The sequence below is a fragment of the Amycolatopsis roodepoortensis genome (assembly GCF_024628825.1).
Lineage (GTDB): Bacteria > Actinomycetota > Actinomycetes > Mycobacteriales > Pseudonocardiaceae > Amycolatopsis > Amycolatopsis roodepoortensis.
Genome location: NZ_CP102415.1, coordinates 3857849 through 3912393, shown reverse-complemented (window position 1 = coordinate 3912393; position 54545 = coordinate 3857849). Strand labels below are relative to the sequence as shown.

Sequence of the window (54545 nt, the reverse complement as noted above, 5' to 3'; positions counted from 1 at the left end):
ACAGTGGTGCCTTCGGTTCCGGACATTTCTTTCGTTTTCACGCCGTTTTCGACGCGGATGATCGCGTGGCCGGTCAGGAGTTCTCCGGTTTTGCCCGCCATCGCCGCCCAGCGTTCGCGCGCGGCCTCCGGCGTGATCGGTTTCCCGACCATTTCGCCGTTGATCGACAGCATCGAATCGCAGCCCACGATGACCATGTCGCCGTGGCCGCCGAGCGCCTCGAAAACCGCTTCGGCCTTCGCGGCGGCGAGCGCGCGGACCAGCTCCTCGGGAGCCGGATCGGTCAGGGACGCGGCGACCGCGTCCTCGTCGACGCCGGACACGACGACGCTCGGGTCGAAGCCGGCGGAACGCAGGACGCCGAGGCGGGCGGGGGACTGGGACGCGAGAACGAAACGCACCTGACGAAAGGTACTCGACGGCCCGCTGTTGCCTAATTGTGACCTGGGACACCCGGACGTGGAGCTAGTTTGTTGTGGCGCGCAACATATGGATTGTTCGAGCTACGGAGGAACCAATGTCGTCCCGCCTCCGCGTCAGAAGATCACTTCGCACGACGCAAACCACAGTGCTCGCAGGACTGCTCCTCGCCGGTTCGGCCCTGGCCCCGGTGGCATCGGCCGCCCCTGGACCGGTCTACAAGAATCCCCACGCTTCGACGTCCGCGCGGGTGAACGACCTGCTCAAGCGGATGAGTCTCGACGACAAGATCGGCCAGATGACCCAGGCCGAACGCGGCGCGGTCACTCCCGAACAGGCCGCCGCGCTCAAGCTGGGGTCCTTGCTTTCCGGCGGTGGCTCGGTGCCCGCCAGCAACACACCGAACGGGTGGGCCGACATGGTCGACTCGTACCAGAAGGCCGCGATCTCGACACCGCTCGGGATTCCCACGCTCTACGGCGTCGACGCGGTGCACGGCCACAACAACGTCTACGGCGCGACGATCTTCCCGCACAACATCGGCCTCGGTGCGGCCGGCAATCCGCGCCTCGTCGAGAAGATCGGCCGCGCGACGGCGCTGGAAGTCGCGGGAACCGGTCCGCAGTGGGACTTTTCGCCGTGCCTGTGCGTCGCCCGTGACGATCGCTGGGGCCGGACCTACGAATCCTTCGGCGAATCCCCGCGCGACGCCATCGCCAACGCGTCGGCCATCACCGGCCTCCAAGGGCGCAGGCTCGGCGAGAAACCGGGATCGGTGCTCGCGACGGCGAAGCACTACATCGGCGACGGCGGCACGACGAACGGCATCGACCAGGGCAATACCGAGGTCAGCGAACGCGAACTGCGCCAGATCCACCTGCCGCCGTTCCGCGAGGCGATCGACCGCGGCGTCGGCTCGGTGATGATCTCGTTCTCCAGCTTCCAAGGTGTGCGCATGCACGCCCACAAGTACCTCATCACCGACGTCCTCAAGCGAGAACTGCGGTTCTCCGGCCTGGTGATTTCGGACTACAACGCGATCAACCAGATCGACGGCAAGGAAGGCTTCACTCCCGAAGAGGTGCGGCTCTCGGTCAACGCGGGTATCGACATGTTCATGGTCCCGTGGGACGCGCCGCAGTTCATCTCCTATCTCAAGGCGGAAGTCGAAGCGGGCCGTGTTCCGCGCGACCGGATCGACGACGCGAACCGCCGCATCCTGGCGGAGAAGTTCAAGCTCGGCCTGTTCGAGCACCCGTACACCGACCGTTCGCTCCAGAAGACGTTCGGCAGCAAGGAACATCGTGAACTGGCCCGGCAGGCCGTCCGCGAATCCCAGGTGCTGCTGAAGAACGACGGTGTGCTGCCACTGGCGAAGAAGAACAACAAGATCTTCGTCGCGGGCAAGAACGCGCACGACATCGGCAACCAGGCGGGTGGCTGGACGCTCACCTGGCAAGGGCAGAGCGGCCCGGTGATCCCGGGCACGACCATCCTCGACGGCATCAAGTCGGGGGCGGGGAAGGGAACCACGGTGACCTATGACCGTGCGGGTAACGGAATCGACGGCAGCTACCAGGTCGCCCTCGCCGTGGTGGGCGAAACGCCGTACGCGGAAGGACAGGGAGACCGGCCGAACGGCTTCGGACTCGACGCGGAAGACCTCGCCACGATCGCCAAGCTGAAGGCTTCCGGGGTCCCGGTCGTCGTGGTGACCGTTTCGGGGCGGCCGCTCGACATCGCCGCGCAGCTGCCGCAGTTCGACGGGCTCCTCGCCGCCTGGCTCCCGGGCAGCGAAGGCGCCGGTGTCGCGGATGTCCTTTACGGCGACTACAACCCGACCGGGAAGCTGACGTTCAGCTGGCCGGCCAGTGCGGCGCAGGAACCGGTGAACGTCGGTGACGGCAAGAAGGCGCTGTACCCGTACGGCTACGGCCTGCGGTACCGCCGGTAGGCCTCGTGAGTGGTAAGGACGGTTCTAACCGTCCTTACCACTCACGAGGTCAGGGGTCTCGGCCCGATTTCGCGTTCGACGAAGCGGTGGTACTCGATGGCCGCGATCGACTTCTCGAGCTGTTCGAACGTCGGCGCGGGGAGCGCGCCGTTGAAGACGATCGTCAGGCTCTTCCTCGGGATGTTGATGACGTACGGATCGACGTCGAGTTCCTCGCAGTGGCTCCGCAGGACGGCCGTCCAGTGGTCGAGGTCCTCGTCCTCGCCGAGGTGCTCCCACCGCGCGACGATCCAGTTGCCGTTGATCAGCTGGCCCGCCATCTCCCGCGGATCGTGGACCATGTACGGCTCGGCGACGTCGTTCATCGTCCGAGGTGCTCGAGGAGCGCGGCGAAGGACTCGGCCGGGAGCACCAGGATCGGCCGGATCTCGTCCGGCATCGCCCACTGCTTGGTGTCGCGGATCCCGACCAGGCCGGGTGCGGCGCCGACCTCGACGCAGGCGTTCTCTTCCCAGTGCGTGTAGGTCGACTTGTGCCAGCCGGTCATGTTCTCGTGCCAGGTGGTCATCGGAGGCCCTTTCCCCAGTGACTGTTTCGGCAAGTAGACGGGTTGCGCGGCAGCAAGGTTGGCGAGATCGGGTGATCTGCGCCCGCTGGTCGGTGAACGGCTTCGGTGATCGCGTTCGGCGCACGAAAAGGCGCCTTCACCGACAACTGCTTTACTCACGATGCACTCTCGGAGTGCATAACGCAAAGGGTCTTAGGTCACCGAAGTGAATCGGCCGCGAGCTGTCGGTAGTCGGCGGCGATCCGCGTCAGATGAGAGCAGGCGACATCGCCGTAGGTCGCGTAGTGCTCGACTTCGGTGAAGTTCTCCTCGTAGTCGGCCACTTCGCGTTCGTCCGTGACGAGCGCCGTGGCCGTCTGGGTGCCGAGGAGCACCGCGCGCGAGTCGTAGATGTCGAAACCGTGGAGGACCGGGACCGAAACCGGGGTGGTCCACGGGATCACGCCCAGGCGCACCCGGCCGCGCCGGGACACCTCGACGAGGTGATCGAGCTGGGCCAGCATCGTCGCCGCGCCGCCCATGTTCCACCGCAGGGCGCCTTCGGTGAGCACGAAGTGGAACTCGCGGTTCGAGTCGAGGATCCGCTGGCGCTCCAGCCTGGCCTCCACTGTCTGGTCGCGTTCGCCGTCAGGCAGCGAATCACCGAACAGGGCGGTGATGTAGTCGCGGGTCTGGAGCAGGCCGAACACGATGGTCGGCTGGAAACTCCGGATACGGGCGGACGCCGTCTCGATCTTGCCGATGCGCTGCTGCATCCGCCAGGCACCGCGCTGGAGGACGACGCGGGCGGACGACGCCTCCTCACGGAGGTCCCGCGTGATCGCGACGAGCGCCCGCCGGACCTTCGCGGGCGCGCCGTAGACGCGGCACAGCGCGACGACCTGGTCCTCCGTCGGCATGAACGCGCCGGTTTCGACCCGCGAGACCTTCGACTGACTGAGGCCGGTGAGCCTGGCCGCTTCGGTACCGGTCAACCCGGCGGCTTTGCGCAGACGGCGCAATTCGGTGGAGAGCTGGTCCTGGTTCGTCACGCACGGCTTTCCAGTGGGCGATCGCGGTCGGCGGATCCGTCACGATAGCCCGCGGAGCCGCTTTCAGCGAGGCAGCGCCGAAGCCCGCCAAGCCCCTTCGCCGGGCGCGAGCGGCGCCCGTACGAGCGAAGCCTTGTCCGCCCACCAGGAATCCCGTTTCGGGGCCGGTTCCGGCGCCCGCGCACCGGCCGCCGCCGCGACGACGGCGGTCAGCGCGGCGAGCTCGGCGTCGTCCGGGTTGCCCCGGACGACGCGCAGCAGCGGGGTTTCGGGCGCGGTCACAGCGGGATGTTCCCGTGCTTCTTGGGCGGCAGCGTCTCCCGTTTGCCTTGGAGCAGCGAGAGCGCCTTCGCGATGTGGCCGCGGGTGTGCGCGGGCACGATCACCGAGTCGACGTAGCCGCGTTCGGCCGCCGCGTACGGGTTCAGGAGCGTGTCCTCGTACTCCTGGATCAGCTCGGCGCGCAGCGCGTCGACGTCCTTGCCGTCGGCGGCGGCCGCGGCGAGGGTCTTGCGGTGCACGATGTTCGCCGCGCCCTGCGCGCCCATGACCGCGACCTGCGCCGTCGGCCAGGCCAGGTTGATGTCCGCGCCGAGATGCTTCGAACCCATGACGTCGTACGCGCCGCCGTACGCCTTGCGGGTGATGACGGTGACGAGCGGGACGGTCGCTTCGGCGTAGGCGTAGATCAGCTTCGCGCCGCGCCGGATGATGCCGTTCCACTCCTGGTCGGTGCCGGGCAGGAAGCCGGGGACGTCGACGAAGGTCAGCACCGGGATGTTGAACGCGTCGCAGGTGCGCACGAACCGCGCGGCCTTCTCGGACGCGTCGATGTCGAGGCAGCCGGCGAACTGGGTCGGCTGGTTCGCCACGATGCCGACGCTGCGCCCGTCCACCCGGCCGAAGCCGACCAGGATGTTGGGCGCGAACAGCTCGTGGACCTCGAGGAAGTCGCCGTCGTCGACGATGCGGGTGATGACCTCGTGCATGTCGTACGGCTGGTTCGGCGAGTCCGGGATCAGCGTGTCGAGTTCGCGGTCGGACTCGGTGACGTCGTCGAAGAATCCACCGGGCGCGGAGCCGGTCTCGAAGAGCGGCGCCTCGGACAGGTTGTTCGCCGGGAGGAACGAGAGCAGTTCCTTGACGTAGGCGATCGCGTCCTCGTCGTCGGAACCGAGGTAGTGCGCGTTGCCCGAACGGGTGTTGTGCGTGCGCCCGCCGCCGAGCTCCTCGAAGGAGACCTCTTCACCCGTCACGGTCTTCACGACGTCGGGACCGGTGATGAACATGTGCGAGGTCTTGTCGACCATCACCACGAAGTCGGTCAGCGCGGGGGAGTAGACGTGCCCGCCCGCGTTGGCGCCCATGATCAGCGAGATCTGCGGGATGACGCCGGACGCCTTGACGTTGCGGTTGAAGATCTCGCCGTACAGCCCGAGCGAGACGACGCCTTCCTGGATCCGCGCGCCACCGCCCTCGTTGATGCCGATGATCGGGCGGCCGGTCTTGATCGCCAGGTCCATCACCTTGACGATCTTCTCGCCGTACACCTCACCGAGTGAACCGCCGAAGACCGTGACGTCCTGGCTGAACACGCACACCGGACGCCCGTCGACGGTGCCGTAGCCGGTGACGACGCCGTCGCCGTAGGGCCGGTTCTTCTCCTGGCCGAAGTTCACCGAGCGGTGCTTCGCGAGCTCGTCGAGTTCGACGAAGGAGCCCTCGTCCAGCAGCAGGTCGATCCGCTCGCGGGCGGTCTTCTTGCCCTTGGCGTGCTGTTTCTCCACCGCCCTCGCGGAACCCGCGTGGACCGCCTCGTCATACCGGCGGTACAGGTCGGCCAGCTTGCCGGCCGTGGTGTGGATGTCCGGTTCGTCCTCGGGCGGCGTCCCGAGCGGCTCCGTCGCACTGCTCATGAAAGCGCAGCCTAGCTACTCGACGGTCACTTCGCGTGTGGCGTAGGCAACGTCCGTGGCTGGACGGAGGCGCGTGCGGGGGCCGATGGGTCAAGTTGGTCGTGAGTGGCGTTTCGGGTTCTAACCCGAAACGCCACTCACGACCAACTTGACCCACGCGGTACCGGCGACGCACCTGGTCACTGGACGGAGGCGCGTACCAGCCCCGATTCGTACGCCGCGATCACCAGCTGCGCACGGTCGCGCGCCGCGAGTTTGTGCAGGAGGTGACCGATGTGCGTCTTCACCGTCGCCAGTCCGAGGTGCAGGGTCCCGGCGATCTCGTCGTTCGACAGGCCGCGCGCGATCAGGCTCAGGACCTCGCGTTCGCGCGTGGTGATGTTGTCCAGCGAAGCCGCCACGCGCTGACCGGGGTCGGGCAGCCGCGCGAACTCGGCGATGAGCCTTCGCGTGATCGAAGGGGCGAGCAGACCTTCGCCCGCCGCGACGACGCGGATCGCGCTCAGCAGTTCGGCGGGCGGGGTGTCCTTCAGCAGGAATCCGCTCGCGCCCGCGCGCAACGCCGAATAGACGTAGGCGTCGAGGTCGAACGTGGTCAGCATCAGCACGTGGACGCCTTCGGTGGTGGCCGACGCGCAGATCCGCCGGGTCGCTTCGATCCCGTCCAGCTCGGGCATGCGGACGTCCATCAGCACGACGTCGGGGCGTTCCTTCTCGGCGAGTTCCGCGGCCTCCGCGCCGTCGCTCGCCTCCCCGACGACTTCGAGGTCCGGCGCGCTGTCGACGAGCACGCGGAAGCTGCCCCGCAGCAACGCCTGGTCGTCGGCGATCAGTACGCGGATCATCGTGTCCCCACTTCCTTGGCGGCGTACGGCAACCGCGCGAACACCCGGAATCCCCCGGCGGGCAACGGGCCCGCTTCGAAGTCACCACCGTAGACGGCGACGCGTTCGCGCATGCCGATCAAGCCGTGCCCGCCCGCGGCGGGCGGCGAGACCTCGCCGCGCCCGTCGTCGACGATCTCGACGCTGACCTCGCCGGGGCCTTCGGTGATCGTGACCCGGCAGGCCGACGGTCCCGCGTGCTTCACGACGTTGGTCACCGCCTCCTGCGTGATGCGGTAGACCGAAAGCGCGACACCTTCGGGCAGGTCGTCCACCGCCTCGCCGGACAGCTCGACGCGCACCCCGGCCTGTCCGGCGCGTTCGGCCAGGGTCCGCAGGTCGGCGAGTTTCGGCGCGGGGCCGAGCGCGGCCTCGGGGGTCCCGTCACCGGAACGAAGGACGCCGAGCATCCGCCGGAGTTCGACGAGCGTCTCGCGGCTGGTGAGTTCGATGACCCGCAACGCTTCGCGGGCTTCTTCCGGCTGTTCCTTCGCGACGTGGTTGCCGACGGCCGCCTTGACCGCGATCAGGCTCATGCTGTGCGCGACGACGTCGTGCATCTCGCGCGCGATCCGCAGCCGTTCGTCGGAAACCGCCTGATCGGCTTGGGTTTCCGCGAGCTGGGCCAGGTTCGCGCGCCGTTGCCGCGTCATCCAGCCCAGCGCCCACGAGCCCGCCACCCCGCCGCCCGCGAAGGCCGTCGACGCGATCGTGTTCGGCCCGAGCCGCAGGAACTCGAAGATCATGACGACGACCAGGCCGAGACCCATCGCGATCAGCGAGCGGGCGCGCGGGTGTTCCAGCGCCACCGTGTACAGGGTGCAGGCGGTGGCCAGGAGCGCGGCCGGGCCCAGCCCGTTTCCGGCGAGCAGGGCGGGGACCAGGCTGCCGAGGCCGAGGCCGTAGGCGACCAGGGGCCGATGGCGCCGCAGCGCGATCGCGATCCCGCTGGCGGCCACCGTCGCCCAGGCGAGCCACATCGGGATGGGGACGAGGAACGTCCAGGTCCGCGCCCCCAGGTTCCCGCCGACCGCCACGACGAGCACCAGCGCGAGGAGCGCGTCGATCGCGTACGCCACCCGTTGGGGGAGCGCCGACGGCTGTTTCATACGGCGAACTTAACCGGACGGGCGGTGCGTGCGCGTCCGTCCGGCGGAGGTCAACCCCAGGGTGGAGATCAGCGGGACAGATGGACGCCGATCCCGCCGCGCCCCGGCGCGAGCTCCGGGCGCAGGACCAGATCGTCGTCGTAATCGCCCCCGTTCTGGTGGCGGAACGGAATCGGTTCCTGAGTGGACAGTGTCCGCAGTCGTTCGCGCAGCGACGCGGCGGCGGCTTCGTAGTGCTCGGGCGAGACGCGGTCGGCGCCGCAGATCGTCAGCGGGGGAAGGACGGACATGCCCGCGTACCAGAGTGTCCCGTGCTGCAACGGGAACAGCAGATCGCCGATTTCGCCGTTCACCCCGCGCGGGCCGATCGTGGCCTCCGGCGCGCCCGCGGTCAGCACGACCATGGCGCGTTTCCCGGCCAGCGCTCCCTCGCCGTAGCGCGCCGTCCGGCCGTCGGGACGCTGGACGCCGTAAGCGAAACCCTTGACGAAGACGCGGTCGAACCACCCCTTGAGGATGGCGGGCATTCCGTACCACCACAGCGGGAACTGGACGATCACGGTGTCCGCCCACGCCAGTTTTTCGTGCTCGGCGCGGATGTCCTCGCCGAGTTCGCCGGTCTCGAAGGCGTTCTTCGACGTCGAGCCGACGATGAGCCGGTCCGGGGAAGCTGCCCGGCCGAAGTCGTCGGCGTCGACCACGGCCTTCCACTTCATCGCGTACAGATCGGATTCCCGGACGTCGGCGCCCTGCGCCCGGAGGGCGCGCAACCCCTCGTCGCGCAACGAGCCGCTGAGGGAGCGGGGTTCCGGATGGGCGTAGATCCACAGCACGTTCATGACCCCACCGTCGCGCGTTCTCCCGGCCGGGACGAGTGGCCCGATGGACGACATGTGCAAGAATCGAGCCATGGGCTTTTTCACGCATCCCGGCCGCCATCGGGTCGCCGTGCTGGTCCGCCACGGAATGCTGGTGATGGAGCTCGGCATCGTCACCCGCCTGTTCGGCACGGCCAAATCCGCCGACGGCGAGCCGCTCTACGAGGTCGTCACCTGCACGCCGGAGCCCGGCCAGGTCCGGACCGACGCCGACGTCACGATCTCGGTCGCGCACGGGCCGGAGGTGCTGGCCGAGGCCGACACCGTGGTCATCCCGGCGTCGTCCACCGAATACGAACCGTCGGGGCACGACCTCACCGAGCCGCTCGCGCGGGCGCTGGAACTGATCCGGCCGGAAGCCAGGATCGCGTCGATCTGCACGGGTGCCTTCGTGCTCGCCGCCGCCGGCCTGCTCGACGGCCGGAAGGCGACCACGCACTGGCGTTCGGCGCTGGACTTCCAGGCGAAGTTCCCGAAGGTCGACCTCGATCCCAACGTGCTCTACACCGACGACGGGAACGTCCTGACCGCGGCGGGCGTCGCGTCCGGCATCGACCTCTGCCTGCACATGATCCGCTGCGACCACGGTGCCGCGATCGCGAACGAGGTCGCGCGCGGAACGGTCGTCTCGCCGCACCGCGAGGGCGGGCAGGCGCAGTTCATCCGGCGGCCGGTGCCGGAGCCGCAGTCCTCCTCGACGGCGGCCGCGCGGGCCTGGGCGCTCGAGAACCTCGACCGGCCGTTGACGTTGCGCGAACTCGCGGCGAAAGAGGCGATGAGCACGAGGACGTTCACGCGGCGGTTCCGCGACGAGGTCGGGATCTCGGCGTTGCAGTGGCTGACCCAGCAGCGGATCGAACGCGCCCGCCAGCTGCTCGAAGAGACCGATCTGCCGGTGGACAAGGTCGCCACCGAAGCGGGTTTCGGCACCGCCGCGTCGCTGCGCCAGCATCTGCAGGCGGCGTTGGGGGTCTCGCCGAGCGCTTATCGGAACACCTTCCGCGAAGCCGTCTGAAATCAGCTGACTGCCTGGTAACTTACCCGGAGATAAGTTCCGGAGGTGGTTGTGAAGGCCCTCAAACTCGCCGAACGGGTGTTGTTCGCCGGTGCCGCGATCGGCACGGTGTACTCCGCGCGGACAGGCAATCGGAAGCTGCGACTCGCGACCAAACCGGCCGCGGTCCCGGTGCTCGCCGCCAGGGTCGCGCGTGCGCGTGGGCTCGCGCCGGGGGAGAAGGGCCTGCTCGTCACCGCGTTGATCGCGGCGGGCGCGGGCGACCACTTCATGGGCAGGTCCGACGAGGACGGCCAGCTGATCAAGGGTGCGACGTCGTTCGGTGTCATGCAGGTGCTGTATTCCGCGCTGTTGTGGCGCCGCGGTGCTCGCCCGCGCGCGGCGACGGCGCCGCCCAGGCTGGCGGCGTGGGCGGCGGCCGCGGTCGCGATGGCGTTGCCGAAGCCCTCTCCGGTCTCTTCGGTGCTCTCGGTCTACGGCGGCTTGCTGAGCACGACGTCGACCCTCGCGGCCGACCCGGTGCTGGCGCCGAAGGCCAAGGTCTCGGGCGGGATGGTGGTCCCGTCGGGTGACCGCCGCACCTGGATCGCGGCCGGCGCGCTGCTGTTCTCCGCGTCGGATCTGGCGATCCTGATCCGCCGGAACTTCGTCACCAGCGAGCGGGTGCGGGCCAACCTCGAAACCTTCGTGCTGACTTCTTACCTCGCGTCGCAGTGGCTGCTCGTCGAAGGCATGACGGCGGAAAGTTAAGTACTTGCTTGACTATCGCCCGACGTGGGCGGATAGTTAAGCATGTGCCTAACCAACGCATGGACCAGGTGTTCAAGGCGCTGTCCGACGGGACGCGCCGCGAAATGATCGAGCGCCTCACCCGGGGACCCGCCTCGGTGGGGGAGCTCGCACAGCCGTTGTCGATGTCGCTGCCCGCCGTGATGCAGCACCTCCAGGTGCTGGAATCCGCCGGGCTCGTCCGGTCGGAGAAGGCGGGGCGCGTCCGCACCTGCCACCTCGAACCGGAGGGGCTGCGGATGGCCGAGGACTGGCTCGGCGGGCAGCGCACCGGCTGGGAACACCGGCTCGATCGCCTTGGCGGCTTTCTGGACACCGACGAAGGGAAAAGGCCATGACCGTCAAACACGCCACTTTCACCCTCGAGCGCGTCTACCCCGTGCCGCCGGAACGCGTTTTCGCCGCCTGGTCGGATCCGGCCGCGAAGGCCGGTTGGATCACCGTGCCCGGCGGCGGGCACTCCCTGGATTTCCGGGTCGGCGGCCGCGAGGTCATCAGCGGCCCCGGCGACGGCAAGCGGCCGGTCTTCGAAGCCCGCTACGAGGACATCGCGGAAAACGAGCGGATCGTCTACGCGGGAAGGCTTTCCGCGGACGACGTCCTGGCGACGGTGTCGGTCACGACGGTCCTGCTCGAAGCCGAGGAGGGCGGCACCCGGTTGACGTTGACCGAGCAGGGCACCTTCCTCGACGGTCACGAAGAGCCGGCGTGGCGGGAACAGGGCACGGCCGACTGGCTCGATGCGCTGGGGAAGGCATTGTCGGCAGTATGAACGCATGCTGACCGCTGAGCTGATCGTCGACAGCCGTGTCCCGTCGAACCCGGCGCTTTCCCCGGACGGGCGGTGGATCGCCTACCAGGTCTCGACCATCGCGAAGGGCGTCCCCGAGATCTGGCTCGCCGCTGTGGACGGCGGCGAGAAGCCGCGAAAGGTGGCTGAAGGTTCCTCGCCTCGGTGGTCGCCGGATTCTCTCCATTTCCTCCGCGACGGGCTGATTCACACGGAGGACGGGCCGCTGTTCGCCTGGCGGAGTGAGATCACCGCGTTCCTGCCGATGCGCGAGCGGATCGTGTTCATCGCCGAAGACGAGACGCCCGCCGCGGAAATCCGGGTCTGGAGCGAGAGTCTCCGTCCGGCACGGCTGCGGAGCTTCGACCCGCGAACCGGTGAGATCACGACACTGGTCGAGGACCACGTGGTCGACGTGGCCCGACGCCAGGACGACGGGGCGCTCGCCGTGGTCACCTGGCCGACGCCCGAACTCGATTCCGGTGGTCTCGAACCTCGGCTTTCCTCGCTGGACCTGGAAACCGGTGAACGTCGTGAGCTAGGCCAGGCGGCGTTCGAAGCCACCTCCCCGGTTTGGTGGCGGGACGAGGGAGGCTGGCACGTCGCGTACCTCGGGAATCCGGAAGTGGTGGGCGGCAGGGCGGTCTTCGACGTTCCTGTGGAGACAGGGGAACATCGCAACCTGACACCGGAATCGGCTTGCCCGGACAAGCTCGCGCAGGTCGATTCCGGTGCTCCTCTGGTGCTCGTGGCCGACGGGCTCGACACGGCCCTCCATCGGCTCGGTGACGGCGAGGTGGCGTTCTGGCGCGGGCATGCCGATGCGCTGGCCTCGAACGGCGAAATCGTGGTCACCGTGCTGAGCACCGCGTATCGGCCCAAGGATGTCCACTGTGGACCCATCGGCGGCCCGCTGAAACGGGTGAGTGAAACGGCGCCGGAGTTCGCCGGGATTTCGTGGGGCTCCCAGGAACGGTTGTCCTACAAGGCGTCCGACGGCCTCGCGTTGGACGGCCTGCTCGTTCTGCCGCCGGGAAAGACTCGGGCCGACGGACCTTTCTCGCTGGTCACGCGGGTTCACGGTGGACCATATGACCGGCACGCGGACGGCTTCATGCTGGGCTGGTTCCCGTCGGCGCAGTGGCTGGCCCTGGCTGGGCACGCCGTCTTCCTGCCGAATCCCCGTGGGGGACAAGGCCACGGGCACGAATTCGCCGCTTCCGTCGCGGGACGGGTAGGCCTGGAGGAATGGAGCGATCTCGAGGCCGGGATCGATCTCCTCATCGCCGAAGGTGTGGCCGATCCGGAGCGGCTCGGGATCGCGGGCGGGAGCCACGGCGGATTCATGACGGCCTGGGCCGTCGGGCAGACCCGCCGGTTCAAGGCGGCGCTGATGGTCGCCGGGATCTGTGACTGGGGAATGCTCGCCGCGACCGGTGAACTCGGTCCGGTGGTGGAAGCCGGGCATGGCGGGAGTATCGGCTGGGAAGGAACGGGACCGCACCGGCACGATCGGCTCAGCCCGATCTCCTACGCGTCGAAGATCGAGACCCCCGTGCTGATCGTGCACGGTGCGGAAGACACGAACGTTCCCTTGTCCCAGGCGGAATTCTTCCACCGCGCACTACGCCACTTCGGCGTCGAACACGACCTCGTCGTTTATCCCGGCGAAGGGCATTCGCTCCGCGGACGTGATCACCAGCTGGATCTGCTTCGCCGCTCTCGCGAGTGGTTCGCGCGGCTGCTCTAGCTTTGCGGTTCGCCAGGGACGTATGTGCCGAAAGTCCATTCGTAGCCCTCGAGATCGTCGACGCGGCAGCGGTAGTTGCCCCATTCGGTGTCTTCCGGTTTCCAGACCGACGTCGCGCCGGCTTCGATGGCGGAGGCGAACACGGCGTCCACGGCTTCCTGCGTCGGAAGGCTCACGTAGAGGCCGTGGCCGACGGTTTCGCCCTTGCGTGCCGGGCGGTCGTAATCCTCCTCCGCGCTGAACACGATGATCCTGACTTCGCCGAGCCGCAGTTCGGAGTGCAGGATCAGGCCTTTGTCGTCGGCGTATTCCGTTGTGGTCTCGAAGCCGAAAGCGCGTTCGAGCCAGCGAAGGGCCTTGGGGGCGTCGCGGTAGGCGAGGTAGGTGTGGAGGTCCGCGGGGCGTTCCTTGGTTTCGGTCATGGGCACAGCCTCGCAACCGACGCGGACAACCACGGTCCTCGATTCGCGACCGTTTCTCACCAGAGCAGTCGCAGCCCGAGCACGGTGATGAGCGCGCTCGACGCCAGCGCGGTCACCAGCCGCCCGCGGCGTCCGGTCAACGCCTTGCCGAGCACGGCACCGCCACCGGCGAGGAACAATTGCCAGCTGGCCGAGGCGGCGAACGCCGCCGCCACGAAGACCACGTGTTCCGCTCCGCTCGCCGCGGCCATGTCCTCGCTGCCGAGTACGAGTGCCGCGAAGTAGACCACCGTCGTCGGGTTCAGCAAGGTGATCCCGAGCAGGCTCAGGTACGCCCTCAGTGGCCCGATCGCGACCGGCTGGGTCACCTCGGCTTTCGCGTGAGCGCGGAAGTTCCGGATCCCGCTGAGTCCGATGTGGACGGCCAGCGCGAGCAGCACCACCACCGACACCCAGCGCAGCGGTACGGCGATCGGCTCGATGAAAGGAACGAGCTTGCCGCCGCCGAGAACCGCGGCCAGCGCGTACAACCCGTCGGCCGTGGCGACGCCGAGCGCGGCGTACGCGCCGATCTTGAGGCCCGATCTCGCCGTCAGCACCACGAGATAGGTCGCGACCGCGCCCACCGGGATGGCGATGCCATACCCGGCGAGCAGGCCCGCGACGAGCGCGGCGCTCACGGCCGGACTGGAGTCGGCCTCCGCCAGGACCCGGCCTGCTGCTGCACCCGCACCCGTCGGACGACGGAGGACGGGGTCAGGAAGGTGCGGGTCGAAGTCATGGGAGAAGGATGCGAACGGACGGCGCCCGACGCAACACAATTACTTCAGCGGTGCGTCGGCTCCCGGTGCTCGTGTCGCGAAAGCCACTTTCAGGACATCAGACGTCGCGAAAGTGGCTTTCGCGACATGCCGCGGGGGCACCGGGAGGCGCCGAGGTTGCGAAAGCCACTTTCGCAACCTTCAACGTTGCGAAAGTGGCTTTCGCAACGCCGACACGGCTGCCTTAACCCTCACCACTCACGAGAGGGCGGGGTGCAGAGCGGCGTCCAAGTCGGCCAGCAGCTTGGCCTTGGGCCGGGCCCCGACGGTCGTCCACACTGGACTCCCGCCCCGGAAAAGGATCAGCGTCGGCAGCGACATGACCTGATAATTCCGGGCCGTGAGCGGGTTTTCGTCGGAGTTGAGCTTGCGGATGAGCAGTGAGCCAGCCCGCTCTTCGGCGATCTGTTCGAGCACCGGCGCGATCATGTGGCACGGCGGGCACCATTGCGCCCAGAAGTCCACCAGGACGGGCGTGTCCTGATCCAGGACGAGCTCTTGGAAGGTTTCGTCGGTGACGACGGAAAGGGACATTCAGGCCTCCTCGTTTCGCGGCGTGACGACGCACGGCCCCGGCGGCGTTTTCAGCGCGCCCGCCAGCTTCGTCAGCAGGCTTTCCCGCACGTCGTTGAGCCGGGCCAGACAGGCGTCCACCTCGGCGAGTTTGCGTTGGTAGACCTCGATCGAATCGGCGCACGAGTCACCGGTCTCGTGCCCGGCGCGCAGGCACTCGACGAACGGCCTGGTGTCTTCGAGGCTGAGCCCGACCGCTTGCAGGGTCAGGATCTCGTTCACCAGGCGGTAGTCGTCCTCGTCGTACTCCCGGTAGCCGTTCGACGCGCGCCGTGCGTCGAGAAGCCCTTGTGACTCATAGAAACGCAGCGCGCGGGTGGTGGTTCCGGTACGCGCGGCGAGTTCGCCGATCCGCATGGAACCGAGCGTAAACCTTGCCCTTGGCGTCAAGGCAAACGTTCAGTCGTCGAGATCGATCCGGATGGTGAGGAGGTTCGTGCCGATCGCCCGCACGGCGGCGCTGTTGACCGTGGGCAGGGTCTTCAGCCGGGCGCGGGCGTCGTCGTCGGGGAGCAGGCGCGCCGTGCCGGTGTGCCACCGCCCCTTGAGCCGGAGCCGGACCCGCGGATCGGCCTGGATGTTGCGGACGTACTGCGACTTCTCGCCGAACTCCGAGACGATCCAGAACGAGCGGCCCACCCGGCGGCCACCGATCGGCGTGCTCCGCGGCAGCCCGGATCTGCGGCCGGTGGTCTCCAGGATCGGCTGGGACGGCAGGCGGCCGAGGATCGGGTTGCCGACGTGGCGCTGAAAGGTCGTAGCCAGGCGGTGCTTGATCTCGTGATAGCGGGACATGGCTCCAGGGTGCCCTACGCTCGGGCCATGGTGAGCGAGTCCGACGTGGACCTGGGGGACGGGACCACGCTTCACACGTACGACACCGGCGGGGCCGGGCCAGTGGTCTTCTGGCACCACGGCACCCCGAACATCGGCGCCCCGCCGGTCCCGCTGTTCACGGCCGCCGAGCGGCTCGGGCTGCGGTGGGTCTCCTACGACCGGCCCGGTTACGGCGGTTCTTCGCCGCGGCCCCGCCGGGATGTCGCGTCGGCGGCGTCGGACGTCGAGAAGATCGCCGACGCCCTGGAGATCGAGCGGTTCGCGGTCTTCGGGCATTCCGGAGGCGGGCCGCACGCCCTCGCCTGCGCGGCCCTGGTGCCGGAACGGGTGTCGGCGCTGGTCTGCGTCGCGAGCCTGGCTCCGTACGACGCCGAAGGGCTGGACTGGTTCGCGGGGATGGGCGCGGCGGGAGCCGCCTCGTTGAGGGCGGCCGCGGCGGGCCGGGCGGAAAAGGAGCGGTACGAGGCGACCGCCGAATACGACGCCGAGATGTTCACCCCGGCGGATCACGCGGCCTTGGCGGGCGACTGGAAGTGGGTGCTCGACGTGGTCGGTCCCGCGGTCGAGGGCGGGCCCGGCGGGCTGATCGACGACGACCTCGCGTACGTCGCCCCTTGGGGGTTCTCGCCGTCCGACGTCCGGGCGCCGGTCCTGCACCTGCACGGTGGCGCGGACCGGATCGTGCCGCCCGCGCACGGCGAATGGCTGGCCCGGCAGTGCGCGACGGCGGAGTCGCGCGTCTTTCCCGAGGACGGGCACGTCTCGGTGCTCCGTCATGGGGAGGCCGCGCTCGAGTGGCTGGCCGAGCGGGCGTGAGCTGCGAGGTCGTCCTGGTCCGGCACGCCGAGTCCGTTCCGCCATCACCGGGGAGGCCCGACGATCCGGAGCGGCCATTGACCGCGGCCGGCGTCGCCGCCGCTGAACTGCTCGCGCACGAACTCGCCGCGATGAACCCGACGGCGGTCGTGTCGAGTCCGTACCGGCGAGCGGTCGCGACGGTCGAGCCCGCGGCCAGGCAGGCCGGGCTCGAAGTCACGACACGCTGGGAACTACGTGAGTGGGACTCGGGCTTGGAGCCGACACCGGACTACGCCGCGCACTACGAGCGATGCTGGGCGGATCCGGATTTCGCGCGTCCGGGCGCGGAGAGCCTGCGGCAGCTGACGGCGCGCGCGATGGCCGCCGTCGATCGGCTCGCGGAGGAGCATGACGGCGGTGTCGTGCTGGTGGGCAGTCACGGGACCTTCGTGTCCCGCCTGCTGGCCGGGATCCGGCCGGGGATCGGCTGGCCGTTCTCCCGGGACATGCCGATGCCCGCCGTCCACCGGCTGCGCCGGCCCCACTAGCGCTACCCATCGCCGAAAGCTGCGCGAAGCGACCTCTCGTAGTCCTGCCGCGAGAACGTCAGATCACCGATGCTGCCGTAATCCCAGTCGCGGTACGTATTACGCAGAGCCGACCAGGTCACCGTGTCCTCGGCGGCCACGATCTTCGCCACCAACGCCCAGCAGTCGTCGATACCGCAAGTGCATCCCAGCAAGAGGTGCTCGTCGTCTTCGACGCCGTGCGGAACGCGATCCGGCACCCCGCCGAGGAGATGCTCGGCGGAAAGCCTCGTCGAGGGAGCGTAATCCCCGGCGAGCAGGGGTGCGGGCTCCGACGGGCATTCCTCGATGCTCTCCTTCTGTTCCGCGAGCGCGCCGGGAAGTTCGGCTTCGCGCACGAGCTCCAGGAACGAAACGCCGTCGATCAGGAACTGAAGCGACGTTTCCCGCCCGGCCGGTCTCGTGGAGATCCTGCGGAACTCGATCGAACGCATGGGCGCCACGGTAACCGCCGGTGCCGGGGCCCAAGGGTGGCTTGGCCGGTTGAGGTCAGAGCACGACGTCGTCTCGATGGGCACCGAGCTCGGCCGAGCGGGTTTCGGTGGCGTGTTCGGCGCGCCGGATCCGGTCGGTCCAGGTCGCCGTGGCCCCGAACGCGGTTTCGGCGAAGCCCACGTCGCGGATGGCGTCGGGCAAGGCCGGGTCGCCGGCGGCGAGCAGCCGGACCGGGTCGCCCAGCGCGACCGTGAAGGGCGGCACGAAGTACTCGGCCGGGGTCTCGGTGCGCGCGTGCACCAGGGCACCGACCGCGACGGTGGTGCCCTCGCCGAGCCGCGCGGTCTGCAGCACGGTCACCGCTGTCGCCAGGTAGGAGCACCGGCCGACCGTGCACCCCAGCAAGGTCGCGTGTGGGCCGACGAGTACGTGATCGCCGACGTCGACCGGTTGCGGTCCGGCCACCGCGGACGCGCGGAGCACGGCGTGCTCGCCGATGATGCTGTATTCGCCGACCGTCACCCGCGAGCCTTCGGCGTCCAGCACGGCGCCCGACAGAACACGGGCGTGGGCGGCCACTTCCACGTCCCCGATGAGGGTCGCGGTCGGTGCGACGTAGGCGTCGGCGTGTACCCGGGGCTCCCGGTCACGATGTCGAATGCGCATGTCCGGACGCTACGAAAGGATCACCGGCGTGGCTGGCGGTTTTCCGACATGGCGTCCGGCGCGGCCTAATTCGCGGGCCGTCCCGCGCCGGTGTAGTCGTCGCCCTTCGAGTGATACGTGTGGATCTGGATCGCCTGGCCCTGGGTGGGCGCGTTGATCATCAGCCCGTTCCCGAGGTACAGCCCGACATGGTGGATCCGCGTCGCCGGGTTCCCGTAGAACACGAGGTCGCCGAGTTTCGGCTCGCCGGAGACCTGCGGCAGCGCCCGGAACTGGCTGTCCGCGGTCCGGGGGAGCGAGATCCCGGCTTCGTCGTAGGACTTCTTGGTCAGCCCGGAGCAGTCGAAGCCCGCCGCGCCCGCCTCCGGGCCGTTGCCGCCCCACACGTACGGGAGGCCCAGCTGGCCGAGGGCGAACCGGGTCGCCTTCACGGCGGGGCTGCCGGCCCGCGCCGGGTCGAGGGACAGGGTCGCGTACAGCTGGGCGTTGCCGAGCACGCGCTGGCGGAACAGTTCGGCGTCGTTGCCCTTGCCGCCCTGGTAGCCGGCGATGGCCTTCCACCAGCCGTTGCCGCCGCCGAGGTCGGCCCCGGAGGCGCACAGGGCGCGGCCGGCGGCGACCGACGCGGAGTCGGGATCGGTGATCGCGGGTTTCGCGATACCGGGGATCGACGCGCCGTGCTTCTTCCACTGCTGCGCCGACAGGCCGAGCGGGTTGTCGCCGCCGCGTCCGTGGTTCGAGCTCGCCGCGCCGATCCCGGCGAGGGTGACCCAGGACAGGTGACAGTTCGGCTGCTCGCCGCGCAGCGCCAGTTCGCCGTTCGCGTATCCCATGAGCGACTTCGCCGGGATGTCGAGCGCCCCGGCGAGCTTGCCGGCCCACTCTTCGAGCGGCCGGGCGCCCTTCGGCGTCTCCTGCGCCTTCACCGGCGCGCTGACTTCGAGCACCGACGGACCCGCGCCGCCGCCGACGGTGGCCGGATCCTGCTTGGCGGCGGGAACGGGGATCGGCTGGCGCCCGTCGGCCGGGGCGGGATCGTTGCCGCCCGCGAGCAGCCAGCCCGCCGTCGCGAGCCCCGCGACCAGGGGGAGGGCGACCAGGCCGCGCATCGCCACGCCGTGCGCCCACGACTTCTTCCGGCTGGTTTCGGGCGCGCTCGGGGCCGGGTCGGGCTCAGTCACGCCGTCCAGGTTATTGGAGACCACCTCTGCGTAACGAGCGAACGCCTTGCACGTTAGGGGGACTCTCATATTCTGGACGAATGAGTGAGACGGGAGCGCTCGACGCCGGGCGCCTGAGTGCCACGCTGTCCGGCCGGTACGCCGCGATCCAGGTCGTGGAGAGCACCGGGTCCACCAACGCCGACCTGCGGGAAGCCGCCGCGAAGGGCGCCGAAGACCGCACCGTGCTGATCGCCGAAGAGCAGACGGCCGGGGTCGGCCGCCGCGCGCGGCAGTGGGCGTCGCCGAAGGGATCGGGCCTCTACGTCAGTGTCCTGCTGCGTCCCGGCGGCGTCCCGTTCGCCAATTTGGGTTCACTTTCCGTGGTCGCGGGCCTCGCGGTCCGGGAGGTCGCCGCGGGCATCGGCGTCGACGCCGTCCTCAAGTGGCCGAACGACGTCCTCGCCGGCCCCGAGCGCGCCAAATGCGCGGGCATCCTGGCCGAGGCCGTCGCCGGTGACGAGACCACCGTGATCCTCGGCATCGGCCTGAACGTGCTGCCGCTCGGCGAGAACGTCCCGGCCGGGCCCGGCGGCCTGCCCGCGACCTCGCTGGCCGAGCAGGGCGCGACGGAGACCGATCGCGCCGAGATCGCCTCGCGGCTGCTCACCGGTTTCGACGAGCTCGAACGCCGCTGGCGGCTCGCCGGCGGGTCGCTGGCCGAGGCCGGGCTGCTCGGGGACTACCGGCGGTACTGCGCCACGCTGGGCCAGGACGTCGAGGTCCAGCTGCCCGACGGCTCGGCGCTGACCGGGCGCGCCGCCGACATCGATCCCGCGGGCCAGCTCCAGGTCGACGTTCCGGGGGGTGAGCGGTACACGGTGTTCGCCGGCGACGTCGTCCACGTTCGGCCCGCCGAGGCCTGATCCGTGCGTCTCGATTTCCGGCGTCTCCTCTTCCGCGGGGACCGTTCGCCGGTACGGTGAGCTCACCAGCGCCGAACACACTTTGGGAGCGTCCGTCGTGGCCTATCCGGACGATTTGCTCAGCGAAAACGAGCACGTCGTGGTGCACAGTCACCCGCATTTCAAGATGCTGATCTTCCCGTTCCTCGCGCTGATCGTGACGCTCGGCGTGGGCATTTGGCTGGCCGTCGTCGCGAAGGACGCGACGGCCCCGTGGGACCTGATCTCCGAGATCGCGATCGCCGCGGTCGGGCTCGGTCTCGTCGTGTGGCTCTTCCTGGCGCCGTTCGTCCGCTGGCGCACGACGCATTTCATCGTGACCACGGACCGGCTGATCGCCCGTGAAGGCGTGCTCAAGCGGACCGGGATCGACATCCCGCTGTCGCGGATCAACAGCGTCCAGTTCGAGCACGGGCTGCTGGACCGCGTGTTCGGCTGCGGCACGCTGGTGATCGAGTCCGCTTCGGACGAACCGCTGAAGTTCGACGACATCCCCAAGGTCGAGCGGGTGCACACGGTCATCTACCGCGAAGTCAACGACAACCCGTACGACGACTTCGCGCCGGGTGCGCCGCAGCAGACCGAGCCGCTTCCGCCGCAGGGGCACCCGCCGCGCGGAAACCGGCGCCGCTGATGGGCACGCGAGAGCTGGGGCTGCCCGACCGCGTTCCGTCGGCCGACGCGCTGCCGGAGCGGGTGACGATCTGGGAGGTCGGCCCGCGTGACGGTCTCCAGAACGAGAAGTCGATCGTCCCGGTCGAGGTCAAACTGGAGTTCCTGGACAAACTCGCCGCCGCCGGGCTGACCACGCTCGAAGCGACCAGTTTCGTGAGCCCGAAGTGGGTGCCGCAGCTGGCCGACGCCGAGCAGCTCCTGGCCGGGCTCGAAAAGCGCGAAGGCGTCCGGTATCCGGTGCTCGTCCCGAACGAGCGCGGGCTGGACAGGGCGCTGGAGGCCGGGGTCTCGCATATCGCGATCTTCGCCAGCGCCACCGAAACCTTCGCCAAGAAGAATCTCAACTCGACGGTGGACGACCAGTTCGCGATGTTCGAGCCGGTCGTCACCAGGGCGCGGGCCGAAGGTCTCGACGTCCGCGGGTACGTGTCGATGTGCTTCGGCGACCCGTGGGAGGGCGCCGTCCCGGCCGCGCAGGTCGCCGGGGTGGGTAAGCGGCTTCTCGACCTCGGCTGCTCGCAGCTCTCGCTCGGCGACACCATCGGCGTCGCCACCGCGGGCCAGGTCGAGGCACTGATCGGGCAGTTCGCCGACGTCGGCACCCTGGCCGTCCATTTCCACGACACCTACGGCCAGGCGCTGGCGAACACGCTCGCCGCCCTTCGCTGCGGCGTGTCCACTGTGGACTCCTCGGCCGGCGGGCTCGGCGGCTGCCCGTACGCCGAATCGGCCACCGGGAACCTCGCCACCGAAGACCTCGTGTGGATGCTCGACGGTCTCGGCGTCGAAACCGGTGTCGATCTCGACGCGCTGGTGGCGACGAGCAAGTGGATGGCAGGGAAGCTGGGCAGGCCGAGCCCGTCCCGGGTGGTCAACGCGCTCGCGGGATGAGGTTCGCCGAACTCACGGACGAGACCTGGCCGCTGTTCGAGCGGCTGTTCGGGCCCGGAGGTGTGCAGGGCGGCTGCTGGTGTGCCTTCTTCCGGCTGACGGGACCCGCGTTCAAACAGGCGGGCACGGACGGCCGCAAAGCGCACGTCCGTGCCGAAGTCGCCGCCGGGAAACCGTTGGGGCTGCTGGCCTTGGCCGACGACGAACCGCTCGGCTGGGTCGCCGTCTCGCCCCGGCCGGACAACCCGCGGCTGGAGAGGTCGCCGGTCGCGGCGTCGGCGGGAGACCACGCCGGGGTCTGGTCGGTGACGTGCTTCTACGTCGGCCGGAAGAGCCGTCGCCAAGGGCTTTCGGCCGCCCTGCTGCGGGCGGCGGTCGACTACGCGGCCGAGCGTGGGGCGCGCGTCGTCGAGGGTTACCCCGTCGAGGTACTGGGGAAGCGACCGGGTGCGGATCTGTACCACGGCACGGTGAGCATGTTCGCGAAGGCGGGTTTCGACCTCGTCGAATGCCGTCCGCCCGCGCGGGCCTTGATGCGCTTTCGGGTATCCGCCGACGAGAACGCCGGACGGCGCTAAGGTCGTGACGCGTCCTGTCCGCTGCCTCCCCCGTTCACCGGTGGGGTCCGAATCCTTGGGGGAGGTGCGGTGACCGATCCGAGCGAGGCCGGAACGGGCCCGATCCGGCTGCCTGCCGAGTACGACGCCCCGACCCCGCCGCACGGGGTGCGTGCCGCGTACGCGCCTTCGCCGTGGCCGCCCGCGGTGGCGCCGCTGCGCGTGCCGTTCCCTCCGCCCCAGCCCGCCGCTCCACCTCCGATGGGGGCCTTGCGGACCGAGCGGGAGAGCGTGATCGCGCTGTTCCTCGTGCACATGTTCCCCATCGGGCATCTACCGGTGGCGATGGGGAAACCCGCGCGCCAATTGCCGCTCCCCGAGGGCGGTTCCGGCCCGCAGGATCATCCCGAGGCGGACGTGCTCGACGACCTGGACGCGTTGTCCCACGTCAGCAGCGGTTTCCGGCGCTCGCCGACGGCTCCGGGCGTCGCGCCCCCGGCCGAGTTGACCAGGGGCCACGATCCGTGGGGCGGAATGTCCGAAGAGGACTGGAAAGCGCGTTTCGTGACTGAGACCGGTTTCCTGTGGCCCGACGACGCCGTTCCGGCGAGGCCGGTGATGCTCGAGGTGGGCACCCACCTCGACCGCTTCGGGGATCAGCACGGCCGGGTGTTCGCCGAGGACGCGACCTTGTTTTCGATGCGCTCGCTGCCACCCGATCAGGTCACCTCGTACCGGCGTTACCGCGTCGCGCGGGCACTGCCGGCCTGGCGCTCGGTGACCGCGGGATGGTTCGGCCAGCCCGGCGGCGGGGTGTGCTTCCGCACGGTGCTGGGCGCCGATGAACTCGTCACGCTGGGCTTCCTGGCGGACGTCACGGGGGAGGTTCGGTGAACACGGGGACGATCCTGCGGTGGCTGGCCGCGTTGGGTGTGCCGCCCGAAGTGGTGTCGGTCGGCGCGGAGACGGACAACGCGTGGTGCCTCATGCGCACCGAGGAGGAAGGCGCCGAACCGGCCTGGGAGGTCTTCTGGCGCGAGCAGGGAAACCGGTACGACTGGGCGCGGTTCACCAGCGAACAGGTCGCCTGCCATTACCTCTTCGGGCGTCTCGCGTGGTCGCAGGTCGCGCGCGGTGCCGTCGGCCTGCTGCCTGGGGCGCAGTGACCCGTCTTGGCCGAGGCGTTGCGAAAGCCACTTTCGCAACGTTGAAGGTTGCGAAAGTGGCTTTCGCAACCTGCGCTCCCTTTGGAGCACCTTCCCAGCCAGCCCGGCAGCCCCGGTGTCGCGAAAGCCACTTTCGCGACGTCTGATGTCCCGAAAGTGGCTTTCGCGACACGCCACGCGCGTCAGCGCTTCAGGATCGCCAAGACCTCGTCGTGCAGCAGACCGTTCGTCGAAAGCGCCGAGCCGTTGTCGTAGCGCGCTTCGCCGTTCAGGTCGCTGAACCGGCCACCGGCTTCGGTGATCAGCACCTGCGCCGCGGCGACGTCCCACGGGTTCACGATGCATTCCGCGGTGACGTCGAGCGCGCCCTCGGCCACCAGGCAGTGGTGCCAGAAGTCGCCGAACGCGCGGCTTTCCCAGCAGGCGTTCACGAGGTCGAGGTACTTCTCGCGGGAGTGGTACTCCACCCACGAGTTCAGGTCCGTTGTGGACAGATACGCGTCTTCGAGCGACGCGACCTTCGACACCGAGATGCGGCGTGCCCCGGCGGAGTCGCTCATCCAGGCGCCGTCGCCGTCGGCGGCCCACCAGCGGCGGCCGAGCAGCGGCGCGCTGATCATGCCCACCACGGGCGTGCCGTCTTCGACCAGCGCGATCAGCGTCGCCCAGACCGGGACCCCGCGCAGGAAGTTCTTGGTCCCGTCGATCGGGTCGAGCACCCAGGCGCGGCCGGTCGCCGCGGTGCCGCCGCGTTCCTCGCCGAGCACCGCGTCGTCGGGCCGGTCCGCGGCGAGGATCGCGCGGATGGCGTCCTCGACGGCGGTGTCCGCGTCGGTGACCGGTGTCCGGTCCGGTTTGTGTTCCACCGCGAGGTCGAGCGCGCGGAACCGGGCGGTGGTGATGGCGTCGGCGGCGTCGGCCAGCCGGGTGGCGAGTTCCAGATCATTCTCGTAGCCAGGCACGGTGACGATGGTTTCACGCCCGGCAGTCGTAGAGTTGGCCAGGTGAGCATGGTGCTACTCGCCGAGGACGACCCGGCCATCGCCGATCCGCTTTCCCGCGCACTCCAGCGGGAGGGGTACGACGTGCGGGTCGTCGGCGACGGGCCCGCCGCCCTCGACGCGACCGAGAGCGACCGGGTGGACCTGCTGGTCCTCGATCTCGGCCTCCCCGGGATGGACGGCCTCGAAGTGTGCCGCCGCCTGCGCGCCAGCGGCACCGAGGTGCCGGTGCTGATGCTCACCGCGCGGACCGACGAGGTCGACTTCGTGGTCGGGCTCGACGCCGGCGCCGACGACTACGTCGCCAAGCCGTTCCGGCTGGCCGAACTGCTGGCCCGCATCCGTGCGCTGCTCCGCCGCCGGGCGCCCGACGTGCTCGAAGCCGGGGGAGTGCGGATGGACCTCGGCGCCCGGATGGTCACCGTGGACCTGCACGAGGTGCAGCTGGCGAACAAGGAATTCGAGCTGCTCCGCGTACTGATGAGCCGCGCGGGCCAGGTGGTCAGCCGCGACGAGATCCTCGCCGAGGTGTGGAACGACCTCGAATCGAAGACCTCGAAGACGCTCGACATGCACATGTCGTGGCTCAGGCGGAAACTCGCGATCGCGGCCGACGAAGCCGCGGGCAGGGCGGGCAAACCCGGCGGGAACGGCGACGGCGAACGGCGGATCGCCACGGTCCGCGGCGTCGGCTTCCGCTTCAACGCGGAATAGCATGCGCCGCCGCATCCTCCTGGCGATCCTGCTCGCCGTCGCGGTCACCGCGGCGGTGCTGGGCATCCCGCTGGGGATCACCGCGTGGCAGCTGGTCGAGAACCTCAACCGGGAGAACCTCGCCTCTTCGGCACGCGGGATCGCGGCGACGCTGGACAACGAGATCGCCGTCGGCCAGCCGATCAACCTCGACCTGGTCCGCGTGGGCGTCCCGCAGGGCGGGCTGCTGACCGTCCGCGCCCAGGGGCAGATCGAGAAACGCTACGGCTCCGACCCGGGTTCCGACGTGGTGTCCGAGAAGGCGCCGATCGCGTTGCACGGCGAGGTCGAGCTGGCCGTGCCCGCCGGGCCGATGCGCACGCGCCAGACCCAGGTCACCCTGCTGGTGGTGCTGCTGGTCGTGCTGTCGGTGGGCACCGGCACGGTGGTCGCGACGGTGACCGCGCGAAGGCTCGCGAAACCGCTGAGACACGTCGCGGATCGCGCGGTCAAACTCGGCGGCGGCGATTTCCGGCCGGATCCCAAACGCTACGGCGTCGGTGAACTCGACATGGTCGCCGAGGCGCTCGACGCGTCCGGTTCGGCGCTCGCGCAGCTCGTCCAGCGCGAACGACAGCTCGTCGGCGACGTCTCCCATCAGCTGCGGAGCAGGCTGACCGCGTTGCAGCTGCGGCTAGAACCGCTCACCATCCACTCCGACCAGGACGTCGTCGACGAGGCGAAGGCCGCGCAAGAACAGGCCGACCGGCTCGCCGAGGCCCTCGACGAACTGCTGGCCGCCGCACGCGCGGCACGCGAGGTCGGCGCGGAACCGGTGAACCTGCAGGAAGTGCTTCCCGAAGTCTCCGAAGAGTGGCGACAGCTGCTTCGCGCCGAAGGCAGGCATCTGCGGATCCGCGTCACCGACGGGCTGAGGGCGAGGGCGACACCGGGCCGGTTGCGTGAGGTCGTCGGCGTCCTGCTCGACAACGCGCTGCGCCACGGCGCGGGAACGGTGACGCTCGCCGCTCGGCGCGGCGACACGGAAGGCACCGTCGTCGTCGAGGTCGCCGACACCGGATCGGGAGTGCCCGACGAACTCGCGCCGCATATCTTCGAACGCGGTTTCTCCGGCGGCGGGTCGACCGGTGTCGGGCTCGCGCTCGCCCGCGCGCTCATCGAGGCAGACGGCGGCAGGCTGGAGCTGTCGAGCAAGCAGCCCGCGGTGTTCAGCCTCTTCCTGAAGGTGCCCCGGCCGGGCGACGTGGCCGAGGTGCGCTGGCCTGCCGAGCGGGTCCCGCGCTAAGACCTCCCCAAGGACGTCCCGATCGGGCAAGCCCACGGAAGCGCGCCGACCTACCTTCGAGGGGTGCGTGCGACGGCGTTCCGGTACCACCCGCCGGTGAGTCCGGTGGCCGCGGCGACCCTGGAGATCGGCAAGGTGGCGGTCACCGTGGGGTTGTCCTTCGACGGTGCGCTGTACGCGTGCCGCCGCCCGCCCGGTGTGTTGGAGCGGATGGAGGCGGAAGCCTTGGATCTGTTGTCGAAAGGGCTGTTCGTCAGCGGGATCGACACCCCGGTCGCGACCGTGACCGGGGCGGCGGGACACCGGTTCGTCCAGCAGAGCGCCGAATTCCGGCCGCCGGACGCCCGGCTCTACCGGGGTATGTGCGGCGTCGGCGCCAGCCGGAACGGGCTGACCCTGACCGGCATCCTCGGCTACCGCCTCGAAGTCCGCGCGGGATGGGCGAAGCGGGCCGGTGAATGCGGCCTGCCCGAGACGGCCGCCGAATGGTGTGAGCTCTTCGGCGGGCAGCTCTCGTCCATCGGCGGGGTGGTCCTGCGGCGGTCCTCGGTGCTCAGTCTCGGTACTCCGCCGTGACCGTGACGACGAACGCCGCCCGGGCGGGCAGGCCGAGGCCCGCCCACAGCCCGGTCGGATCGGTTCGCGCGAGCGCCATCCGCGCCTGCTGGTCGCCGACCATGAGGAACTCCGTCCCGAGCAGGATCCGCAGCGAGCGGTCGAGCAGGGTGTGCTCGTCCCGGACCTTGTCGGCCTGCGCGGTGACCAAATAGGACAGTTCGCACCGCTGCCCCCGCACGGCGCCGGTTTCCGGGCCGGCGCCGTGCAGGGCGAAGAGGAACAGATCGACGCTCGACACCCGCGTCTCGGTCTGCCAGGTGGGTTTCGGCGGATCCAGCCGGACCACCGTCCCCTCCGGCAGATGGGGCGCGATGAGCAGGCACAACGCCTCGTCGACCTGGCTGATCACGGGGTCAGATCAATCCCTCACGCAGTGCGTAGGCCACCGCGTGCGAGCGGTTCCGGAGCTGGAACCGGTTGGTCACGTCGTGCAGGATGCTCTTCACCGTGCGCTGCGAATAGCAAAGCTGGTCTGCGATCTCCTGCGTCGAGAACCCCGACGCGACCAGCTTGAGCACCTCGGTCTCCCGGCTGCTCATGCCGCCGAAATGCAGGCCGCGCGGCTGCAGCACCTGGCGTTGCAGCCGCGAGACCCGGTGCAGCAGCCTGCCGAGCAGGTCGGGCGGCAGCGCGCCTTCCCCGGCCGCGGCCGCCTTGATCAGCCGGACCAGGACGTCGGCGCCCGCTTCGGACCGGCGGGCGACCGCGCAGACACCGTGCTCGATGGCGCTGAGGATCTCGTTGTCGTCGACTTCACCCGCGATGAGCACGATGCGGGTGAATCCTTGGTGGTGCAGTGCGGACAGCAGTTGCGTCATGGCCTCGTCGAGGCGGTCGGTGACCAGGAGGGCCACCATGGTCGGGTCGGCGGTCTCCCCGTCCACCAGCCAGACGTCGTCACGGGAGCGGAGCGTCATGCAGACGCCGTTGTGCAAAATCGGATCGGTGGCGCGGACGACCACCGGTGTCCTGTTCGGTTCGAACATGTGATTCCCATTCCCCTCGAACGGTGCGAGGGTCCCACCCCTCGCGCTACTCACCCTGCCGGGTGAGGTGTCCCGAGCGCATGGGACTCCGGTCCCGGAATTGCCCGAAAAGCCGCCCTTATCGGGGTCGCTTTTTCACCGGCCCAACCCCGCTTCGCGGGCACGGACGATCGCTTCGGCGCGATCCGCGACGTGGAGCTTGCTGAAGACGTTCGAAATATGGTTCCGCACGGTTTTCGGGCTGAGACAGAGAGTGCTGGCGATGGCGGTGTTGCTGTGCCCGCCGGCGATGAGGGAGAGGACCTCTCGTTCGCGGACGGTGAGTTCCGGGAACACCGTGTCCGTGTTCGGCTGCGCGTGGTTGAAGAAGCCGAGAACGCGCGTCGCGATGTCCGGCCCGAAGATCGCTTCGCGCCTCGCGACGGCGTGAACGGCGCGGATGATTTCGTCGGGCTCCGCGTCCTTCAGCAGATATCCGCGGGCTCCGGCCCGCATCGCCGAGAAAACGGATTCACTCTCGTCCGCCATCGTCAGCATGAGCACACCGACTTCCGGCCGTTCGGCGACGATGTGTCGGGTCGCTTCGGCACCGCTGATATCGGGCAGATGCAGGTCCATGACCACGACGTCGGGCCTGAGCGCGCTCGCCGCGCTGATCGCGTGCGCGCCGCTCGCGGCTTCACCGACCACGTCGACCAGCGGTTCGTTGGCGAGCAGTGTGCAGACCCCGAACCGGAACAGCGGATGGTCGTCGACCACGAGCACGCGAAGGCGTTCGTTCATACGGTTCCCCCCTGTCTCCCCGACGCGGCACGTTAGCGAGAGGGCCGCTCGGCGGACAACGCGTGGTCCGGACAGCGGACCGGCGGAAATTAAACGCCTGATGAGTATCGCGTATCGCGGTGGCTCGCCCAACCCATTAACCCTTTCGGCGCAAGTTCAGGTCTCAAGTCCGTGAAGGCCTCCTTGCCTACCCTGAAGGTAGGTAAGGAGGCCTTCACGGACCGCGGGAGCCAGGTGGTAGCAAAGGTCCCTTGCTCCCTTTCCGCAGGTCAGGCGAACGCGGCGGCGTGCTCCCGAGCCCAGTCCGCGAACGTCAGCGGCTCCCGCCCGAGCAGCTCGCGAACGGTGTCGAACACGACCTCCTCGTTGCCGGCCGACTGCCGTTTGAGCTCGAAGAGCCCATCGACCGCCGAAGCGGGCCAGCCGTACCCGAGCATCCTGGCCCGCGAAGCGGCTTCGGGCTCTTCGACGTACGTCAGCGGCCGCCCGAGCGCCTCGCCGAGGATCTCGACCTGTCGCCGCGTCGTGAGCGCTTCGCCGCCGGTGATCGGGTACGTCCTGCCGGCGTGACCGTCGGTGGTCAGCACGGTCGCGGCGACGTCGGCGATGTCGCGGACGTGCACCAGCGCGGACGCCGGGTCGCCTTCGGGGACGCGGACCACCCCGTCGCCGCGCACGGCGTGCAGCCACGCGAACCGGTTGTCCATGAACGTGCCGGGACGCAGGATCGTCCAGTCCGGCCCGGCTTCGCGCACGGCTCGTTCAGCCTCGGCGTGCACGAGGGAGATGGAGTCGGTCTGTCCGAAGTGGATGCCGGTCGTGGAGAGCTTGACGACGTGCGAGACGCCGGTGGCGGCCTTGAGGACGGCCCGCTCCTGGGTGAGCGGGTCCGAGCCGTGCCCGGAGGTCAAGACGAACACGCGGTCGACGCCGTCGAGCAGCGCGGGGTCGAAGGCATCGAGATCACCGGCGGCGACCTCGGCGCGCGGATCGATCCGGGCGCGGGCGGGGTCGCGGGTCAGGGCGCGCACGCGAGCGCCCCTGTCCAGCAACGCGGGGACGAGCTCGCGGCCGATTTTGCCGGTGGAACCGAGAACGAGGATCATCGAAGGACTCCTTAGTGGTGGTGCCGCAACGAAACGCGCGGCAGGAAGAGGGAAGCGGCGAGACCGGCGGCCAGGGCGGGGACCATCACCCGGAACACGCCGTTCAGCGCGGACGAGTAACCGGCGGGACTGTCGTCGGTGAAGGCGTTCGTGAACACCGCGCCGAAAACGGTCAGCCCGGCCGTGGTGCCGAGGGATCGCAGAAAACCGACGGTCGCCGAAACCGCGCCGAGATCGGTCCTGGCGACGTTCCGCTGCGCCGCCATGGAGAGCACCTGCATGTTGAGCCCGGCCGCCGCGCCGAACACGACGAGGTAGGCGACGACGAGCGGCAGCGGCGTCATTTCGTCCATTGTGGACATCGCGAGCGCGGCCGCGAGGCCGAGGACCATGCTGAGGATCGGTGCCCAGCGGTAGGCGCCGGTCTTGGCGATGACCCGGCCCGCGACCATCGACGACGCGGCGACCGCGAGCGTCATCGGCAGCAGCAGGAGCCCGGCTTCCGAAGGTCCGGCGCCGCCCGCGGTCTGCAGGAAGAGCGCCAGGTAGTTGACCGAACCCAGGAAGACGAACCCGGCGGCGGCACTGGCCAGCACGCTCAGGCTGAACGTCCTGGAGCGGAACAGCCGGAGCGGGATCACCGGTTCGGCCGCCCGGCGTTCGATGAGCAGGAAGGCGACGAGCAGCGCCGCGCCGATCGTGGCCGACAGCGGCGTCGCCAGGGTCAGGCCGACGATCGCGCCGGAGAGGACGACGATGCCCGAGAGGTCGAACGGCGCGGTCGTCCGGCGTCGTTCGAGGCGCAGACAGCGCGCGACGACACCGAACGCGGCCAGCCCGATCGGCACGTTGAGGCCGAAGATCGACCGCCAGCCCGCGAGGTCGGTCAGGACGCCGCCGACGACAGGGCCCGCGAGCGAGGAGCCGGCGAAGCAGATCGAGAACCAGGCGAAGTAGCGGGCGCCTTCGCGTCCAGGGAACAGTTCGCCGATGATCGCGGCGACGGCGACGAACAGGCCGCCGGAGCCGATGCCCTGAAGTACGCGGGCGGTGATCAGCAGCGGCATCGTCGGCGCGAGCGCGCAGGCGAGGGAGCCGAGGACGAACAGCGCGATCGCGGCGAGCACGACGCGCTCGCGGCCGAAGAGGTCGCCGAGTTTTCCGTGGACGGGCGCGCTGACGCTGCCCGCGAGCAGGTAGGCGGTGGTGACCCAGGCGAACGACGCGGCGCCGCCGAGTTCACCGACCATGCGCGGCAGCGCGGTCGCGACGACCTGGGCGTCGAGCATCGCCAGGAAGACGGCGGCGAAGAGCCCGACGAGGGCAAGGGTGTTTCGGGCGCGCGGCGGCGCGCCGAGAGCGGTGCTCAAGGAAGAGATCCATTCACTGGAAGAAACGAGGGAACGCGAGGGACGCGGAGCAGTGCTCGAAAGCAGCCCCGGATCCCCGCCAAGACGGGAAAAGGCTCAACCGTCATCCGAACCGGATGCGGTCCTCTTCGCGCTTGGCGATCACCTCGGATTCGTCCCGCTCGACCGTACGAACCCGGCCGGCGTCATCAGTGAAGGAACGTTGACATGGATGACCTTAGACAATCACATGTCGTGTGACAAGTACTTAGCGCAGGGGAACGACGTCGTCGTCCGGCTCGTCGCTGTCCCGGCGGCGTTTGCCCAGCTCATCCGGGAAGACCCACTTCTTGAAACCCCAGAAGCGGAAGAACATCGCCAGCAGCATGCCGATGATCGACCCGCTGGTGAAGTCCGCCAGCTCCTGGACGAACCGCGTCACGTGCGGCACTTCGAGGTCGAAGATGTAGCGCGACGTGTAGAGCGGGATCAGGTTGACCACCACGGCGATGCCGCTGATCACGAAGAAGAGCGCCGCTTCGTGATGCCGTTCGCGGCCGCCGCGGGTCCGGAACGACCACTCGCGGTTGAGGATGTAGGACACGATCGTCGCGACGATGATCGCGATGGCCTTCGCCGTGGTCGGCTTCGACTCCAGCACGCTGAGTTTCAGCAGGTACCAGACGCCGTTGTCGACCAGGAACGTCGTGCCGCCCACGATCGCGAACTTCAACAGCTCACGGTGCTTGATCAGCACGGATCGGAGCGGCTCGGGCGTCCTGGAAAGGACGGATTCGACCACGGTCACCAGATCAGTCTAATTCGCGTCGCCCGCCGAACGGGTCGGCAGGGGATGGACAGCGCGGTATATGACGCTTTGGGCGTTTCGGTGGCGACCCTGACAGACGCTCGCTTCGCAACGTCGCTCGTGGCCCGCCCCGCCCCTGCCCCGGCGATCATGTCGCGAAAGCCACTTTCGGGACATCAGACGTCGCGAAAGTGGCTTTCGCGACGTGCCGCGCCTGCGAAAAGAGAGCAAGGGACCTTTGCTACCACTTGGCAGGTCAGGCGGCCGAATCGTCGGGAATGCCGGAAATCTCCCGGCCGCCACCGCGCAAGAGCCGCGGCCGCGCGTCCGCCTCCGGGAAGACCCATTTCTTGAACGACCACCAGCGGAAAGCCGTGCCGAGCAGGGTGCCGACGATCACGCCGCTGACGAAGTCGGCGATCTCCTGGGTCAGCAGCCCGACATACGGCTGCTCCAGCTTGAACACGTACCGCGAAACCAGCTGCGGAAGCGCGTTGAGACCGAGCGCGATCGCGCTGAGCAGGAAGAAGAGCGCCGCCTCATGGGCTCGCTCCCGCCCGCCGCGGCTGCGAAAGGACCATTCGCGATTCGCCACGTACGAGAAAACGGTCGCCACCAGCACGCCGATGACCAGCGCGGTGACCGGTTTGTCGGTCAGCACGGTGAACTTGAGCCCGTAGGTGATCGTCATCGTGATGACGAAGCTCGCGCCACCGACCAGTACGAACCGCAGCAGTTCGCGATGCTTCCCCCGCATGCGGGCGACGCTACTGGAAAATGCGGTCGACCACTCCGTTGGGCCGCGTGGACGGCTTGGACTTGCCGGGCTGCGGCGGCGCGCTCGTGGTCGTGGTCGTCTCCGCCGGCTGGGACGGCTCCCGCTGTGCAGGCGCCGAAGGCGACACGGACGTCTGAGGCTTCTTCGTCGGAACAGGCCACCCTGGCCGCCCGGGCTTCGTCGTATCCGGAGCGCCCGAAGGCTTCGAGGTGACCGAAGGCAGCGAAGGCACCGTGGTCGACGGAAGCAGCGCGTCGTCGTCACACCAGTGGTGCCAGCAGTCGAAGTAGACCTCGACCGGCTTCGCCTTAGCAGCGCCGAGGGTGGCGTTCACCGTCACCGGGACATGCGCCGGCGGACGGCCCTTCAACGTCACCATCAAGTTCGCCTGGCGCCCCGGAGCCAGCGAGCCACGCGAAGTGCACGACGCACCTTCGCCGGTCGGAGTGCATCGGATGCCGGAGAAGCTCGACGAGTAGAGAATGCGGTGATCGAGCGTGATCGTCACCGGCTTCGTCGTCTCGCCCGTGTTCTTCACGCTGATGTTCAGCAGTGGGTTGCGGTTCCAGGGGAACCCGGACAGGCCGACGCTCCTGGCCGTGAGTGTGAGGTCGTCCCGCGGCTCCGGGGGTTTCGGTGGTGCCGGCACCTTGACCTGCACCTCGACCCGGACGTTGATCTGCGCCCCCGCCGTCACCGATCCTCGGACCACGCTGCCGTCCTTGGCCGTCTCGTCCGCGAGCAGCCGGAACGTCAGCACCGCGGACTGGCCCGGTTCGAGGCCGGTACCGGTCCGGCAGGTCACCGTTCCCGTGCCGCCGGGGCAGCTCACCGCGATCGTGGCGGGCGCCTGCTGCCGGAAGCCGTCGGCGCCCATCGCGCCGCCACCTCCGGCGGGAACGGCCCGCACACCTTGCGGAAGATTCAGGGAGACCGCCACGGGCTCGGACTTCGCTCCACCGTCGTTGCGCACGGTGATCGGCAGGTTGGCCGGTTCACCGGGCCTGAGCTGGACCCCACCGGCCGGGGTCGACGCCGACATCGACGGACGCGCCGGGTCCGTCGGCGAAGGTGCGGGAGCCGGAGCCGGAGCAGGCGCCGGGGCCTGGGCCGGAGGCGGCGCCTGCTGAGCGGGCGGCACGGGCTGCTGTGCCGGGGGTGGGGCGGCCGGAGGCGCCGGGGGCGGAGCGGCCGGCGGGGGTGCGGGCGCCGCGGCGGGCGGCGCGACCGCGGCGGCGGCCGGGATCTCCTGCGTGCCGCCACCGGCGGCGAGCGCCACCGCGACGGCGGCGACGATGGCCGCGCCCGATCCGGCCACACCCGCGAATTGGCGCGGTCCGGCCGCGGCGGCACCGGCGGCGCCCGAACTCGAACCGGCCGCGGCGGCCGTCGCGGCCGCGGTGACCGCGCCCGCCTTGCCCGCCCCGGTCGTCGCCAGGTAACCGAGAGCCGCGCCACCGAGCACGATCGGCGCGATGATCCCCCGCAGACCGGTGTTGACGTCGGCCAGTTCCGCGGCCAGCGCGCGGCATTTCTCGCATTCGTCCAGGTGGTTCTCCACCTGGGTCCGTTCGCGTTTGGACAACCCGTCCCGGGTCCAGGCGCCGAGCTTGTCCGCGCTCGCGCGGCAGCGTTCGGCGGAGTTCTCGGCCAGGTGGACCTGCAGATAGGCCTGCCGCAGCCCTTCACGGGCGCGGTAGGCGAGCGCGGAGACACCGTTCGCGGTCAGGCCCAGCAGCGGGGCGACCTCGGCGGGCGTCTGCCCCTCGATCTCGGTGTGCCACAGCACCGCCTGCCACCGCTCGGGCAGCCTGGCGAACGCCTTCGCGGCGAGCGTGCGCTCGAGCCCGGCGACGGCGGTGTCGGAGAAGGGGACGGTCAGCGCTTCGCCGACGGCACCGCCGACGTCGGACATGTCCTCGTTCAGGTCGACGCGTTTGTCCTTGCGCGTCTTGTCATAAGCGGTGTGCCGGAGCGCTGTCAGCAGGTACGCGCGGAACGCGGCGTCGGGGCCTTTGCCGCCGCGCAGCGTGTCCAGCACCTTCGCGAAGGCTTCCGAAACGAGGTCGTCGGCCTCGGAACTCGAGCGGGCGAGCTGACGGGCGAGGTTGTGCGCCGCGCCGGCGTGGCGCTCGTAAAGGGTTCCGTAAGACGCGATCTTCCCGTCACGCACCTCGGCGATCAGCTCGGCGTCACTCTTACCGGAGAGATCGGCGGGAACGGTGGACACGGGGCTCCTTCATCTGCTGGTTCGGCGGGTCTACTGTCTTAAACGCCCGAACACGCTCAGTGTGACGGACAGGGCGACGCACGTCACCTCGCGGTCCCTTCGATGACCCGGAGGGCGCAACGCCATCACCCGCCCTGGGTTACCGAAGAGTTCGGAAAGATCCTTGAAAAACGCCGTCACGCGCGGCGTCGACGGGCGTCCCCACCGTGAAGCGATCGCAAGATCGAAAAGATCGGAACGGAAAGGGGCGGTGGGCAGTGGACGTACCGGCCACCGGTGCGCCGTCCGGGGGATCCGATGGGCAAGCCGCCTGGAACCGGTTCGAACGAGATCGCACGCTCCGCGCACTGCGGGCCCGCTGGCGGACGGCCAGCCTGGCCGCGGGCTGGCGTTTCCCGAGTGACTGGGGTCTCCCCGAGGTCGACGCCGTCTGCGCGGCGGTGATCAAGAACGGCCGGGTCGCGCCCGCCGAAGTGGCGGAGACCGCCCTCGCGGGACTGGGCCGGGCACGGGCCGCCGCGGGTGCCGGGCTCGCCGAAACGCTCGCGGACCTCGCGGCGTTGCACGCCGTGCTCGCCGACCCGGACGCCGTGGACGGTTTCCTCGCTCCGGATGTCGACTCCACGCCCTCCCGGTTGCTGAGGGTGACGGCGCTCGCCTGGGCGGACGTCGCGACCGATCAGCTGGTGAACACCGAGGTCACCGAACCCCTCACCGGGCTGCCCACCGCCGCCTACCTGAGGACCCGGCTGAGTGAGCTGTACCGCCAGGCCCGCCGCGAAGAGCGGCCGGTCGCGGAGGCGCACACGCTGCTCGTGGTCTCGATGGACTTCAGCTCGGTCGCGGGCTGGCCGCGGCTGACCGGGATGATCCTGGTCGCGGACGCGCTCAAGCAGGTGTTCGACGGCGGGGAGAGCGTCGCCTCGATCGGGCCTTCGGTCGCGGGCGCCCTCGTGCCGAAGGACGTGCGGCTCGCTTCGTCCGGCGTCGCGCTGCGAAGGGCGCTCAACGAGCGGCTTTCCGTGGACGCCCAGTTGCGGGACACCGGCCGTCCGCAGATTTCGGCGGTCCGGCTCCCGGCGACCTACGAACTGGCGTGCGATCTCCTCGGCACGCTCGCGCGCTCCTGACGCGGGGTAGCGTAAGACGTTCTCCAGGTCACGGCCGACCCTGTCGACCAGGGACGACCTGGTTCATGATTTCCTGTTCGCGTGACCCGGACTGTTCCCGCCGACGCCAACGGCGACGTTTCGGCGAGCCGCCCGCAGCATCGATTGTCGCTGCGGAAGTCGCTCGCCCGCTTGTCCGTCCGGCCGAGATCGATCCTGATCCTGTCGGTGATCCCGCTGGTCGCGATCGGTTTCGGTATCTGGGGCTGGCAGCACGAGTGGGTGCTGGGCGTGGACAGCGCGGTCTACCGCGCCGGCGCCGAGACGCTGCTGAACGGCGACCCGCTGTACGACGCGAACACACTTCCGGTGGAGCCGTGGTGGGCGCTGCTGCCGTTCACCTACCCGCCGACCGCCGCGCTGCTGTTCATCCCGCTCGCGATCGTGCCGACGCAGGTCGCCTGGGGGCTCCTGACCGCGGTCTCGCTGCTCGCGCTGGCGCTGTGCGTCCGGATCGCCATCGGCGCGCTGCCGAAGCCGTCGACCGACGGCCCCCGCTGGTGGGCCTCGCCCGCCCGGTCGACGATCGCGTTCTTCCTCGTCTTCCTCGGCCTCGAGCCGGTGTGGCGCACGATCTTCCTCGGCCAGATCAACATCATCCTGATGGCGCTGGTGATGCTCGACATCCTGGTCATCGGGGCACGGGGCAGCCGCTGGGGCGGCGTGCTCGTCGGCGTCGCGGCCGCGGTCAAGCTCACCCCGATCGTGTTCCTCGGGCATCTGTTCATCACCGGCCGCCGGATGGACGCCGTCCGCGGCCTCGTCACGTTCGTCGCGATGCAGGGCCTGATGTTCCTGATCATCCCGCACGACGCGGCCCGGTACTGGACCTACACGCTGCCCGACACCGGCCGCATCGGCCCGGTGCACTGGGCGGGCAACCAGTCGCTGAACGCGCTGATGAACCGCTTCACCGAGCTCGCGCCCTGGGCGTCGAAGGCGGCGATGGGGATCGGCGCGCTGCTCGCGATCCCGGCGATCTGGCTGGTGCTGCGCTTCCACCGCAAGGGCCAGGCGCTCGCGGCGATGCTGGTGACGGCCTTCTGGATCCTGCTGATCTCGCCGATCTCCTGGACCCATCACTGGGTGTGGGTGGCGCCGCTGGTCGTCCTGCTGGTCTCGCGGCTGCCGAAGACGACGCCCGCCACCGCGTGGAAACGCTGGCTCGGCACGTTCGCGGTGTTCTTCGTCTTCATCAGCTGTGTGCTGCTGATCCTGCCGAACGGCCGCAACGTCGAGCTGCACTGGCAGGTGTGGCAGAACATCCTCGGCAGCGCGTACATCTTCATGCCGCTCGTGCTGGCGGCGGCGCTGGCCGGGCGCTGGTGGTACCTGCGCCGGAAGCGCGGCACCGCGGACACCGAAAAGCATGCTGAAGTCGCGTCCGGCGGCTGAGGCCCGGCTCGTCGGGATCACGCTGGCGGGTGCGCTCGCTCTGGCGATGCTCGCGCTCGGCATCGTCGCGTGGCTCGGCGAATGGCACCTCGGTGCGGACAGTGCCGTCTACCGTGCCGGCGCGCTCACGCTGCTGAAGGGTGAACCGCTCTACACCCGCGAGGCGCTGACGACGCTGCCTCCGTGGGTGCTGCTGCCGTTCACCTACACCCCGGCCGCGGCGCCGCTGTTCCTGCCGCTCGCGATCGTCCCGGCCGGGCTGACCTGGGGTGTGGTCGGCGCGCTCTCCGTGGTCTGCCTGAGCGTCGTGATCTCCGTGGCCGCCCGTGCCTGCGGCGCCCCGATCACCCGGTGGTGGGTGCTGCCGCTGGCCACGGCGGGCGCGCTGGCGCTGGAACCGGTGTGGAAGACGATCTTCCTCGGGCAGATCAATCTCATCCTGATGGCGCTGATCGTCCTCGACGTCCTCGTGCTTTCCGCGCGCGGTTCGCGCTGGGCCGGGGTGCTGATCGGGATCTCGGCGGCGATCAAGCTGACCCCGCTGATCTTCGTGCCGCATCTGCTGTTCACCGGCCGCTGGAAGGACGCGCTGCGGGCGCTCGGCACGTTCGTCGCGCTCGAAGCGGTGATGTTCGCGGTGATCCCCGGTGACGCCGTCCGGTTCTGGACCGAATCGGCGACCGACCCCAGCCGGGTCGGCTCCGTGCACTGGATCTTCAACCAGTCACTCAACGGACTGGTGAACCGCGCTTCGGAACTCGCGTCGTGGTCACTGGCGGTCGCCATCGCCGTCGCCGCCGTCCTGGCCGTCCCCGCCGTTTGGCTGGTCGTGCGCCTGCACCGCCGCGGCGACCCGGTCGGCGCGCTGCTGGTGACCGCGTTCTACGGGCTGCTGCTCTCGCCGGTGTCGTGGTCACACCACTGGGTGTGGACGGTGCCGCTGCTCGTCCTGCTCGTCGTCCGCCGATCGTGGGTGCCCGCCGCGGGTGTCGCGGTGCTGTTCGCGAGCGGCTTGATCATGTTCGTGCCCAACGGCGGCGAGACCGAGTTCGGCTGGGGGCTGGGCTGGTCGCTGCTCGGGAACGTCTACGTCCTCACGGCTGCGATCGCCATCACAGGCCTGGCGGTACGGGAGCTGCGACGCGGGTCCGCCCAGGTCGTGGCGGTGGCGGCCAAGTAATCTGCACACCGTTATGGACAAACGAACCGGTCTTCCGATCGTGGGCATGGTGGGCGGCGGACAGCTGGCCAGGATGACCCACCAGGCGGCGATCTCCCTCGGCCAGTCCCTGCGCGTGCTGGCCGCCAGGGAGAACGAATCCGCCGGCCTCGTCGCGGGCGAGGTCGTGCACGGGCACCACACCGACCTCGAAGCGCTGCGCTCGTTCGCCGCCGGGGTCGATGTGCTGACGTTCGACCACGAACACGTGCCCGGCGAGCATCTGCTGACGCTCGCGATGGAAGGCGTCACCATCCGGCCCGACCCGGCCGCGTTGTCGATGGCGCAGAACAAGCTCGTCATGCGCGAGATGATGGCCGGGCTCGAGATCCCCGGCCCAGCCTTCGCCGAAGTGTCCTCTGTGGACGACGTGATCACCTTCGGCGACAAGCACTCCTGGCCGGTGGTGCTCAAGGCGGCGCAGGGCGGCTACGACGGCCGCGGTGTCTGGATGCTCGACACCGCGCAGCACGCCCGCGAGACCGTCCCCGAACTGCTCGACGCCGGAACCCCCTTGCTGGTCGAGGAAAAGGTCGTCATGCGGCGCGAACTGTCCGCGCTCGTGGCCAGGTCGCCGTTCGGTCAGGGTGCGGCGTGGCCGGTGGTGGAGACCGTGCAGTCCGGCGGGATCAACACCGAGGTGCTCGCCCCGGCACCGGGGCTGAGCCGCGAGCGCACGCAGGAGGCGCAGGACCTGGCGCTGCGGATCGCCGCGACGCTGAACGTGACCGGCCTGCTCGCCGTCGAGCTGTTCGAGACCGACGAAGGCCTGCTGGTCAACGAACTCGCCATGCGCCCGCACAACTCGGGCCACTGGACCCAGGACGGCTCGAAGACCTCACAGTTCGAGCAGCACCTGCGTGCCGTGCTCGACTACCCGCTCGGCGTGACCGACCTGATCGCCCCCGCCTGTGTGATGGCGAACGTCCTCGGAGCCCCCGAGGCCCCGGCGATGGGCCCGGACGAACGGCTGCACCACCTGTTCGCGCGGTACCCGGACGTCCGCGTCCACCTGTACGGCAAGGGCGAGCGTCCCGGCCGCAAACTCGGCCATGTCAACCTCGTCGGCGATCGCATGGAAGAGCTGCGCGACCGCGCGCTGCTCGCCGCGCACTGGCTTTCCCACGCCGTCTGGCTCGACGGCTACGAGATCCACTAGGGAGTTACTGAGTATGTCGCCGCAGGTTGGCCTGATCATGGGCAGCGATTCGGACTGGCCGACGATGGAAGCGGCCGGGCAGGCGCTGGCCGAGTTCGGCGTCGAGTACGAGGTCGGGGTCTACTCGGCGCACCGCACTCCGCAGCGGATGCTCGACTACGCGACTTCGGCCGCTTCGCGCGGTGTGCGCGTGATCATCGCGGGCGCCGGCGGTGCCGCGCACCTGCCGGGCATGGTCGCGTCGGCGACGGTGCTGCCGGTGATCGGTGTGCCGGTGCCGCTGAAGTACCTCGACGGCATGGACTCGCTGCTCTCGATCGTGCAGATGCCCGCGGGCGTCCCTGTCGCCACCGTCTCCGTAGGCGGGGCGCGCAACGCCGGCCTGCTCGCGGTGCGCATCCTCGCCGCGTCCGATGAGGAGCTTCAAGCGAAAATGGCGCGGTTCCAGGCGGATCTTGAGCAGTTGGTGCTCGACAAGGACGCCGCTTTGCGCAAACGCGTCGAAGGCTGAATCTGCATTTCGTCCTCTCGATTCCATGGATCTCGCTCGCGGGCATAGGCCGTCACAGTAAGGTGTCAGGCGGGCACTGCCGGTCAGAACGGTCGGCGGTGGAGGAGAGGAGCACGATGCTTGGCTTTGTGATGCGCTCATGACGGCGCCACAGGATCCTCGAGTATTTCGCGATCAGGCGCGGGCCATGGAAGCCCGGCTCAAGGAGACCGTGCATACCGGACGGTCCGCCGATCAAGCGGTTTCCGCGACGGTGACCGGGCGTGGTGACCTCGTCGATCTCCGGATCTCCGACAACGCGCTGGATCGCGCGCATCCGCAGCTGCTGGGAAACAGCATCGTGCAGGCCGTCCACGCCGCGCGGGGCGCCGCGCACTCGGCGGCGGCTCCGGAGCTGGCGGCGTTGGTCGGGAAACGGCCGGCTTCGCTACCCGCGGCGGAATGGGGAGTGGGGAGTCCGGTTCCACCATCGCCGGTGTCGTCGGTGGAAACCGCCGCCGCTGTGCGGAGAGCGCGGACGCCCCGAGACGAAGTGCCAGATGAAGAGAGCTTCGACCAAGTCGACTTCCTCTCCGACGAGGACTTCGACGACCGGGGTGGTCACCGGTGAACACCCACGACAGGCTGTACCACCTGGCCAAGGAAATCGATACGAGAGTCACCGCGATCGAGCAAGCCGCGAGCAGCGGTCGTGCGGCGATCCTGACTTGGAGCATTCCCGCCGGACTCGGCACGGTCACAGTGGACGGAATGGGCTCGTTGAGGTCGGTCGACCTGAACCCCGATGCCGTGGAAACGCAGACGGAGGCGAGTCTCGCCCGGCACATCCTTCGTGCGATCAATGAGGCGGAACGCGCAGCGCGCTCGAGGAGTGACGCGATGGTCAAGGAAGCAGAGAAGGGAGGCCTTTGGTGAGCGGCCCGTTCGAGCCACTCGGCTCCAGTGGCTCCGGCTACGAGGTGTATCCGGAAGCCCTTCGAAGGGCGACCGAGGATGTCTTTCATGCCGCCGGGCGTATCCGTGATTTCGCGAATGTCGACATAGAAGGGCTTCGCCTCAATGTGCATGACGTCGGCATGCTGGGGGAAGAGGCCGGAATCATCGAAGCCTTCAACGGGATGATCGCCGAGTTGCAGGCGAAGAGCACCCGTGGCTTCGAGCGCTTGCTCAAGCTGGGGGACGCCATGGACAAGGCCGCCGACTACTACGACGCGCAGGACGAAGAGTACTACAAGCGCCTCCGTGACCTCGAGAAAGACGAGGGCTGATCGTGAGTCAATTGCCGGCGTACCCGCTCGCCGCAGATCAGAAAATTCGTGATTTCGCCGGACTTCCATTTATTGGGCGTCCTGATGTGTTCCGCATGCTCGACGATATTCGGACACGTCTTCTCGGTAACGCCGTCGGGATTCAAGAGATCGCGTTCCGGTTCGCGAGCAATGCCACGATACAAGGCGCACACGATGACATCGGCGATGCGGTGCAGGCGTTGGCGGGCACCTGGACCGGCCGGGCGGCCGACCAGTTCGTCGCGCATGCTGCGAACGTGACCAATGTGCTCAAGTCGGAACAGGAGGCGGTCGCAAGCATTTCCGGAGTGATGTCGGGCATCGCGAACGAGGTGATCAAAACCTATGGAACGGCGATCACCTTCCTCGGCGAATGCGCCGGAGAGCTTGCCAAGATTGATTTGAAGGCTTTGGTGGCAGCTCTGACCTCTGCTATTCCTGGGGTGAATCTGCTTACCTTCGCCGACGTCATAGACTCGATTATCGAGGCGCTCGGTGAGCTTGTCAAAAAGATCAGCTCATTGTTCGACGAGGCACTCAAGACCATCGGTGCCTTCAAGGCTGGAGCTATCAGCCTTATGCAGATTCAGACGAATTTCGTCGAAGTTCCCGACCTCCGCGAAGGCTCCGGAATGGACGAGCAGAAGCAATGGAAGGTCGAGCCGGATGCAGTCCCGGAATAGCGTCAGGTTCGTGGCCGTCGCCGTACTCGCGGCGGCCGTCCTCATGGGCGGGTGCGGTCCTGGCAAGCCTGAACCGTTGCTCAAGGAACGGCCGACGCCGGCCAGGGCGGGAGGCGCGATTCCGGTTACGCCGGTCGAGCAGCCCGTTGATCTTGCGTCTTTTCGGGCAGACCCTTGTAGTTCGTTGAAACGTGAGGATATCGCCGCGCTGGTCGTCGATCCGCCAGATCGAGTCAAGTCCAGCAGGGCGGATTCACCTTTGACGGGGTGTGCGTGGGTCATCCGGGACGCGCCGCAGTTGCGTGTGCAGATCCCGGCAGTGAACGAAAAAAGCCTTGCCGGACTGACGGCGCTGAGTGCCGGTAATCAGGGCACGTACTCCGGGTGGAGGGAATTGTCGATCGAGGGCCTGCCTGCGGCGCAGTACCACTTGTTCGGCGACATGAAGTCGTGCGCGATGGTGGTCGGTGTGTCGGACGATACGGCTCTCGAGTTCGACTACATGTATCCCGATGGGGTCGATTCGCAGTATTGGGGCACCGATCGGTGTGCGGGTGTGCTCAAGGCCGCGGAACTGGTGATCGGAAACCTTCGCGGCCGCTGATACGCATTTCGTCCTCTGGATGCGGTAGTTCGCCATCGAACCACCGCATCCAGAGGACGAAATGCGGGAGGGTCAGTCAGCGAGTTGCTTCCGCAGTTCCCGTTTGAGCACCTTCCCGGCCGCCGAGACCGGAATCTGGTCGACGAAATGGATCGCCCGCAGCCGTTTGTACGGCAGCACGCGGGCGCCGACGGCCTCCAGGAGTTGCTCGGCGGTGACGTTCTCGTCGCTGCGCACCACGAACGCGACCGGCAGCTCACCGACCTCGGTGTCCGGTTTGCCGACGACGGCCGCCGCGGCGACGCCGGGCAGGGTGATCAGCAGCTCTTCGAGTTCGCGCGGGAAGACGTTGTATCCCTTGTACAGCAGCATGTCCTTCTTGCGGTCTACAATGGACAAGTAGCCGTCCTCGTCGAGGATGCCGATGTCGCCGGTGTGCAGCCAGCCGTCGACGAGCGCGGCCGCGTTCTCCTCGGGACGGTTGCGATAGCCGGTCATCACCTGTGGGCCGCGCAGGCACACCTCCCCGCTTTCCCCGGCGGGCAACGGATCTTCGCCGCCTTCGGCCGGGACGATCTTGACCTCGGTGTCGGGCAGCGGGAGTCCGACCGAGCCCACCTTCCGGGTGGCGGAGCGATACGACGGCGCGATGACGGCGCCCATGGTGACCTCGGTGAGGCCATAGCCCTCGGTGATGATCACTCCGGGGAAGCGTTTCTGCAGGGCGCGGATCATCTCGTGGTTCATCGGCGCCGCGCCGGACCCGATGGTCAGTACCGAAGACAGGTCGGCTGTGTGAAACTCGGGGCAGGCGAGCAGGGCGGCGAACAGCGCCGGCGCCCCGCCGATGGTGGTGACCCGAAGCAGTTCGGCGTCGGCCACGTACGCGGCCGGGTCGAAGCGGTCGTGCAGGACGACGGTGCCGCCGTCGAGCAGCGGTACGTTGAGCGCGGCGATGGTGCCCATGGCGTGGAACCACGGCGTCAGGTTGAGGGCCACGCCGGTGCCGATCCGGGAGGGCCATTCCTCCGGACCGCCGAGCTGCTCGACGATCACCTCTCCCGACGCGTCGACAGCGGGGACCGCGCCCAGCCGCCAGCAGGAGCTCTGGAGGCTGTTGACCACTACGTTCCGGTGCGGCAGGCACACGCCCTTCGAGCGTCCGGTGGTGCCGCCGGTGTACGCCAGATGGGCGAGATCGCGGTAGATGTCGATCTCGACGTCCGGCCGCTCGTCCGAGTGAGCGGAGTAGAACTCGGTGAACTCGACCTCGCCCGGCGCCAAGGCCTCGGGCGGGTGAACGACGATGCTCAGCCGGACCGACGTCCGGTCACGGACCGAAGCGAGCACGCGGGCGACGGGGCCGACGGTGACGACGGCGACCGCCCCGGCGTCGGCGAGCTGGAAGGCGAGGTCGTCGGGCGGGAGCAGCGGATTCGCCGGGCTGAAGGTGGCCCCGGCGAGCAGCGTCCCGTAATACGCGACCGGGTACGCCAGGCAGTTCGGCAAGTGGAGCGCGACGACGTCGCCGCTGCCGATGCCCTCGGCACGCAGGGCGTTCGCGAAGCGACAGGCCGCGCTGTACGTCTGGGCGAAGGTGAGGCTCTGGTCTCCGTGGGCGAAGGCCGTGCGGGCGCCCCAGCGAGCGGCGGCGCCTGCCAGCACCGAGCCGACCGGGACCTCGGGATAGTCGAGCGACCGGGGGAACGGGGTGAGCTCCATCACTCGAACGTACGGACTTTGCGGTCAAAGACACAAGCGCTCGCGATGTCGCACAATGTGAACGAGCGCTAACATCGGTCAAACTCCCAAACGCGGTTAGAAGAGGTGACGAAGGTGTCTGACGGCCCGGGTCTGTACCAGCTTGCCGAAGAGCACGAGGAGCTGCGGGCCGCGGTGCGTGCCCTCGCGGAGAAGGAGATCGAGCCCTACGCGGCCGAGGTCGACGAGGACGAGCGTTACCCGATCGAGGCGTACAACGCGCTGGTCAAGTCGGGTTTCAACGCCGTCCACATCGACGAGGCCTACGACGGCCAGGGCGCGGACGCCATCGCCGCCTGCATCGTGATCGAGGAGGTCGCGCGGGTCGACGCGTCGGCGTCGTTGATCCCGGCGGTGAACAAGCTGGGCACGGTGCCGATCATTCTTTCGGCGTCGGAAGACCTCAAGAAGCTGGTGCTGCCGTCGATCGCCTCGGGCGAAGCCTCGGCGTCGTACGCGCTCTCGGAGCGCGAAGCCGGCTCGGACACCGCCTCGATGCGCACCCGCGCGAAGCTCGACGGCGACCACTGGGTGCTCAACGGCACCAAGTGCTGGATCACCAACGCGGGTGAATCGTCCTGGTACACCGTGATGGCGGTGACCGACCCCAACGCCGAGAAGAAGGCCAACGGCATCTCCGCGTTCGTCGTGCACAAGGACGACCCCGGCTTCACCGTCGGCTCGAAGGAGCGGAAGCTCGGCATCAAGGGCTCGCCGACCCGCGAGATCCACTTCGAGAACTGCACCATCCCGGCCGACCGCATCATCGGCGAGCCCGGCACCGGCCTGAAGACCGCGCTGCGCACCCTCGACCACACCCGCCCGACCATCGGCGCGCAGGCGCTGGGCATCGCGCAGGGCGCGCTCGACGCGTCGATCGCGTACGTCAAGGAGCGCAAGCAGTTCGGCAAGTCGATCTCGGAGTTCCAGGGCGTCCAGTTCATGCTGGCCGACATGGGCATCAAGATCGAGGCCGCCCGGAACCTCGTCTACGCCTCCGCCGCGGCGACCGAGCGTGGCGACAAGCGCGGTGGCTACATGGCCGCGGCCGCGAAGGCGTACGCGTCGGACATCGCGATGTCGGTGACGACGGACGCCGTGCAGCTCTTCGGTGGCGCGGGCTACACGCGCGACTTCCCGGTGGAGCGCATGATGCGCGACGCGAAAATCACCCAGATCTACGAAGGCACCAACCAGATCCAGCGCATGGTCATGGCGCGCGCCCTGCTCAAGGGCTGACGTCATTCCCGCGTGATGGCCCCCTTCCCTCGGCTCAGCCGAGGGAAGGGGGCCATCACGCGCTTCGGGGGCCCGCAACCAGGTGACGAAATGCGCAGGTGAGATCGCCCCTCGGTGAGATGCTTCACGGAAGTACGGCGATCATGGACCGCCGGTGTCACTCTCGAAAGATGTTCTGGTTCGCACCGGTGTCGTGGACACCGCACGACGAGGCCGAGCTGATCGCCGGCTGGCGGTTGTGGCTCGAACTCGGGGATCGCACGTGGCCGTCGGCCGCGTGGGACGGGACGGCGGCCGACGTCGTCCGGCCGCTGCGTGAGCTGGTCTCGGCCTGCGACGAGATCGAGACGGGTTACCGCGAGGCCGTCGACGAGCCGTCGGAAGGGTTCATCCGGATCATCCAGTTCCTCGTGTGGACCGTCAGCACGGTGATCGAACTGTGGGCCGACGACGAGGCTCCGCTCGACGCCGAGCGGATAGCGTTGCTGCACGCCGATCTGGCCGGGTTCGCGGAGCAGGCCGAGCGGGTGCTCGAGGTGCTGGCCGTCAGCGGAGGCTGGACGGGTCTGGCCGCGGAGCACCGGCGGACGGGTCGCTGAGCGACTCCGGTTTCTCGACCCAAGCGAACTGCGAACCCGCCAGATACGCGATCAGCGGACGGTCCAGCGAGAGCAGGGTCACCGGGGTCCCGAACGGGTCTTCGCCAGGCGCGATTTCGTACCCCAGCTCGATGACGGACTCGTCCTCCTCGTCGGATTCGACTTCGTGGCGGGTGACACCGTTGTCGACCGACCACCTGCCATCGAGGGTGCGATGGAACTTCACGACCAGTGCGCCCGGAGTCGCCCAGGTGAAGCGTGACACCGAGAACCCGGTGCTCCAGCTCTTCCAGTAGAACCATCCGGAGCCGTCGCGGCGGAACACCAGGTCGACATACTCGACGCTGCCCGGATGCAGGATTCTATCCGACCACAGGCCCGTCAGCCGTTCGTCCGTCACGGACAAGAGTCTGCCGTACGCCGCTTCCTGTCGGGTACCTGTCGATCACGCTCCGGAGGTGCCGTCGGAGGCGTCCGGTGCCCTACCGTGATCCGGGTAAGTTGAATATTCACCGACCAGAAAGCTGATACCCGATGTTCGCTCGTTTCAAGGATGTCGCCCTCCTGCTCGGCCGGATCGGTGTCGGTGTGGTCTTCCTCGCACACGGCCTGCAGAAGTGGGAAAACGGGATCGACGGCACCGCGAAGTTCTTCGAGCAGACCGGAATCCCGCTGCCGACGCTCGCGGCGATCTTCGCGATCGCGGTGGAGATCGTGGGCGCGATCTTGTTCATCGTCGGTTTCCTGACGCCGCTGGTGGGCCTCGGCTTCGTCGTGGTCTCCGTCGGCGCCCTGCTCTCGGTGCACCTCGACAACGGCCTCACCGGCCAGGGCGGTTACGAGCTCGTCCTCGTCCTGGCGGTCGCCGGGCTCGCGCTCGGCTTCAACGCCGGCAAGCTGTCGCTCGACCACGCGCTCTTCGGGCGCAAGCGTGAGGCGAAGCAGCTCCAGGAAGCCTGACCCTCGAGATGAAGGGGCCTTCCGAAAGGCCCCTTCATCTCACGTCAGGGCTGGAGATCCGCCGTCGTCCGCTCGGCTTCGCGCCGGGAGGCGAGTTTGGCCGGATCCGCGTCGGTGACCTGGACCAGATGCGCACCCGCCGCCAGCGGCGTCAGGAACCCCGCGAGAATCCCTTCTTCGCCCTCCCACTCCACAGTGGACAGAACGCGATCTTCGGCGGACAGGCTCGCGGAAGAAGCGCGAGAGCGGGCTTCGGCGAGCACTTCGTCCACAGTGGACGATCCTAGTGCCGGAGTGTCGCCGGGCACGGGGAACAGCGGGCTGAACTGGTCACCCGAAAGCCGGGCTTCGGTCAGGTAGTCCAGCGCCCCGTCCGGCACGGAACCGGCGGGCAGCCCGAGGCCCATCGGGTGCAGCGAGACGACGGCCGTGGCGGACGCGTCGGACGTGCCGCCCGGCGCGACGAACGCCACCCGCGCGCCCGCGGTCTCCGTCACCACCCTGGCGCCGCACCACCACGCGCCCAGCAGGACACCGGCGGTCTGCCAATGCGACGGCAGCACCACGGCGACCTCGTCGCCCGGTTCGACGTCGAACTCGTCGACCAGCCAGTTCGCCGTCTTGGCCGCCCAGTTCACCGTGGTCGCCACGGACAGTTCGACCCGGCTGCCCTGCTTGTCGTCGTAGTGCGTGATCAGCGGTTTCGCGGGCGACCCGAGCACGGGCCGCAGCAGCAGTTCGGTGAGGCTCACACCACGACGTTAGTTCACGCAGGGAACGCTCGACGCGGCGAGCACTCCAGCCGCGCCGGGAGCGCCGCCACCGCCGCCCCGGCCCGCCAGACCGGAGATGAAGGACCGCACGGCGGCGAGGTCGATCTCGACGACGCTCTGGCCGTCCGCGCTGCGGCCGTTGATGTTCACCACCGGGATGGTCGTGAAAGTCAGATCGCCCGACGCGATCCCCTTCGCCTGCTGCGCGAACTCCAGCAGGTCCAGCCCCTCGTCGAGAACGATCGACCGGCGCACGACGTCCATCAGGCCCGACATCGTCGACGGGCTGGTGAGCGTCCCCGCCGAAAGCACCTGGTTCAGCGCCGAGGACAGGAACGTCTGCTGCCGCACGATGCGGTCGAGGTCGCCGCGCGGCAGGTTCTTCCGCTGCCGGACGAAGGAAAGCGCCTCGCCGCCCGACACGGTCTGTTCGCCGCGCCGGAAGTTCGCGCCCGAGTCCTTGTCCTCGGTCGCGTGATTCAGGCAGACCTTGACGCCGCCCAGCGCCTCGGTCAGCAGGTAGAACCCGAGCAGGTTGACCTCGGCGTAGTGGTCGATGCGGATCTGCGTCAGTTCCTGAACGGTCTGGACCAGTGCCTTGCGGCCTTCCTGATCGGAATCACGTTCGAGTTTCGCCTGATCGGTTTCACCCCGATGGGCGTTCGCGTAGTTGGTCTTCGCGAAGCCGTACGCCGAATTGATCTTGTTCGGGCCGCGGCCGGGGATGTCGGTCCAGGTGTCGCGCGGGATCGAGACGCCGGACGGTTTCCCGCCGTTCTTCGGGATGCGCAGGATGATGATGGTGTCGGTGTTGACGCCCGCCTTCTCCTCGGTGCGCAGCTGCTTGAGCACGCGGAGTGGCAGCGGGTTGCCCTGCGCGTCGGTCCGCGCGTCGCTGCCGACCAGGAGGATGTCGGTCGCGCCGTCGTCGGCGGGCGGCGCGGCGGGGTCGTCGGGCTTGCTCAGGGCGTTCGTCGTGGGGACGTTGTTCTGCAGCTGGTCCTTGGTGACGTACGCGTAGCCCGTCGTACCGAGGGCGAGCAGGGACACGAGGCCGACCGCGATCCGCCGGGTGTACCGGCCGGCGCGGCGCAGTGGGCGCTCGGGCACGTCGAGCACACCCGAGACCGGCTCGTCTTCGTCCTCGGCGGGGGCCGACGGCTGGGGGAGTGGCGGATTCCGCGGGTACGGCGTCGGGACGAGCTTTTCGTCACTCTCGGTGTCCGAATCGACGTCCTCTTCGGACTTCGGTTCTTCGGCGTCCAAGTGCTCAGAACGGTCGTTGACGGTCTTGTCCTCGTCGCTCATCCCTGTTCACCTCCCCTGGCGCGGTAGCTGTTCGATAGTAGGAGAAGGCTAAGCCACCGTGAGGGTGGCCACGCTGAGTGCCCGGAATTAATTGACGCAGGGCACATTGCCCGCGACGATCGGCTTCGTGGTGGGCGCCGGAGCGCTGGCGGGCGGCTGAGCCGGCTTCGGGGGCTCCGACGTCTTCGACGGGGGCGTGGCCGTTCCAGCGGACGCGCCCTTGAAGTCCTTGCCGAGCAGGACCCGCACCTTGCCGGGCGCGACGTCACGGTCCGCCTCGGCCAGCACCGCCGGGCCGAAGACCTGCTTGATCAGGGCCAGCGCGGCTTCGTCGCCCGGCGCGTGCCGGACGACCGTCGAGTTCCGGGTGCTGAGCTTGGTGTCGGCCGCGAGTTTGAAACCCTTGCCCTGCAACAGGTTCCGGGTCTCGGTGGCCACCGTGGGCGAACCGGTCCCGTCGAAGAGCTCGACGGTCACCGCTTCCGCGCCCGGCAGGGTGGCCGGGGTCTCGGACGGCGCCGGCTCGCCCTCGGAAGTCAGGCGGGCGACCTCGGCCTGCACCTGCGCCGGGTCGACGCGGAGCACGGCGGCACCGCCGATGATCGCGTCGCCCTGGGTCGGGATCGTGTGGAATTCGACGTTTCCGCTGGTCAGCCCGCGCATCTGGGCGGCGAACTCCGGCAGGTCCCAGCCTGCCGACAGCACGACCGACTTCTTCACGGCCTCGATCAGGTCCGCGATCTTCGCCGGGTTGATCAGGACGTCCGACGAGAGCACCTTGTTCGCCAGCCCGGACAGGAAGGCCTGCTGCCGGGCGATCCGGTCGAGGTCGCCGTTCTGCAGGTCGTAGCGCTGGCGGACGAACGCGAGCGCCTGGACGCCCTCGACGGTCGACTTCCCGGCGGGCAGGTCCACGCCGGACTTCTTCTCCTTGACCGCGTTGTTGAGGCAGACCTCGACGCCGCCGATCGCCTTGGTGATCTCGTAGAAGCTCGACAGGTTCACCTCGGCGTACCGGTCGATCATCTTCGGCTTGCCGATGAACTTCTCCAGCGTCGCGATCAGGTTCTTGCGGCCGGCGTCCTTGGCCTTGGCGTCGACGTCCTTGAGGTCGGTGTTGCCCTGCTGCTGCAGCGTCTTCGACGTGTCGTTGTAGGCGTACACGTACGCGCTGTTGAGCCTGTGCTTGCCGAAACCCCCGGCGATCTCGACCCACGAGTCACGGGGGAAGGAGATCGCGACCGCCTTCTTTCCGTTCTGGGGGATGTGCACCAGGATCATCGTGTCGGTCTGGCGCTCGCCGTCCGAAACACCGGCGTGCAGCATGTCGAGGACCTCGCGCGGCAGCGGGTTGCCCTGGGCGTCGGTGCGGCTGTCCTGGCCGACGAGCAGGATGTCGATCGCGCCGTCCAGCGGTTTCGCCGGGGGATGGCCGTTGTCCTCGAAGATGTTCGTGGTCGCGAAGCCCCGGGACGGGTCACCGATGAACTGCCAGCCCCACCAGGTCAGCGCCAGGATCGTGATCGAGACCAGGCTGAACACGACCTTCACGCCACGGCGGGCGAACACCACGACGCCGCCACCACGGCGCGCCGGAATGGGTGGCCCGGGCCACTCGGTCACGTGCGGTCCTCCACGAATCTCCCCAGGGCACACGCGTGCCTCGTCCATGACTCTACTGAGTCTCGTGTTAGACGTCCGTAGGCTGGTGAAAGGTTGCCCCGGTCGTGACACACTCGGCCGGTCATGAAGGAGCAGAGGGAGGATCGCGGCATGCGAGTGCTGGTCACCGGTGGCGCCGGGTTCATCGGATCGCATTACGTCCGGCAGGTGCTGACGGGTGCGTACCCGAGCTTGGCCGACGCCGAGCTGATCGTGCTCGACAAGCTGACCTACGCGGGCAACGAGGCGAACCTGGAGCTCGTGCGCGAGAACCCGCGCTACCGGTTCGAAAAGGGCGACATCTGTGACGCCGCACTGGTCGGTGAGCTGATGCGGGGGATCGACCTGGTCGTGCACTTCGCCGCCGAGTCCCATGTGGACCGTTCGATCGCAGGCGCGGCCGACTTCGTGCTGACGAACGTGCTCGGCACGCAGACCCTGTTGCAGGCCGCGCTGGAGGCGGGGGTCGGCAAGTTCGTCCACGTGTCCACCGACGAGGTCTACGGCTCGATCGACAAGGGGTCCTGGGACGAGGACCACGCGCTGGAGCCGAATTCGCCGTACTCGGCGTCGAAGGCGTCCTCGGATCTGCTGGCCCGTTCGTTCTTCCGCACACACGGATTGCCCGTCTGTGTCACGAGGTGCTCGAACAACTACGGTCCGTACCAATTCCCTGAGAAGGTCATCCCGCTCTTCGTGACCAACCTGCTCGACGGCAAGAAGGTCCCGCTCTACGGCGACGGGCTCAACGTGCGTGACTGGCTGCACGTGGACGATCACTGCAACGGCATCCAGCTCGTCGCCGACGGTGGAAGGCCGGGAGAGGTCTACAACATCGGTGGTGGAACGGAACTGACCAACCGCGAGCTGACCGAGCGGCTCCTGGACGCCGTCGGCGCCGGCTGGGACAGCGTCGAGCCGGTCGTGGACCGCAAGGGGCACGACCGCCGGTACTCCGTCGACATCACCAAGATCTCGCGGGAGCTCGGTTACGCGCCGCGGAAGTCCTTTGAGGACGGTCTGGCCGAAACGGTGGCCTGGTACAGCGGGAACCGATCGTGGTGGGAGCCGCTGAAGAAGCGTGCGGGGGAGTGAAGACGTGCTGAGCATTCTCGTACCGGGCGGATCCGGGCAGCTGGGGCGTGATCTCGCGGCGCTGGCCGCGGACGCCATCGCCGTCACGGCCCCGTCGTCCTCCGAGCTGGACGTGCGCGACACCGGTCAGGTCGTCGCCGCGGTGACCGAGCTGGCCGGCCGGGCGCGGGCGGCGGGGAGGTCGCCGGTGGTGATCAACGCGGCGGCCTACACCGCGGTCGACGCGGCGGAAACCGACGAGGAGCGGGCGTTCGCGGTGAACGCCGACGGTCCCCGGGTGCTCGCCGCGGCGTGCTCGTCGCGCGGGGTGCCGCTCATCCACGTGTCCACGGACTACGTGTTCGCGGGCGACGCGACCTCGCCGTACGAGACCGGTGACCTGCTGGGCCCGCTCAACGCCTACGGCAGGACGAAAGCCGCCGGGGAGGACGCGCTGCTCGGTTCGGGTGCCCGTTCGTGGATCGTCCGGACGTCCTGGGTGTACGGGAAGACCGGGTCGAACTTCGTGGAGACCATGGCGCGGCTGGAAAAAGAGCGCGACGAACTGTCCGTAGTGGACGATCAGACCGGTTCGCCGACCTGGTCCCGCGACCTCGCCGCGGGCCTGCTGGAGCTGGCGGGCCGGGTCGCCGCCGGTGACGGGCCGTCGCAGCGGGTGCTGCACTGCACGGGTGGCGGTTCGACGACGTGGTGCGGGTTCGCGAAGGCGATCTTCGCGGAGCTGGGCGCGGATCCGGCGCGCGTGAAGCCCTGTACGACGGCGGAGTTCCCGCGTCCGGCGGCGCGCCCGGCGTACGGGGTGCTGTCGAACGCGTCATGGCGCGAGGCGGGCCTCACTCCGCTCCGGGGCTGGCCCGAGGCGTTGAAGGCCTACTTCGCTTCCTGATCTCTCGAAATGCGGGAGGTCAGTGCTTAGTGCTCGCCTGGCGGTACGCGGCGACGGTGAGTTCGGCGCACGCCCGCCAGGTGAAGTTCGCGACGTGCGCGCGGCGCGCGGCCGAAGTGGCGACGGCGTGCGGGTCGCTGACGGCGATCCGCAGCGCCTCCACGAGCCCGTCGACGTCCTCGTAGGGCACCAGGCTCGCGCAGTTCCCCGCGACCTCGCGCAGCGCCGGGATGTCCGTGCACACCACGGGGACGTCCGACGCCAGCGCCTCCAGCACCGGGAGCCCGAAGCCCTCGTCGCGCGATGGCAGCACCAGGGCACTGGCCCCGGCGACGACGCGCCGGAGGTTCACGTCCGACAGATACCCGACGTGGCGCGAACGAGGGCCCACCGCGAACGAACCAGGACCGACGAACACCAGATCCGGCAGATCCGGTGCCGCCTCGTGCGCCTGCTGGAGCCAGTGCAGGCCCTTGCGGGGGCCGGGGGCCCCGGCGAAGAGCAGGTACTTGTCCGGGAGTCCGAGTTCCTTGCGGCGTTCCGGGTCCGGCGGGCGCGCGGTGAACCAGGCCGGGTTCACGCCGAGCGGGGTCACGATGATCTTGCCGCGGTCCACGTCGAGCCGTTCGGCGACCTGGTCGGCGACGGCGTTGGTGGGCGTGCAGATCGCGTCCGCGAGCCGGGCGCCGCGCCGCACCAGCCGCGGCAGTTCGTGATCGCTCGGCGCGAGCTCTTCGGGAGCGTCCAGGAAGGCCAGATCGTGGATGGTCACCACGCCCGCGGCGCGGAACCGGCCGGGCAGCACGAAATTGGTGCCGTGCACGACATCCGTCGGCCCGGCGAACAGCTCCACCGGGGGCAGCTGCGAACGCAGCCAGGCCTTGCGCAGCAACCGCGCCGCCACCGGCATACCGCGTG

At 69.0% G+C, this 54545-nt stretch carries 64 protein-coding genes (2 of these 64 running past the window's edge); 32 read left to right on the top strand and 32 right to left on the bottom strand.

Annotated elements, in window-relative coordinates; all coding sequences use genetic code 11:
* On the bottom strand, window positions 1–401 hold the 5' portion of the coding sequence (locus NQK81_RS18230) for a Maf family protein (protein ID WP_257489126.1). It extends 226 nt beyond the left edge of the window; the window shows 401 of its 627 coding nt (coding positions 1–401); the start codon lies at window positions 399–401; its stop codon lies off the left edge, out of view.
* A gap of 167 nt (window positions 402–568) precedes the next feature.
* On the opposite strand from NQK81_RS18230, the gene NQK81_RS18225 reads away from it, so the two are divergent.
* Window positions 569–2374 carry a glycoside hydrolase family 3 protein gene (locus tag NQK81_RS18225; RefSeq protein ID WP_257489125.1) on the top strand — a complete coding sequence of 602 codons (1806 nt, stop codon included), beginning with the start codon at window positions 569–571 and terminating at the stop codon, window positions 2372–2374.
* 41 nt (window positions 2375–2415) lie between these two features.
* Here the strand turns inward: NQK81_RS18225 and NQK81_RS18220 are convergent, their stop codons facing one another.
* The 8 genes from NQK81_RS18220 to NQK81_RS18185 all read right to left on the bottom strand — a co-directional run bounded on the left by NQK81_RS18220 (window position 2416) and on the right by NQK81_RS18185 (window position 8721).
* The gene (locus NQK81_RS18220) at window positions 2416–2739 is read right to left on the bottom strand and encodes a hypothetical protein (RefSeq protein WP_192746675.1); all 324 of its coding nucleotides are present in this window, start codon (window positions 2737–2739) and stop codon (window positions 2416–2418) included.
* A complete protein-coding gene (locus NQK81_RS18215; protein ID WP_126735206.1) occupies window positions 2736–2942 on the bottom strand; it encodes a DUF397 domain-containing protein in 207 nt (68 codons plus the stop codon). Before NQK81_RS18215 ends, NQK81_RS18220 begins: the two co-directional genes overlap by 4 nt.
* A 197-nt stretch (window positions 2943–3139) precedes the next feature.
* On the bottom strand, window positions 3140–3973 hold the full coding sequence (locus NQK81_RS18210) for a helix-turn-helix domain-containing protein (protein ID WP_257489124.1): 834 nt from the start codon (window positions 3971–3973) through the stop codon (window positions 3140–3142).
* A 63-nt stretch (window positions 3974–4036) separates the two neighbouring features.
* Complete coding sequence (locus NQK81_RS18205; RefSeq protein ID WP_016331339.1) at window positions 4037–4255, bottom strand: acyl-CoA carboxylase subunit epsilon; 219 nt, start codon at window positions 4253–4255, stop codon at window positions 4037–4039.
* Window positions 4252–5889 (bottom strand): acyl-CoA carboxylase subunit beta, encoded by a 1638-nt coding sequence (locus tag NQK81_RS18200; protein ID WP_126735203.1) that lies wholly within the window; start codon window positions 5887–5889, stop codon window positions 4252–4254. The genes NQK81_RS18205 and NQK81_RS18200 overlap by 4 nt, the downstream gene beginning before the upstream one ends.
* Window positions 5890–6068: 179 nt before the next feature.
* Window positions 6069–6734, bottom strand: coding sequence for a response regulator (locus NQK81_RS18195; RefSeq protein ID WP_257489123.1), 666 nt, complete (start codon window positions 6732–6734; stop codon window positions 6069–6071).
* Window positions 6731–7882 (bottom strand): sensor histidine kinase, encoded by a 1152-nt coding sequence (locus NQK81_RS18190; protein WP_126735201.1) that lies wholly within the window; start codon window positions 7880–7882, stop codon window positions 6731–6733. Before NQK81_RS18190 ends, NQK81_RS18195 begins: the two co-directional genes overlap by 4 nt.
* Before the next feature lie 68 nt (window positions 7883–7950).
* On the bottom strand, window positions 7951–8721 hold the full coding sequence (locus NQK81_RS18185; RefSeq protein WP_257489122.1) for an NAD(P)H-dependent oxidoreductase: 771 nt from the start codon (window positions 8719–8721) through the stop codon (window positions 7951–7953).
* A 43-nt stretch (window positions 8722–8764) separates the two neighbouring features.
* Between NQK81_RS18185 and NQK81_RS18180 the strand changes: the two genes are divergently transcribed.
* The 5 genes from NQK81_RS18180 to NQK81_RS18160 are packed head-to-tail and all read left to right on the top strand — an operon-like array spanning window position 8765 to window position 13104.
* Window positions 8765–9775, top strand: a complete 1011-nt coding sequence (locus tag NQK81_RS18180; protein WP_257489121.1) for a GlxA family transcriptional regulator — start codon at window positions 8765–8767, stop codon at window positions 9773–9775.
* A gap of 45 nt (window positions 9776–9820) precedes the next feature.
* On the top strand, window positions 9821–10525 hold the full coding sequence (locus NQK81_RS18175; RefSeq protein ID WP_257489120.1) for a lysoplasmalogenase family protein: 705 nt from the start codon (window positions 9821–9823) through the stop codon (window positions 10523–10525).
* 59 nt (window positions 10526–10584) lie between these two features.
* Complete coding sequence (locus tag NQK81_RS18170; protein ID WP_126735347.1) at window positions 10585–10902, top strand: ArsR/SmtB family transcription factor; 318 nt, start codon at window positions 10585–10587, stop codon at window positions 10900–10902.
* Window positions 10899–11336: an SRPBCC family protein gene (locus NQK81_RS18165; RefSeq protein WP_126735198.1), complete on the top strand. Its 438-nt coding sequence runs from the start codon at window positions 10899–10901 to the stop codon at window positions 11334–11336. Before NQK81_RS18170 ends, NQK81_RS18165 begins: the two co-directional genes overlap by 4 nt.
* A gap of 4 nt (window positions 11337–11340) precedes the next feature.
* Complete coding sequence (locus NQK81_RS18160) at window positions 11341–13104, top strand: S9 family peptidase (protein WP_257489119.1); 1764 nt, start codon at window positions 11341–11343, stop codon at window positions 13102–13104.
* On the opposite strand, the gene NQK81_RS18155 is transcribed toward NQK81_RS18160, so the two are convergent.
* From NQK81_RS18155 to NQK81_RS18135, 5 genes are all read right to left on the bottom strand, one after another.
* Window positions 13101–13526 (bottom strand): VOC family protein, encoded by a 426-nt coding sequence (locus tag NQK81_RS18155; protein WP_257489118.1) that lies wholly within the window; start codon window positions 13524–13526, stop codon window positions 13101–13103. The two genes, NQK81_RS18160 and NQK81_RS18155, sit on opposite strands and share 4 nt — an antisense overlap.
* 56 nt (window positions 13527–13582) lie before the next feature.
* Window positions 13583–14206 carry a LysE family transporter gene (locus tag NQK81_RS18150; protein ID WP_257489117.1) on the bottom strand — a complete coding sequence of 208 codons (624 nt, stop codon included), beginning with the start codon at window positions 14204–14206 and terminating at the stop codon, window positions 13583–13585.
* Between the two features lie 339 nt (window positions 14207–14545).
* Window positions 14546–14881, bottom strand: coding sequence for a thioredoxin (trxA, locus tag NQK81_RS18145; RefSeq protein WP_257489116.1), 336 nt, complete (start codon window positions 14879–14881; stop codon window positions 14546–14548).
* Window positions 14882–15277 (bottom strand): MerR family transcriptional regulator, encoded by a 396-nt coding sequence (locus tag NQK81_RS18140; RefSeq protein ID WP_034304804.1) that lies wholly within the window; start codon window positions 15275–15277, stop codon window positions 14882–14884.
* A gap of 42 nt (window positions 15278–15319) precedes the next feature.
* Window positions 15320–15715 carry a nitroreductase/quinone reductase family protein gene (locus tag NQK81_RS18135; protein WP_257489115.1) on the bottom strand — a complete coding sequence of 132 codons (396 nt, stop codon included), beginning with the start codon at window positions 15713–15715 and terminating at the stop codon, window positions 15320–15322.
* 27 nt (window positions 15716–15742) lie between these two features.
* Between NQK81_RS18135 and NQK81_RS18130 the strand changes: the two genes are divergently transcribed.
* Window positions 15743–16573 (top strand): alpha/beta fold hydrolase, encoded by an 831-nt coding sequence (locus NQK81_RS18130; protein ID WP_257489114.1) that lies wholly within the window; start codon window positions 15743–15745, stop codon window positions 16571–16573.
* Entirely contained in the window at window positions 16552–17103 is a 552-nt protein-coding gene (locus NQK81_RS18125) for a histidine phosphatase family protein (protein ID WP_257489113.1), read from the top strand. The genes NQK81_RS18130 and NQK81_RS18125 overlap by 22 nt, the downstream gene beginning before the upstream one ends.
* A 2-nt stretch (window positions 17104–17105) precedes the next feature.
* Here the strand turns inward: NQK81_RS18125 and NQK81_RS18120 are convergent, their stop codons facing one another.
* The 3 genes from NQK81_RS18120 to NQK81_RS18110 all read right to left on the bottom strand — a co-directional run bounded on the left by NQK81_RS18120 (window position 17106) and on the right by NQK81_RS18110 (window position 19424).
* Window positions 17106–17576 (bottom strand): hypothetical protein, encoded by a 471-nt coding sequence (locus NQK81_RS18120; RefSeq protein WP_257489112.1) that lies wholly within the window; start codon window positions 17574–17576, stop codon window positions 17106–17108.
* A gap of 55 nt (window positions 17577–17631) precedes the next feature.
* Window positions 17632–18243: a gamma carbonic anhydrase family protein gene (locus NQK81_RS18115; RefSeq protein ID WP_257489111.1), complete on the bottom strand. Its 612-nt coding sequence runs from the start codon at window positions 18241–18243 to the stop codon at window positions 17632–17634.
* Window positions 18244–18308: 65 nt separating this feature from the next.
* Window positions 18309–19424 (bottom strand): C40 family peptidase, encoded by a 1116-nt coding sequence (locus NQK81_RS18110; RefSeq protein WP_257489110.1) that lies wholly within the window; start codon window positions 19422–19424, stop codon window positions 18309–18311.
* Window positions 19425–19504: 80 nt separating this feature from the next.
* Here NQK81_RS18110 and NQK81_RS18105 point away from each other — a divergent pair, with 80 nt between their 5' ends.
* The 6 genes from NQK81_RS18105 (at window position 19505) to NQK81_RS18080 (ending at window position 23657) form a co-directional block, all read left to right on the top strand.
* Window positions 19505–20329: a biotin--[acetyl-CoA-carboxylase] ligase gene (locus NQK81_RS18105; protein WP_257489109.1), complete on the top strand. Its 825-nt coding sequence runs from the start codon at window positions 19505–19507 to the stop codon at window positions 20327–20329.
* Window positions 20330–20426: 97 nt separating this feature from the next.
* Entirely contained in the window at window positions 20427–21002 is a 576-nt protein-coding gene (locus NQK81_RS18100; protein ID WP_126735188.1) for a PH domain-containing protein, read from the top strand.
* Complete coding sequence (locus NQK81_RS18095) at window positions 21002–21934, top strand: hydroxymethylglutaryl-CoA lyase (protein WP_126735187.1); 933 nt, start codon at window positions 21002–21004, stop codon at window positions 21932–21934. The genes NQK81_RS18100 and NQK81_RS18095 overlap by 1 nt, the downstream gene beginning before the upstream one ends.
* Window positions 21931–22512: a GNAT family N-acetyltransferase gene (locus NQK81_RS18090; RefSeq protein WP_257489108.1), complete on the top strand. Its 582-nt coding sequence runs from the start codon at window positions 21931–21933 to the stop codon at window positions 22510–22512. Before NQK81_RS18095 ends, NQK81_RS18090 begins: the two co-directional genes overlap by 4 nt.
* 69 nt (window positions 22513–22581) lie before the next feature.
* Window positions 22582–23385, top strand: a complete 804-nt coding sequence (locus NQK81_RS18085; protein ID WP_257489107.1) for a TNT domain-containing protein — start codon at window positions 22582–22584, stop codon at window positions 23383–23385.
* The gene (locus NQK81_RS18080; RefSeq protein ID WP_037316053.1) at window positions 23382–23657 is read left to right on the top strand and encodes a hypothetical protein; all 276 of its coding nucleotides are present in this window, start codon (window positions 23382–23384) and stop codon (window positions 23655–23657) included. Before NQK81_RS18085 ends, NQK81_RS18080 begins: the two co-directional genes overlap by 4 nt.
* Window positions 23658–23839: 182 nt before the next feature.
* Here the strand turns inward: NQK81_RS18080 and hisN are convergent, their stop codons facing one another.
* A complete protein-coding gene (hisN, locus tag NQK81_RS18075) occupies window positions 23840–24628 on the bottom strand; it encodes a histidinol-phosphatase (RefSeq protein WP_371878906.1) in 789 nt (262 codons plus the stop codon).
* A gap of 39 nt (window positions 24629–24667) precedes the next feature.
* Between hisN and NQK81_RS18070 the strand changes: the two genes are divergently transcribed.
* The 3 genes from NQK81_RS18070 (at window position 24668) to NQK81_RS18060 (ending at window position 27233) form a co-directional block, all read left to right on the top strand.
* The gene (locus NQK81_RS18070) at window positions 24668–25372 is read left to right on the top strand and encodes a response regulator transcription factor (protein ID WP_034304815.1); all 705 of its coding nucleotides are present in this window, start codon (window positions 24668–24670) and stop codon (window positions 25370–25372) included.
* 1 nt (window position 25373) lies between these two features.
* Window positions 25374–26657, top strand: a complete 1284-nt coding sequence (locus NQK81_RS18065) for a sensor histidine kinase (protein ID WP_126735183.1) — start codon at window positions 25374–25376, stop codon at window positions 26655–26657.
* A gap of 63 nt (window positions 26658–26720) precedes the next feature.
* Window positions 26721–27233: a hypothetical protein gene (locus NQK81_RS18060; protein ID WP_257489105.1), complete on the top strand. Its 513-nt coding sequence runs from the start codon at window positions 26721–26723 to the stop codon at window positions 27231–27233.
* Here the strand turns inward: NQK81_RS18060 and NQK81_RS18055 are convergent.
* The 8 genes from NQK81_RS18055 to NQK81_RS18020 form a co-directional block, all read right to left on the bottom strand.
* Window positions 27211–27624 carry a hypothetical protein gene (locus tag NQK81_RS18055; RefSeq protein ID WP_257489104.1) on the bottom strand — a complete coding sequence of 138 codons (414 nt, stop codon included), beginning with the start codon at window positions 27622–27624 and terminating at the stop codon, window positions 27211–27213. The two genes, NQK81_RS18060 and NQK81_RS18055, sit on opposite strands and share 23 nt — an antisense overlap.
* Window positions 27625–27628: 4 nt before the next feature.
* Window positions 27629–28261, bottom strand: a complete 633-nt coding sequence (locus tag NQK81_RS18050) for a helix-turn-helix transcriptional regulator (protein WP_034304824.1) — start codon at window positions 28259–28261, stop codon at window positions 27629–27631.
* Window positions 28262–28396: 135 nt separating this feature from the next.
* A complete protein-coding gene (locus NQK81_RS18045) occupies window positions 28397–29044 on the bottom strand; it encodes a response regulator (RefSeq protein ID WP_257489103.1) in 648 nt (215 codons plus the stop codon).
* A 269-nt stretch (window positions 29045–29313) separates the two neighbouring features.
* Window positions 29314–30150: an NAD(P)H-binding protein gene (locus NQK81_RS18040; protein WP_257489102.1), complete on the bottom strand. Its 837-nt coding sequence runs from the start codon at window positions 30148–30150 to the stop codon at window positions 29314–29316.
* 11 nt (window positions 30151–30161) lie between these two features.
* Window positions 30162–31520: an MDR family MFS transporter gene (locus tag NQK81_RS18035; protein WP_257489101.1), complete on the bottom strand. Its 1359-nt coding sequence runs from the start codon at window positions 31518–31520 to the stop codon at window positions 30162–30164.
* Between the two features lie 247 nt (window positions 31521–31767).
* Window positions 31768–32307 (bottom strand): GtrA family protein, encoded by a 540-nt coding sequence (locus NQK81_RS18030; protein WP_192746646.1) that lies wholly within the window; start codon window positions 32305–32307, stop codon window positions 31768–31770.
* 256 nt (window positions 32308–32563) lie between these two features.
* Entirely contained in the window at window positions 32564–33064 is a 501-nt protein-coding gene (locus tag NQK81_RS18025; RefSeq protein WP_126735177.1) for a GtrA family protein, read from the bottom strand.
* Between the two features lie 10 nt (window positions 33065–33074).
* A complete protein-coding gene (locus tag NQK81_RS18020) occupies window positions 33075–35315 on the bottom strand; it encodes a sigma-70 family RNA polymerase sigma factor (protein ID WP_257489100.1) in 2241 nt (746 codons plus the stop codon).
* A 257-nt stretch (window positions 35316–35572) separates the two neighbouring features.
* Between NQK81_RS18020 and NQK81_RS18015 the strand changes: the two genes are divergently transcribed.
* The 10 genes from NQK81_RS18015 (at window position 35573) to NQK81_RS17970 (ending at window position 43344) form a co-directional block, all read left to right on the top strand.
* Entirely contained in the window at window positions 35573–36445 is an 873-nt protein-coding gene (locus NQK81_RS18015) for a PleD family two-component system response regulator (RefSeq protein WP_126735175.1), read from the top strand.
* Window positions 36446–36526: 81 nt separating this feature from the next.
* A complete protein-coding gene (locus tag NQK81_RS18010; protein WP_126735174.1) occupies window positions 36527–37879 on the top strand; it encodes a glycosyltransferase 87 family protein in 1353 nt (450 codons plus the stop codon).
* Window positions 37854–39059, top strand: a complete 1206-nt coding sequence (locus tag NQK81_RS18005; RefSeq protein ID WP_257489099.1) for a glycosyltransferase 87 family protein — start codon at window positions 37854–37856, stop codon at window positions 39057–39059. The genes NQK81_RS18010 and NQK81_RS18005 overlap by 26 nt, the downstream gene beginning before the upstream one ends.
* Before the next feature lie 13 nt (window positions 39060–39072).
* The gene (locus tag NQK81_RS18000; protein WP_257489098.1) at window positions 39073–40257 is read left to right on the top strand and encodes a 5-(carboxyamino)imidazole ribonucleotide synthase; all 1185 of its coding nucleotides are present in this window, start codon (window positions 39073–39075) and stop codon (window positions 40255–40257) included.
* 13 nt (window positions 40258–40270) lie between these two features.
* The gene (purE, locus tag NQK81_RS17995) at window positions 40271–40768 is read left to right on the top strand and encodes a 5-(carboxyamino)imidazole ribonucleotide mutase (RefSeq protein WP_126735171.1); all 498 of its coding nucleotides are present in this window, start codon (window positions 40271–40273) and stop codon (window positions 40766–40768) included.
* Between the two features lie 187 nt (window positions 40769–40955).
* A complete protein-coding gene (locus NQK81_RS17990; RefSeq protein ID WP_257489097.1) occupies window positions 40956–41378 on the top strand; it encodes a YbaB/EbfC family nucleoid-associated protein in 423 nt (140 codons plus the stop codon).
* Window positions 41375–41683 (top strand): YbaB/EbfC family nucleoid-associated protein, encoded by a 309-nt coding sequence (locus NQK81_RS17985; RefSeq protein WP_257489096.1) that lies wholly within the window; start codon window positions 41375–41377, stop codon window positions 41681–41683. Before NQK81_RS17990 ends, NQK81_RS17985 begins: the two co-directional genes overlap by 4 nt.
* Window positions 41680–42036, top strand: coding sequence for a hypothetical protein (locus NQK81_RS17980; RefSeq protein ID WP_257489095.1), 357 nt, complete (start codon window positions 41680–41682; stop codon window positions 42034–42036). Before NQK81_RS17985 ends, NQK81_RS17980 begins: the two co-directional genes overlap by 4 nt.
* Window positions 42037–42038: 2 nt before the next feature.
* A complete protein-coding gene (locus NQK81_RS17975; protein WP_257489094.1) occupies window positions 42039–42740 on the top strand; it encodes a WXG100 family type VII secretion target in 702 nt (233 codons plus the stop codon).
* A gap of 10 nt (window positions 42741–42750) precedes the next feature.
* Window positions 42751–43344, top strand: coding sequence for a DUF3558 domain-containing protein (locus NQK81_RS17970; RefSeq protein WP_257489093.1), 594 nt, complete (start codon window positions 42751–42753; stop codon window positions 43342–43344).
* 72 nt (window positions 43345–43416) lie between these two features.
* Here the strand turns inward: NQK81_RS17970 and NQK81_RS17965 are convergent, their stop codons facing one another.
* Window positions 43417–45066 carry a class I adenylate-forming enzyme family protein gene (locus NQK81_RS17965; RefSeq protein ID WP_257489092.1) on the bottom strand — a complete coding sequence of 550 codons (1650 nt, stop codon included), beginning with the start codon at window positions 45064–45066 and terminating at the stop codon, window positions 43417–43419.
* A 105-nt stretch (window positions 45067–45171) separates the two neighbouring features.
* On the opposite strand from NQK81_RS17965, the gene NQK81_RS17960 reads away from it, so the two are divergent.
* On the top strand, window positions 45172–46344 hold the full coding sequence (locus NQK81_RS17960) for an acyl-CoA dehydrogenase family protein (protein WP_185927251.1): 1173 nt from the start codon (window positions 45172–45174) through the stop codon (window positions 46342–46344).
* A 170-nt stretch (window positions 46345–46514) separates the two neighbouring features.
* On the top strand, window positions 46515–46943 hold the full coding sequence (locus NQK81_RS17955; protein WP_257489091.1) for a hypothetical protein: 429 nt from the start codon (window positions 46515–46517) through the stop codon (window positions 46941–46943).
* On the opposite strand, the gene NQK81_RS17950 is transcribed toward NQK81_RS17955, so the two are convergent.
* The gene (locus tag NQK81_RS17950; protein ID WP_257489090.1) at window positions 46891–47343 is read right to left on the bottom strand and encodes a hypothetical protein; all 453 of its coding nucleotides are present in this window, start codon (window positions 47341–47343) and stop codon (window positions 46891–46893) included. The genes NQK81_RS17955 and NQK81_RS17950 overlap by 53 nt on opposite strands.
* A gap of 134 nt (window positions 47344–47477) precedes the next feature.
* Here NQK81_RS17950 and NQK81_RS17945 point away from each other — a divergent pair, with 134 nt between their 5' ends.
* The gene (locus NQK81_RS17945) at window positions 47478–47903 is read left to right on the top strand and encodes a DoxX family protein (RefSeq protein WP_257489089.1); all 426 of its coding nucleotides are present in this window, start codon (window positions 47478–47480) and stop codon (window positions 47901–47903) included.
* A 44-nt stretch (window positions 47904–47947) separates the two neighbouring features.
* Here the strand turns inward: NQK81_RS17945 and NQK81_RS17940 are convergent, their stop codons facing one another.
* The 3 genes from NQK81_RS17940 to NQK81_RS17930 form a co-directional block, all read right to left on the bottom strand.
* Window positions 47948–48655, bottom strand: coding sequence for a TIGR03089 family protein (locus tag NQK81_RS17940; RefSeq protein ID WP_257489088.1), 708 nt, complete (start codon window positions 48653–48655; stop codon window positions 47948–47950).
* A 9-nt stretch (window positions 48656–48664) separates the two neighbouring features.
* Complete coding sequence (locus tag NQK81_RS17935) at window positions 48665–49984, bottom strand: LCP family protein (RefSeq protein WP_257489087.1); 1320 nt, start codon at window positions 49982–49984, stop codon at window positions 48665–48667.
* Between the two features lie 87 nt (window positions 49985–50071).
* Complete coding sequence (locus NQK81_RS17930) at window positions 50072–51607, bottom strand: LCP family protein (RefSeq protein ID WP_257489086.1); 1536 nt, start codon at window positions 51605–51607, stop codon at window positions 50072–50074.
* Between the two features lie 150 nt (window positions 51608–51757).
* On the opposite strand from NQK81_RS17930, the gene rfbB reads away from it, so the two are divergent.
* Both rfbB and rfbD read left to right on the top strand, forming a co-directional pair.
* Complete coding sequence (gene rfbB / locus NQK81_RS17925) at window positions 51758–52741, top strand: dTDP-glucose 4,6-dehydratase (RefSeq protein ID WP_257489085.1); 984 nt, start codon at window positions 51758–51760, stop codon at window positions 52739–52741.
* Between the two features lie 4 nt (window positions 52742–52745).
* A complete protein-coding gene (gene rfbD / locus NQK81_RS17920) occupies window positions 52746–53627 on the top strand; it encodes a dTDP-4-dehydrorhamnose reductase (RefSeq protein WP_257489084.1) in 882 nt (293 codons plus the stop codon).
* Window positions 53628–53646: 19 nt separating this feature from the next.
* Here the strand turns inward: rfbD and NQK81_RS17915 are convergent, their stop codons facing one another.
* Window positions 53647–54545 carry the 3' portion of a glycosyltransferase family 4 protein gene (locus tag NQK81_RS17915; RefSeq protein WP_126735159.1) on the bottom strand. It continues 190 nt past the right edge of the window, so the window shows 899 of its 1089 coding nt (coding positions 191–1089); its start codon lies beyond the right edge, outside the window; it ends in the stop codon at window positions 53647–53649.

Bases quoted from the DNA above. Each gene is read 5' to 3' on its own strand.
- NQK81_RS18025 (WP_126735177.1), bottom strand. From the start codon at position 33,064: ATGCGGGGGAAGCATCGCGAACTGCTGCGGTTCGTACTGGTCGGTGGC.
- NQK81_RS18095 (WP_126735187.1), top strand. From the start codon at position 21,002: ATGGGCACGCGAGAGCTGGGGCTGCCCGACCGCGTTCCGTCGGCCGAC.
- NQK81_RS18155 (WP_257489118.1), bottom strand. From the start codon at position 13,526: ATGACCGAAACCAAGGAACGCCCCGCGGACCTCCACACCTACCTCGCC.
- NQK81_RS18195 (WP_257489123.1), bottom strand. From the start codon at position 6,734: ATGATCCGCGTACTGATCGCCGACGACCAGGCGTTGCTGCGGGGCAGC.
- NQK81_RS18005 (WP_257489099.1), top strand. From the start codon at position 37,854: ATGCTGAAGTCGCGTCCGGCGGCTGAGGCCCGGCTCGTCGGGATCACG.
- NQK81_RS18105 (WP_257489109.1), top strand. From the start codon at position 19,505: ATGAGTGAGACGGGAGCGCTCGACGCCGGGCGCCTGAGTGCCACGCTG.
- NQK81_RS18130 (WP_257489114.1), top strand. From the start codon at position 15,743: ATGGTGAGCGAGTCCGACGTGGACCTGGGGGACGGGACCACGCTTCAC.
- NQK81_RS18215 (WP_126735206.1), bottom strand. From the start codon at position 2,942: ATGACCACCTGGCACGAGAACATGACCGGCTGGCACAAGTCGACCTAC.
- NQK81_RS18160 (WP_257489119.1), top strand. From the start codon at position 11,341: ATGCTGACCGCTGAGCTGATCGTCGACAGCCGTGTCCCGTCGAACCCG.
- NQK81_RS18120 (WP_257489112.1), bottom strand. From the start codon at position 17,576: ATGCGTTCGATCGAGTTCCGCAGGATCTCCACGAGACCGGCCGGGCGG.
- NQK81_RS17935 (WP_257489087.1), bottom strand. From the start codon at position 49,984: ATGAGCGACGAGGACAAGACCGTCAACGACCGTTCTGAGCACTTGGAC.
- NQK81_RS18000 (WP_257489098.1), top strand. From the start codon at position 39,073: ATGGACAAACGAACCGGTCTTCCGATCGTGGGCATGGTGGGCGGCGGA.
- NQK81_RS18115 (WP_257489111.1), bottom strand. From the start codon at position 18,243: ATGCGCATTCGACATCGTGACCGGGAGCCCCGGGTACACGCCGACGCC.
- NQK81_RS17965 (WP_257489092.1), bottom strand. From the start codon at position 45,066: ATGGAGCTCACCCCGTTCCCCCGGTCGCTCGACTATCCCGAGGTCCCG.
- NQK81_RS18045 (WP_257489103.1), bottom strand. From the start codon at position 29,044: ATGAACGAACGCCTTCGCGTGCTCGTGGTCGACGACCATCCGCTGTTC.
- NQK81_RS18185 (WP_257489122.1), bottom strand. From the start codon at position 8,721: ATGAACGTGCTGTGGATCTACGCCCATCCGGAACCCCGCTCCCTCAGC.
- NQK81_RS18140 (WP_034304804.1), bottom strand. From the start codon at position 15,277: ATGCGGATCGGCGAACTCGCCGCGCGTACCGGAACCACCACCCGCGCG.
- NQK81_RS18165 (WP_126735198.1), top strand. From the start codon at position 10,899: ATGACCGTCAAACACGCCACTTTCACCCTCGAGCGCGTCTACCCCGTG.
- NQK81_RS18200 (WP_126735203.1), bottom strand. From the start codon at position 5,889: ATGAGCAGTGCGACGGAGCCGCTCGGGACGCCGCCCGAGGACGAACCG.
- NQK81_RS17990 (WP_257489097.1), top strand. From the start codon at position 40,956: ATGGAAGCCCGGCTCAAGGAGACCGTGCATACCGGACGGTCCGCCGAT.
- trxA (WP_257489116.1), bottom strand. From the start codon at position 14,881: ATGTCCCTTTCCGTCGTCACCGACGAAACCTTCCAAGAGCTCGTCCTG.
- NQK81_RS18220 (WP_192746675.1), bottom strand. From the start codon at position 2,739: ATGAACGACGTCGCCGAGCCGTACATGGTCCACGATCCGCGGGAGATG.
- rfbB (WP_257489085.1), top strand. From the start codon at position 51,758: ATGCGAGTGCTGGTCACCGGTGGCGCCGGGTTCATCGGATCGCATTAC.
- NQK81_RS18190 (WP_126735201.1), bottom strand. From the start codon at position 7,882: ATGAAACAGCCGTCGGCGCTCCCCCAACGGGTGGCGTACGCGATCGAC.
- NQK81_RS18040 (WP_257489102.1), bottom strand. From the start codon at position 30,150: ATGATCCTCGTTCTCGGTTCCACCGGCAAAATCGGCCGCGAGCTCGTC.
- NQK81_RS18090 (WP_257489108.1), top strand. From the start codon at position 21,931: ATGAGGTTCGCCGAACTCACGGACGAGACCTGGCCGCTGTTCGAGCGG.
- NQK81_RS18180 (WP_257489121.1), top strand. From the start codon at position 8,765: ATGGACGACATGTGCAAGAATCGAGCCATGGGCTTTTTCACGCATCCC.
- NQK81_RS18170 (WP_126735347.1), top strand. From the start codon at position 10,585: ATGGACCAGGTGTTCAAGGCGCTGTCCGACGGGACGCGCCGCGAAATG.
- NQK81_RS18070 (WP_034304815.1), top strand. From the start codon at position 24,668: ATGGTGCTACTCGCCGAGGACGACCCGGCCATCGCCGATCCGCTTTCC.
- NQK81_RS17955 (WP_257489091.1), top strand. From the start codon at position 46,515: ATGTTCTGGTTCGCACCGGTGTCGTGGACACCGCACGACGAGGCCGAG.
- NQK81_RS18050 (WP_034304824.1), bottom strand. From the start codon at position 28,261: ATGTTCGAACCGAACAGGACACCGGTGGTCGTCCGCGCCACCGATCCG.
- purE (WP_126735171.1), top strand. From the start codon at position 40,271: ATGTCGCCGCAGGTTGGCCTGATCATGGGCAGCGATTCGGACTGGCCG.
- NQK81_RS18135 (WP_257489115.1), bottom strand. From the start codon at position 15,715: ATGTCCCGCTATCACGAGATCAAGCACCGCCTGGCTACGACCTTTCAG.
- NQK81_RS17945 (WP_257489089.1), top strand. From the start codon at position 47,478: ATGTTCGCTCGTTTCAAGGATGTCGCCCTCCTGCTCGGCCGGATCGGT.
- NQK81_RS18065 (WP_126735183.1), top strand. From the start codon at position 25,374: ATGCGCCGCCGCATCCTCCTGGCGATCCTGCTCGCCGTCGCGGTCACC.